45 protein-coding genes and 2 pseudogenes are annotated in these 57,671 nt (G+C 36.1%); 11 read left to right on the top strand and 36 right to left on the bottom strand.

Annotated features, from left to right (window positions below):
• The first annotated feature begins 615 nt into the window (after positions 1–615).
• Together Q9306_RS17990 and Q9306_RS17985 are read left to right on the top strand one after the other, a co-directional pair.
• A complete protein-coding gene (locus tag Q9306_RS17990; RefSeq protein ID WP_306200953.1) occupies positions 616–2,811 on the top strand; it encodes an N-acetylmuramoyl-L-alanine amidase family protein in 2,196 nt (731 codons plus the stop codon).
• A gap of 971 nt (positions 2,812–3,782) precedes the next feature.
• The gene (locus Q9306_RS17985; protein WP_306200951.1) at positions 3,783–4,916 is read left to right on the top strand and encodes an IS4 family transposase; all 1,134 of its coding nucleotides are present in this window, start codon (positions 3,783–3,785) and stop codon (positions 4,914–4,916) included.
• On the opposite strand, the gene Q9306_RS17980 is transcribed toward Q9306_RS17985, so the two are convergent.
• From Q9306_RS17980 to Q9306_RS17950, 8 genes are all read right to left on the bottom strand, one after another.
• Positions 4,917–5,072: a hypothetical protein gene (locus Q9306_RS17980; RefSeq protein ID WP_306200949.1), complete on the bottom strand. Its 156-nt coding sequence runs from the start codon at positions 5,070–5,072 to the stop codon at positions 4,917–4,919.
• Between the two features lie 205 nt (positions 5,073–5,277).
• Positions 5,278–5,634 carry a DUF1036 domain-containing protein gene (locus Q9306_RS24685; protein WP_371932400.1) on the bottom strand — a complete coding sequence of 119 codons (357 nt, stop codon included), beginning with the start codon at positions 5,632–5,634 and terminating at the stop codon, positions 5,278–5,280.
• A gap of 362 nt (positions 5,635–5,996) precedes the next feature.
• Positions 5,997–6,206 carry a hypothetical protein gene (locus Q9306_RS17975; protein WP_306200947.1) on the bottom strand — a complete coding sequence of 70 codons (210 nt, stop codon included), beginning with the start codon at positions 6,204–6,206 and terminating at the stop codon, positions 5,997–5,999.
• A gap of 156 nt (positions 6,207–6,362) precedes the next feature.
• Positions 6,363–7,655: an McrC family protein gene (locus tag Q9306_RS17970; RefSeq protein WP_306200944.1), complete on the bottom strand. Its 1,293-nt coding sequence runs from the start codon at positions 7,653–7,655 to the stop codon at positions 6,363–6,365.
• Positions 7,652–10,132 (bottom strand): AAA family ATPase, encoded by a 2,481-nt coding sequence (locus Q9306_RS17965; protein WP_306200942.1) that lies wholly within the window; start codon positions 10,130–10,132, stop codon positions 7,652–7,654. The genes Q9306_RS17970 and Q9306_RS17965 overlap by 4 nt, the downstream gene beginning before the upstream one ends.
• A gap of 439 nt (positions 10,133–10,571) precedes the next feature.
• Positions 10,572–13,013 (bottom strand): DEAD/DEAH box helicase family protein, encoded by a 2,442-nt coding sequence (locus tag Q9306_RS17960; RefSeq protein WP_306200940.1) that lies wholly within the window; start codon positions 13,011–13,013, stop codon positions 10,572–10,574.
• Entirely contained in the window at positions 13,006–13,332 is a 327-nt protein-coding gene (locus tag Q9306_RS17955; RefSeq protein ID WP_306200938.1) for a nucleoside triphosphate pyrophosphohydrolase, read from the bottom strand. Before Q9306_RS17955 ends, Q9306_RS17960 begins: the two co-directional genes overlap by 8 nt.
• A 483-nt stretch (positions 13,333–13,815) precedes the next feature.
• On the bottom strand, positions 13,816–14,190 hold the full coding sequence (locus Q9306_RS17950; protein ID WP_306200936.1) for a hypothetical protein: 375 nt from the start codon (positions 14,188–14,190) through the stop codon (positions 13,816–13,818).
• A gap of 198 nt (positions 14,191–14,388) precedes the next feature.
• Here Q9306_RS17950 and Q9306_RS17945 point away from each other — a divergent pair.
• The 3 genes and pseudogenes from Q9306_RS17945 to Q9306_RS17935 form a co-directional block, all read left to right on the top strand.
• Positions 14,389–15,539: pseudogene (locus Q9306_RS17945) on the top strand (Y-family DNA polymerase).
• 43 nt (positions 15,540–15,582) lie between these two features.
• On the top strand, positions 15,583–15,840 hold the full coding sequence (locus Q9306_RS17940; protein WP_306200934.1) for a YolD-like family protein: 258 nt from the start codon (positions 15,583–15,585) through the stop codon (positions 15,838–15,840).
• A gap of 237 nt (positions 15,841–16,077) precedes the next feature.
• Positions 16,078–16,179, top strand: a pseudogene (locus Q9306_RS17935) (IS3 family transposase); the annotation flags it as partial.
• Positions 16,180–16,281: 102 nt separating this feature from the next.
• Here the strand turns inward: Q9306_RS17935 and Q9306_RS17930 are convergent.
• Genes Q9306_RS17930 through Q9306_RS17915 form a run of 4 tightly spaced genes read right to left on the bottom strand, consistent with a single transcriptional unit; the run spans position 16,282 to position 26,084 of the window.
• Complete coding sequence (locus Q9306_RS17930) at positions 16,282–17,361, bottom strand: RecB family exonuclease (protein ID WP_371932401.1); 1,080 nt, start codon at positions 17,359–17,361, stop codon at positions 16,282–16,284.
• A complete protein-coding gene (locus Q9306_RS17925) occupies positions 17,361–23,066 on the bottom strand; it encodes a DEAD/DEAH box helicase (protein ID WP_306200932.1) in 5,706 nt (1,901 codons plus the stop codon). Before Q9306_RS17925 ends, Q9306_RS17930 begins: the two co-directional genes overlap by 1 nt.
• A gap of 14 nt (positions 23,067–23,080) precedes the next feature.
• The gene (locus Q9306_RS17920; RefSeq protein ID WP_306200927.1) at positions 23,081–24,061 is read right to left on the bottom strand and encodes a hypothetical protein; all 981 of its coding nucleotides are present in this window, start codon (positions 24,059–24,061) and stop codon (positions 23,081–23,083) included.
• Positions 24,051–26,084 (bottom strand): hypothetical protein, encoded by a 2,034-nt coding sequence (locus Q9306_RS17915; protein ID WP_306200925.1) that lies wholly within the window; start codon positions 26,082–26,084, stop codon positions 24,051–24,053. Before Q9306_RS17915 ends, Q9306_RS17920 begins: the two co-directional genes overlap by 11 nt.
• A 1,153-nt stretch (positions 26,085–27,237) precedes the next feature.
• On the opposite strand from Q9306_RS17915, the gene Q9306_RS17910 reads away from it, so the two are divergent.
• Positions 27,238–28,065 carry a hypothetical protein gene (locus Q9306_RS17910; protein ID WP_306200923.1) on the top strand — a complete coding sequence of 276 codons (828 nt, stop codon included), beginning with the start codon at positions 27,238–27,240 and terminating at the stop codon, positions 28,063–28,065.
• A gap of 40 nt (positions 28,066–28,105) precedes the next feature.
• On the opposite strand, the gene Q9306_RS17905 is transcribed toward Q9306_RS17910, so the two are convergent.
• The 10 genes from Q9306_RS17905 to glaH all read right to left on the bottom strand — a co-directional run bounded on the left by Q9306_RS17905 (position 28,106) and on the right by glaH (position 40,461).
• Complete coding sequence (locus tag Q9306_RS17905) at positions 28,106–29,278, bottom strand: restriction endonuclease (RefSeq protein ID WP_306200921.1); 1,173 nt, start codon at positions 29,276–29,278, stop codon at positions 28,106–28,108.
• Between the two features lie 204 nt (positions 29,279–29,482).
• Positions 29,483–30,742 carry a DNA cytosine methyltransferase gene (locus tag Q9306_RS17900; RefSeq protein ID WP_306200918.1) on the bottom strand — a complete coding sequence of 420 codons (1,260 nt, stop codon included), beginning with the start codon at positions 30,740–30,742 and terminating at the stop codon, positions 29,483–29,485.
• A gap of 115 nt (positions 30,743–30,857) precedes the next feature.
• Entirely contained in the window at positions 30,858–31,775 is a 918-nt protein-coding gene (locus Q9306_RS17895) for an NgoPII family restriction endonuclease (protein WP_306200913.1), read from the bottom strand.
• 349 nt (positions 31,776–32,124) lie between these two features.
• Positions 32,125–32,397: an HU family DNA-binding protein gene (locus tag Q9306_RS17890; protein ID WP_001043860.1), complete on the bottom strand. Its 273-nt coding sequence runs from the start codon at positions 32,395–32,397 to the stop codon at positions 32,125–32,127.
• Between the two features lie 447 nt (positions 32,398–32,844).
• A complete protein-coding gene (locus tag Q9306_RS17885; protein WP_306200910.1) occupies positions 32,845–34,617 on the bottom strand; it encodes a UvrD-helicase domain-containing protein in 1,773 nt (590 codons plus the stop codon).
• Between the two features lie 454 nt (positions 34,618–35,071).
• Positions 35,072–36,073, bottom strand: coding sequence for a serine hydrolase domain-containing protein (locus Q9306_RS17880; RefSeq protein WP_306200908.1), 1,002 nt, complete (start codon positions 36,071–36,073; stop codon positions 35,072–35,074).
• A 48-nt stretch (positions 36,074–36,121) separates the two neighbouring features.
• Positions 36,122–36,946, bottom strand: coding sequence for a MerR family transcriptional regulator (locus Q9306_RS17875; RefSeq protein WP_306200906.1), 825 nt, complete (start codon positions 36,944–36,946; stop codon positions 36,122–36,124).
• 162 nt (positions 36,947–37,108) lie between these two features.
• Positions 37,109–37,660 (bottom strand): restriction endonuclease, encoded by a 552-nt coding sequence (locus Q9306_RS17870; RefSeq protein WP_306200904.1) that lies wholly within the window; start codon positions 37,658–37,660, stop codon positions 37,109–37,111.
• Positions 37,661–38,228: 568 nt separating this feature from the next.
• Complete coding sequence (gene lhgO, locus Q9306_RS17865; RefSeq protein WP_306200902.1) at positions 38,229–39,449, bottom strand: L-2-hydroxyglutarate oxidase; 1,221 nt, start codon at positions 39,447–39,449, stop codon at positions 38,229–38,231.
• Between the two features lie 76 nt (positions 39,450–39,525).
• Complete coding sequence (gene glaH / locus Q9306_RS17860; protein ID WP_306200900.1) at positions 39,526–40,461, bottom strand: glutarate dioxygenase GlaH; 936 nt, start codon at positions 40,459–40,461, stop codon at positions 39,526–39,528.
• A gap of 464 nt (positions 40,462–40,925) precedes the next feature.
• Between glaH and Q9306_RS17855 the strand changes: the two genes are divergently transcribed.
• Positions 40,926–41,483, top strand: a complete 558-nt coding sequence (locus Q9306_RS17855) for an RNA polymerase sigma factor (protein ID WP_306200898.1) — start codon at positions 40,926–40,928, stop codon at positions 41,481–41,483.
• Complete coding sequence (locus tag Q9306_RS17850; protein WP_306200896.1) at positions 41,449–42,882, top strand: anti-sigma factor; 1,434 nt, start codon at positions 41,449–41,451, stop codon at positions 42,880–42,882. The genes Q9306_RS17855 and Q9306_RS17850 overlap by 35 nt, the downstream gene beginning before the upstream one ends.
• Positions 42,883–43,104: 222 nt before the next feature.
• Here Q9306_RS17850 and Q9306_RS17845 read toward each other — a convergent pair whose 3' ends face one another.
• The 6 genes from Q9306_RS17845 to Q9306_RS17820 form a co-directional block, all read right to left on the bottom strand.
• Positions 43,105–43,617 carry a cysteine hydrolase family protein gene (locus Q9306_RS17845; RefSeq protein ID WP_306200894.1) on the bottom strand — a complete coding sequence of 171 codons (513 nt, stop codon included), beginning with the start codon at positions 43,615–43,617 and terminating at the stop codon, positions 43,105–43,107.
• 205 nt (positions 43,618–43,822) lie between these two features.
• Positions 43,823–43,951 carry a hypothetical protein gene (locus Q9306_RS17840; RefSeq protein WP_306200892.1) on the bottom strand — a complete coding sequence of 43 codons (129 nt, stop codon included), beginning with the start codon at positions 43,949–43,951 and terminating at the stop codon, positions 43,823–43,825.
• Between the two features lie 143 nt (positions 43,952–44,094).
• Positions 44,095–44,454, bottom strand: coding sequence for a DUF3870 domain-containing protein (locus Q9306_RS17835; RefSeq protein WP_306200890.1), 360 nt, complete (start codon positions 44,452–44,454; stop codon positions 44,095–44,097).
• A 26-nt stretch (positions 44,455–44,480) separates the two neighbouring features.
• Positions 44,481–45,923, bottom strand: coding sequence for an aldehyde dehydrogenase family protein (locus Q9306_RS17830; protein ID WP_306200888.1), 1,443 nt, complete (start codon positions 45,921–45,923; stop codon positions 44,481–44,483).
• 24 nt (positions 45,924–45,947) lie between these two features.
• Positions 45,948–47,270 carry a 4-aminobutyrate--2-oxoglutarate transaminase gene (gene gabT / locus Q9306_RS17825; RefSeq protein ID WP_306200886.1) on the bottom strand — a complete coding sequence of 441 codons (1,323 nt, stop codon included), beginning with the start codon at positions 47,268–47,270 and terminating at the stop codon, positions 45,948–45,950.
• A 34-nt stretch (positions 47,271–47,304) separates the two neighbouring features.
• Entirely contained in the window at positions 47,305–48,777 is a 1,473-nt protein-coding gene (locus Q9306_RS17820; RefSeq protein WP_371932399.1) for an amino acid permease, read from the bottom strand.
• 306 nt (positions 48,778–49,083) lie between these two features.
• Between Q9306_RS17820 and Q9306_RS17815 the strand changes: the two genes are divergently transcribed.
• A complete protein-coding gene (locus tag Q9306_RS17815) occupies positions 49,084–49,233 on the top strand; it encodes a hypothetical protein (RefSeq protein ID WP_306200884.1) in 150 nt (49 codons plus the stop codon).
• 69 nt (positions 49,234–49,302) lie between these two features.
• On the top strand, positions 49,303–49,542 hold the full coding sequence (locus Q9306_RS17810) for a calponin homology domain-containing protein (RefSeq protein WP_306200882.1): 240 nt from the start codon (positions 49,303–49,305) through the stop codon (positions 49,540–49,542).
• Between the two features lie 496 nt (positions 49,543–50,038).
• Here Q9306_RS17810 and Q9306_RS17805 read toward each other — a convergent pair whose 3' ends face one another.
• The 8 genes from Q9306_RS17805 to Q9306_RS17770 all read right to left on the bottom strand — a co-directional run bounded on the left by Q9306_RS17805 (position 50,039) and on the right by Q9306_RS17770 (position 57,189).
• The gene (locus tag Q9306_RS17805; RefSeq protein ID WP_306200880.1) at positions 50,039–50,845 is read right to left on the bottom strand and encodes a class I SAM-dependent methyltransferase; all 807 of its coding nucleotides are present in this window, start codon (positions 50,843–50,845) and stop codon (positions 50,039–50,041) included.
• A gap of 23 nt (positions 50,846–50,868) precedes the next feature.
• On the bottom strand, positions 50,869–51,462 hold the full coding sequence (locus tag Q9306_RS17800; RefSeq protein WP_306200878.1) for a CPBP family intramembrane glutamic endopeptidase: 594 nt from the start codon (positions 51,460–51,462) through the stop codon (positions 50,869–50,871).
• A gap of 82 nt (positions 51,463–51,544) precedes the next feature.
• Complete coding sequence (locus Q9306_RS17795) at positions 51,545–52,354, bottom strand: SagB/ThcOx family dehydrogenase (protein WP_306200877.1); 810 nt, start codon at positions 52,352–52,354, stop codon at positions 51,545–51,547.
• A 28-nt stretch (positions 52,355–52,382) separates the two neighbouring features.
• Complete coding sequence (locus tag Q9306_RS17790; RefSeq protein ID WP_306200875.1) at positions 52,383–53,729, bottom strand: YcaO-like family protein; 1,347 nt, start codon at positions 53,727–53,729, stop codon at positions 52,383–52,385.
• Positions 53,730–53,731: 2 nt separating this feature from the next.
• Positions 53,732–54,721 (bottom strand): TOMM precursor leader peptide-binding protein, encoded by a 990-nt coding sequence (locus Q9306_RS17785; protein WP_306200873.1) that lies wholly within the window; start codon positions 54,719–54,721, stop codon positions 53,732–53,734.
• Between the two features lie 22 nt (positions 54,722–54,743).
• Positions 54,744–55,448 carry a Rossmann-fold NAD(P)-binding domain-containing protein gene (locus Q9306_RS17780; RefSeq protein WP_306200871.1) on the bottom strand — a complete coding sequence of 235 codons (705 nt, stop codon included), beginning with the start codon at positions 55,446–55,448 and terminating at the stop codon, positions 54,744–54,746.
• 20 nt (positions 55,449–55,468) lie between these two features.
• Positions 55,469–56,224, bottom strand: coding sequence for an ABC transporter permease (locus tag Q9306_RS17775; RefSeq protein ID WP_098092582.1), 756 nt, complete (start codon positions 56,222–56,224; stop codon positions 55,469–55,471).
• On the bottom strand, positions 56,221–57,189 hold the full coding sequence (locus Q9306_RS17770; protein ID WP_306200868.1) for an ABC transporter ATP-binding protein: 969 nt from the start codon (positions 57,187–57,189) through the stop codon (positions 56,221–56,223). The genes Q9306_RS17775 and Q9306_RS17770 overlap by 4 nt, the downstream gene beginning before the upstream one ends.
• Before the next feature lie 342 nt (positions 57,190–57,531).
• Here Q9306_RS17770 and Q9306_RS17765 point away from each other — a divergent pair, with 342 nt between their 5' ends.
• Positions 57,532–57,657 (top strand): plantazolicin family TOMM peptide, encoded by a 126-nt coding sequence (locus tag Q9306_RS17765; protein ID WP_306200866.1) that lies wholly within the window; start codon positions 57,532–57,534, stop codon positions 57,655–57,657.
• Positions 57,658–57,671 lie beyond the last annotated feature (14 nt).

Genomic DNA, 57,671 nt, shown 5'->3' with positions numbered 1-57,671 from the left:
CTTTGGAACTCATAAATTGCTTAAAATTCAAGAAATGATTTCATATCAAATGACATTCTTATTGTATTAGAAAAATAAAATATAGAGTTTTTTACATATATATTAGGGATAAACTTATCTTACTTTAAATGTCTTTCAAATCACTTTCGTAAATATTACAAAAGTCTTTCGTAAGTGTTACAAAAGTCTTTCTTTGGTTTAAAGACGCTTGGCCAAGATGAATAACAGAATTATTTTATTCTCTACCTCACGCTAACAATAACATGTGTACCTTTTCTGTACTTGGATTTCTGTATTTTGTAAGGGTTTCTAACGATATACAATGAACGATATCAAATTGATTGTAGGAAAGAAGTTAGTATGGAGAATGTAGGGAAATACACAATTACTTCCAATTATTAGACTGGTGATAATAGGTAAGTCCCCTATTTATTAGTTAATAAAGGAAATAAATAGTGTTTGATATTGAAAAAGTTACCAGAGATTATCATTTTTTAGAATTTTATGAAAGACTTTTGTAACACTTATGCAAGAAATTTGAAAGGTAATTAAATTAAGATGAACTTTGAAATATAAATTTAAAAGTAAATTTTTTCACAAAGAGAGGAGAACGGAATGAAAAAGAAATTTAAAACAACAGGAATTGGAAAGAAGGTAATCCCTGCAACAGCAGCATTAGGTATTCTTTTTTCTATGGCACCTATTGCAGAAAATAAGGCTAGCGCAGGAATAGGTACGATACTAGATGTAACTATTACTTCATTAGGTATTGTAAAAGACATTTATGAGGGACTTGGAATATCTCCAGAGGATGCAGGACCAGGCACTCACATTGATGTATATGCAGAAAATATAACTTACAGGGCTCCTAATTTTACATCTGGGGAATTTAATATTTCCATGCATCATACAGCAGATGATTCAAATTTTACTAAATCAGTTAAAGTACTCTATCCAAATGGAAAAATTGAAATTCATAAATTAAGATCTGGGCAGCAGCTTAAAATTACTGAAGCGGGTACAATTATAGATCTAAACCCTGATGCAAAATCTGTCTCAGAACACGATCTTCTTTACATTACACAAGCACAATTAGACGAAGGAAAGACCGGAGTTGTAATGAATCAAGGTCAAACAGCATTCGTAGAAAAAACATCTGGTAAAAACCCAAGACTTGTTATTCCATTTCATAAGAAAAGATACCCATCATATACTTCTGAATGGTCATTTGCTAGAGGTACAGATGCCCTATTTAATGAGTTATCAGAAGAGGAAAAACAAATATCAACACTGACTTCAAAGCCAGTATCCAAAGATGTTCTTTGGAATTATCTCACAAGCGATTCTAAAGCTCTTGCAGATTTTCATGATCGATCAGCAAGTATGTTTGCTGATACGAATCTGATCTTCAAAACCCCTATTGTAGTAAGCTACGTTGGATTGAAGAATGATACGCCTTTCCAAATTATACCGTGTGAAAAAGGAAGCAAGAAAGTAATTTTAAAAACAGGCTCAAAATATCTTTCAGGGAAAGAAGGAGAATCACTCCAATATTCAGATTCAATTGGTGATAACGAGATATTTGAACTTGTCCAAATTGAAAATAATGTAAACAATGAATTCCAATTCCATTTAATAAACAAGAATGGGGCATATTTGGCTTATACTGGGCAGGATAAAATATTCTCCACTAATGAGAAGGACAACATTCGTTTCATTGGAAAAAGCAACAATGAAATTGACAATTGGTTAAGAGAATGGTACCCGGGTAAAGAAAATGAGAAACAGAAGTATGACGGAATAGAGATTATAACCGATGAAAAGGACCCTACTAAATGGAGTGCAAAAGATTCCTCTGGAAACGTGATAAAGAACAGTTGGGTAAACCGAGGTGATCAGTACTTTTTTGCAGATGCTGATGGGATTTTCATGACGGGATGGCAAGACATTGAAGGAAAGAGGTATTACTTTAAAGAGGTTATAGGATTAATCAATACAAGTGGAACTAAGATTGATGGAAAGTATTACAGTTTCAACGATGACGGTTCTGTAAAACGTTCAACATGGACGGAAGACCAACATGGTCTACACTATTCTGATGCTTCAGGAGCAGAAGTTGAAAAAGGTCTACGAGACATCGATGGTAAAATTTATTACTTCCAAAATTACAATGTAAATAAAAATGAAATACGTTTAGAAGATCAAAATATCATTCTTCACTTTTCTGATAAAGGTGTGCTTGAGAGAGTTTCTAATCTAAATGGAGAAGCTATAAACAGCATTATTAATGTTAAGTTTGACAACAAAATATTAGCATTTAATAAAGACGGTTCGATTTTGAAAACAGGAGTCAACAAAATCGATAACACACTGGCATATTATAGTTTAGAAGATGGCGTTTCCTATACTGGTTGGAAAATGATAGACGGTAAAAGATACTATTTCACAAATGGCCTCAATGATACGTTCAATGATTATAAAAACATTGACGGAAAAAAATATTATTTTCATGAAGACGGATCAGTTAACCGAGCAGGATTTGAAAAAATCGATGGTAAGCTATACCATTTTGACAATAACGGCGTAGCACAAACGGGCTGGCAAACTATCGATAATAAATATTATTACTTCGATGAAAATGGGGCAGCTAAAACAGGATGGTTCCAAGTTGGTGGTGGATATAGACCTATTCCACTTGCATACGGATATCTTTGGTATTGTGCTAGAGAAGATGGTTCACTTTATTCAGACGGTTGGTTTAAAATCGACGGTAAAGATTATCACTTTGACCAGTGGGGACATAAAATGTAAGAAAGTATAAATTCATATGGACTACCTATGATTCTTCTGGAAAATTGATAATGAATCATATAACTTTGAAGAACTATATAAATCCAAATTTAAAAAACGACATAAAACCATCTTTTTTAGGCGGGCGAGAGCATCTGGCCATGCATAGAAGCGGTCAGTGCCTTTTCCTGCCACAGGCGAAGTTTAAACAAAGAGAGAAAGCGAGTGGAAGCTCCTTTTTTTCTGCATAGCAGCAATCTATATGTCGGAAAATTAAAATGGATTCATATAAAAACAGATGTTCCAATCATTAAGTGAGAAATAATTTGAAGAGTTAGCCTATACGTATAAAAATGGGTCATGACATGGACTGAGTTTATTTTCCATGTTATGGCCCGTTTTAGTTTTTTGGAGTATACTCCCTATTATTGCTTGCCAATTCGATTCTTTGAGACTGAATAAAACATAGAGATTTTGTATACTACTTTGTGGTATATCGTCGCTTAGCTCTCTCTATCCCTGAAAGAGAATGTTTGCAATGGGGATTTCTTCTTGTTGGCATTTACTTGGTATTGGTGTATTCATACGGACTGAAGAAGCTGAATCCATTCCTTCCTTTGGTTTCCTTCCCTCCCCCTTACTTATCCTGTATTCAATCAGTGGCATACATTTGCCCATCATCCTTTGGATAGGTGTGCTTTATTTGACACTTATCACCACGTAAAACGAATTGCATTATAAGCTTGATTAACTACAGTTTGAGCCAATTCAACATTGTTACCGTCGCAACTACACATTATAACTTCCCACCATCTATTAGGACTAGGATGCGAAAGATGAGCAATGGAAATCGTACACCCGTTTTTTGAACCTGAAATATCTACACCCAGGCGTGTTGATTATCCAGTAAAAACCAAAAATAAATACAAAAAAGAACACCTTTCTTGTAGAATGTAAGTGCGACCCAACAAACTCAAGAAGAGGTGTTCTCTATGAAACAGTCTACCACATTCCTGAATTTACTTCAAAATCTTCTTTCTAAAGAAGAAGCTCAAGCCATTACAAAAGAATTAAATTATGAGGATCCATCACGCAAGTTAGATACACATATGCTTATTCAATATCTCGTCATGGCAGCTTTTTCAGAGTGGAAAAGTTTCCGGCATGGCGCGGATGTGGCGGAACAACAGGGCCTTCCACCTGTGCACTATTCTACATTTTCTAAAAAAACAAGTGTCGTTCCATTTTCCGTTTTAAAACGAGTGTTCCAAACCATCGTAAAAAAGTGTAATCGTGCCTTGAAGCGGACGTTGAAGTTTCCAAAACCGTTATTACTCATAGACTCTACCACCATGACCGTAGGAAAAGAGCGATTACCATGGGCACTGTATCAAAATTCACGCTCTGGTATCAAGCTTCATGTCGCTTATACGCCTAGTACAGATATGCCTTTTGACGCAGTGGGAACACGCGCCGTAGCGCACGATGGACCTGTAGGAGAACAGTTAGTCAATCCCGATTTTATATTAGTAGAAGATCGTGCATATGCAAAAATGAAGCGCTTGGATCACTTTCAGAAAGAAGGACAACTCTTTGTAATCCGTTTAAAAGATATTATTATCTTGCATCGTCCAAAGGCAATCCAACGCTTGCGACAAGTGAATTCTCCTGTCGTACGAGACATCACTTGTCAGCTCGGTAATCGAGATACACGTACAAAAAATCGGTATCGCGTTGTCATGTTTCAAGATGCAAATGGAAAGGAGATGCGTGTTGTTACCAACATCATGCATGTGTCAGCGGAACAAATTGCCGACATCTATAAGATGCGTTGGCAAATCGAGACGTTCTTTCGCTGGATCAAACAACATCTCAATGTACCTGTGTTATTTGGCACAACGGAAAACGCGGTGTTTAATCAGCTATACTCAGCGCTCATTGCGTATATTTTATTAAAATGGCTCTATCAACAAGCAAAACCGTATGCACTCACTTCTTGTTCGTTTGCGTCCTTTACTCGCAAACTTCTTTCTCATACCTTGTCAGTGGACTGGAAAGGTGCGGTTGCAATTATACTCAAACGAGTCCGAGATTCCCAGGGGAGAGGTCTGCCTATTTTTGGTTAATCAACACGCCTGATCTACACCACTAACACGTACATTAGAAAACCCTCGTCTCGTCAATTCCTCTGCAATTCTTTGTTTTTGTCGTTGTAATCGGTTAAAGTCTCCATACAATACACCTTCATTGCCGAGGCTGGTCATCCACCATAATGTTGCCAAGGATATTCCTCCTTATTTAATTTTCCCTTTACTACATATGGGTTATCAACAGCCAAATACGGAAATTGTACGTTAAGCCTTATCGGACATAGATTTCGAATTGTACAGGCTATATTAGTGGACATTACTTAGCGTACGATAAACACTTATTTTTCAAGCCGTGGAGTTCTTAGTGTACAAAATCCGTATAATGTTGGCGATTTGCCTATCTAAGAAAAAGCTCGAGTGTGGCGTCCTCTACTGTGGGCGTAATAAGCTTCATCCCACGATTTATCCCACCGCGTTGGTCCCAGCACTGAGAGAAATAGTAATCTAATCCCATCGGTCCCAAAGGGAGGTCAGTGTAGTAATTTTCTTCCCATTTGATATTTTCATTTGTGTCCCTAGCGAAGTATAAAAAATTTCTATTCTTGGTCGCTCCGGTCCACACCGTTACTGTCTGCCCGGGGTTCATTCTCCACCAGCCTTCTTTTCTCCATTTGTTATCTCTACAACTTTGATCCGGGTAGGCGACGGCTAACCACAAGGTTAAATTAGTGTCGTTCTTAAATTTAAGTGGCATTATTGTTACTCCCTCCCCATTGTCACCAGGTAATGCATCACATACAAAGTATATTCCTCCTGTTATGAATCAACTTTTTCTCGATATTATATTTAGCTGTATACTTTCTAGTTGATTGTCTATGCATAATTGGGTGATTGTCTAACATGCATAGCAAAACCGAATAATGAATTGATTTTCTGTTATGAAATTCGCATTCAACATTTTTTCTCAATTAAATTAGGTTCATTTTCAGTTTCATTTATTTTTATTACATCGAAAACCATTTATGAAATTGACTCAATTACAAAAAGATTAAAATAAAACCAAAAGGCATGAGACCGGTACAGTACCGAACTCATGCCTAACGATTTTGAACTACTTCATTTCACCGTTGCTGTTTTTCTTTCAAAATATGTATGAAGACGGTAATCACAAATTTCCTTCGTCCAATTAAATAAGAGATCTTCACCTTCTTTACGAATATCCACATTTACAGAAAAAGAAGTTTCATTAAATGATAACAATCCTTTTGAACTGCCGCTCCATTTTGTCATCGGCATTGTGGCAATTAATTTACTAACCTTTTTCATCATATTCCCATATACGCTGTGCTTGCGAAATGCTTTTTCTATTAAGAAACAGTGCAGAAATGATGCTGCTTCTTTCAGTGGAATTGAGAGATACCACCTTTCTTTTCCTCACTGTAACATTAGCGATAGCAATTTCTAACTCCCCTGAGACACAATCTATACGTAAGAAGACTCCTTTGAAACAAGCCTCATAGCTTGCTCCCTTAGGTAATCTTTCTCTTGATCACGTGATGCTTTTAAAATTTGTTCTATACTTATTGGTTTCAGGGTCAACACACCTGGATAACTAGAATAGATATTAAGATTAATTTTTTTATCCCTTATTTCCGTTTCATCGAAAAATCTTGGATAAATAATAGAAGCATCGTAGTATTTTACTTGTTCTTGTGTTTTATTTTGAGCATAAAATGCAAGCTGATAGACATCTTCTGTGTTGACACGTTTCTTTCCGTACTGCTTGTACTTTACATCGAGCACTTGAATTTCTTTTGTTATCTTATTTTCTACTAAAATGTCAGGGATGATGTGTCTAAAGCTCTTCCCTTCTAAAGTAATAGCATCTGTTATTCTTTTACCCGCGATTACCTTAAATCCTTTTGGCAAGTACTTATATAGCAATTGTACAACAAATTTTTCGAATAGATTATTCATGTCGATTAAGAATGAATAATAAAAATTTTGCTTTGTAAAAAAAGAAGTAGCCGAAGTACTATTCCATAAATACTGACCAATTTTATGAGCACGCTCATAGTGAGCATTTAAACGATGATAATGGAAAGTCGGCCACTCTGTTCCACGATATTCATTACACAATAACTCCATCTGTGATCGAATTATGTTCAAATGCTGCTTCGTTTTCAACTGTAAGTTAAAAGATGATATTTTCACTAGAACAGATAGTAATATTTGGTTTTCCTTTACATTTGTCACGAGTTCATCGTAATTGCAAAACACTTTTGTTGGAAGATTAAAATTTCGCCTTAAATTTTCACGAAAATTGACTCTTCCGCGTAAAGTTGTTAGATTGTCAGACTCCGTAATGTATTCCTTAACTAAACCTAATTGAAGTACTTGTTCAACCTCCTTTAAGAAAAGTCGAACAAGTATCTCTAAGAAATTTGTTTTATCTATCGTACCTGAAGTATCTTCCCATTGATAAATAGGAAGATCTTCAATAAAAGAAATCATATCAATAAGAGAAGTGAACCCTTTATTAAATTTTGGTTGAATGATGATTCGAACTTTTTCAAGTTCTATAACACCTACCCAGCTCTGTGTCTTAATTCGAACTCCGCTTCTTAGCTCATCGAAATAAAATCGTCTTTCCCATGGCCTTGATTCGTGAATAATAGATGTCTTTGTTAAATATTCTCTTTCTTCACGAGACAATTCATAACCAGGAAGAAGAAATTCATCCGAATATTCACTTAAGACAAATTGTTGCTTCATAATACCATTCCCTTGAATTGCTTTTCCAATGCTTGGATGAATGCATCATCAGTTCCGTTTAAAAGCTCCGTATTAATATCCATTCCATTTATATTCACAAAATCTTCTCCAATAATTTCAGCTAACTGAGCATAATCATCAAAGCAATATTCTTGCATAAGCGGAATCATTTCAAATGTGAATATTTCTTTAATTTCTGCAATCGAAGTAACTTGTTCACCATCCTTCATAAAATAAGCATGACCAATCTGCTTATCTCTTCCTTGTAGGTGGACTAGCTTTTCATTAATCGATCGTAAAATATCAGCAGGAGTAATACTTAATAAATCCACTGGATGATGAATAAGATCATAATTTGGCATACACTCAATAAAAGCAAATCTTCGTTTTAAAGCGGCATCCATCATTTTAATACTACGGTCAGACGTATTCATTGTACCAATCAAAAATAGATTTTTTGGAATACTAAATGTATCCTTTGACTGCGGAAGACGAACCTCGACTTCACGCTTATCCATTTCTAACAAAGTAATCATCTCTCCAAATATCTTTGGTACATTTCCTCTATTTAACTCATCAATAATAAAATAGAATGGCACATTCTCATTTTCATAAGCTTTGTCAACAAAACGTTGGAATATTCCTTTTTCTAGTTTAAAGGCAATGGTACCATTATCTGATTGAATAGGTCTAAAGCCTTCAATAAAATCCTCGTACTGGTAAGATGGATGAAATGTGCACATCTCCAAGTTATTTTGATTCATGACATTTCCTAAAATATTCGCGCTTTCTTTGTCTCCATACTCCACTAATGTTTCTTTCACCCAGTTTACGAACTCTTCATTTACTTCAAACATCGTCCCGCGATTCCCCATTTTTCCTGCTTGGGTAGATTTGTATTCCATCGTTTCCTTATACTCTTCATAAGCTATTTCATATTTAAAAGCTTGTATCCCCTTCACAACAATACCATCGTCCTTGAACTCCTCTACTACTTCACCAATTCCAATTAGTGCATTTGAAGAGCTTCCACCACGATAACATAGGATTTTTTCACCCTTTTTCGCATTTTTGAAGTTTCGATGAACCGCTCGCGCATCCCATTTTTGCGTTTTCCCATCTAAGATATTTTCCCAGCGAAAGGAATTAGCTTTTTCAGACGCTACCATTAACCATGTCTTTGAAGCATTTTTATCTATCCCTTTGAACAATTCATCTTTTTTATTTTTCCATGAAACAAATTTCCGGGCCATATACGTTTTACCCGTACCTGGTGGTCCATAAAATATCACTTGCCCTTTTCGATTTAACGCTTGCTCCACCATTTCAAAAAAACGTTCTTCTTCCGGTGTATAATCCTCATTCGTTACATCTTGCTCTTTCTTTTGGAGCCATTCAAACACTTGTTTCTTTCCTACTTTTGCAACCGTTTTATACCCCCAATATTCTTGCTTAGGGATTTCCAAAGGTGGATTAAACACAGTATCCCAATTCACATAGACAACGTGCTTATGATTGGCAAAGTCCTCCCGATATTCATAACCTTTCTCTATAACCGTTCCAATGGCTAGTATTTGAGATTTACCTTTATTTACAATAACCTTATCCCCTAGTTTAAGCTGATAAAACTCCCATAGTTCATTTGCCTTTTCTGTATTCTTCTGCGCGGATGCTTGAAAACCATGACTATGGAAGGCTGTCTTAAATTCATCGTAATCATTATAGTCCGTTAAATCACCTATTTCATCCCATCCCATTGAGATGTACCCGCCTTCAAAGCACTCTTTCCAGTACATCGCATCTCTACCTGGCGCAATTTTTAAATATTGTTCCTCGCGCATAAACTCATAATAAAGAAACATAGCAACTAGTATCGGATCAAATTCTTTTAAATCATCATTTTTTTCAATAGTCTCTCTTAATAAAATGTTTAATTCAATAGAATCTTTACTTTTTAATTCTGACTCCTGTACCCCTAGTTCTTTCAGAAACTTCTTTAAATGGTTCTCATTGTAGATTGTGACAAATTTGTCGGGATGATATAAGTAAAGAATCTTTCCTTTCAGCATATTAGCACGATACAATAGATTATCTTCTTCAATTCCTTTGTAGGAATTCCCATCAAAAGAATGTATGAGTGCTAACATATCCTTTCTTAACTGCTCCCAAGCTGACTCAACATTAGAAAATTGAACTGGATATTGCCATTGATTATCTTTTTTCCGAAAATAAATAATATGCTTTGCCGCACTGCCTCCCTTGATACTTCCAAGCGGAATCGAATTATATTCTAACCACCATCCAAATGAACCTTTTTTCGTGCGCCCCAAAGCATATTGATCTACAGACATATTTGGAAGTTCTTCTAATGGAAAAGCTTGTAGAAACTCTTTATGTAACTCCTTCGCATCTTCAATCTCTTTTCGAACCTTAGGCGTATCAGAATATTCCATGATTTTTTCTCGTAAACTACGCATACTATTTCCCCCAATAAACATTATTCAACTTTCGAAAATAACTTTTAATATAAGCAGGAAGGCTAAAAGCCAATTTTCAATTTGGCTTTGAATTCATTATTTTATGTGTTTTAAAACAGCTTGAAGAGTACTAATTAACTGCTCCCCCCGTTTTGTGTATTCTTTCACATAATTCTTAATACTGTTTACCTATTTGGCATTACTCAAAGTTATAATTTTTTCCGCAATGATACAATTAGTGTATATCTTTCCATTTTGGATCTTTTTCTATTTTATCTCACTATACCAAAGAATTTGAGATTTTTCATTTCCCATCAAAATTATCAAGTTAGTTAATCAATAATTCTAAGCACAATGATGAAATCTTAGATAACATATAAAGCTTTCCTATATACTAAACATCCGCTTAGTTTTAGAATTCCTTCAAAAAAAGCAACACCTATTTCGGCATTGCTGTTTTTCTTTCAAAATATGTATGAAGACGGTAATCACAAATTTCCTTTGTCCACCTAAATAAAAGATCCTCATCTTCTTTTCGAATATCCATATTTAAAGAAAAAGAAGTTTCATCAAATGATAGTAATCCTTTTGAACTGCCACTCCACTTTGTCATTGGCATTGTGGCAATTAATTTACTAACTTTCTCTTCATCGTATTCCCACATACGCTGCGCTTGCTTATCGCTAAAATCAATACGCTTGCGATATTCTTTTTCCATTAAGAAATGATGGAAAAACGGAGCTACTTCTTGCGGTGAAATTGGATGATACCACTTCTCTTCTCCTCGTTGTAGCATCGCTGACAGCAATAGCATTTTATAACTTTTTGCCATACCTGTTTTTTCTACTTCTTGTAGCCATGTTTCATATCGCATGAATACTTCTTTTTCTTGCTCTGTTAACTCATCGCTCCAAGCTAGAAATCCTACGTATGACTTAAACTCTTGACGGTACTCTTTACTCTCTTCTGTACCAAGCTTATGTAATTCTAAATACGTTGGTCTGCGTCCCAATTCCGTTTTTACCGTTTGATAGCTATGCAACAGTTTTTCTTTTCGCGGCATTCTTTTTTTCATCAACTCATCTAATAGCTGTTTTGCCTCTAACTCAAACTCTACTACACAACCATCCGGAAATATGTTTTCTGAACCGCCACCCTTAGTCATGCCTCCATCAACACGAAGCATTTGCATTTTTACATCTGCATTTCGGTAATTGGCAATTAAATCGATCACGACACAATACTCTTTATTGTCATGTAATCGTAATCCACGGCCAATTTGCTGCGTAAAGATTGTTAATGACTCCGTCGGGCGAACGAATAAAAGCGTATCTACAGAAGGAATATCAACACCTTCATTAAATAAATCAACCGTAAAGATTGCATCAAGTTCTCCATTATCTAGTAAAGCTATCGCACCTTCTCTTGATACATCTTTAGCTCCTGAATGAAGAGAAATTGTTTGGTAGTCATTACGACTAAAATATGATGATAGGAAATCAGCTTGACGAATACTAGAACAGAACACGATCGTTCTCGTTTTCTTGTATTTCTTCCATGCTTCTAAAATATTGTCAGCTAACTCTTCTTTTAACTGGATTTGTGCTAACTCTTCACTATCATATTTATTACCAAGCCAGCGCACATCTGAATAATCTGTATCATCGTATACGCCGTAATAATGAAACGGAGACAGCCACCCACGCTGAATTGCTTCCATAAAATCAATTCGATACGCAACGTTCCCATCACAAATTGAATAAATATCACGGAAATCATTCCGATCTGGTGTAGCAGTTATCCCTAATAAAAAGTTAGGAGTAAAGTAATCTAACACCTTTTGATAACTATTTGCTGCAGCATGATGGAACTCATCGACAATAATCAGGTCAAAATCATCAGGAGAAAAGTTTTCTAAATGACGCTTTCTGCTTAACGTTTGAATGGATGCAAAAACGACGTCTCGTTCTCCTTCTTTTTTTCTCCCGTTATAAATACCAGTTGTCTTATCTTGGATCACACGTTGGAAAGATTTTTCTGCTTGATTCAAAATCTCTTCCAAATGTGCAATAAATAAAACCCGTTTAAAACGCTGCGCGAAAAAAGCAGCCAAATACGTTTTCCCAAGACCAGTTGCCATTACAACCATCGCCTTGTTATAACCTTCTTCAAGCATATTTTCTAATTGCTCTAAAGCGGGAACTTGCGCAAAGCGCGGTGCGATTGCTGTTTCATATGAAGCTATAGATTCTTTTTCAACTGCTGCTCCTGAATTAACACTATAATCTTCTCCAGCAGAAGGAATCGTCATCTCAATCTCCTCTTGCTTCGTCCATGTTCGAACTAAATCCGGATGCTTTTGATGAAATCCCTCATATTCCTGTCTATACTGTTTAATCGTTTCTACATTCACCGCAATCGTAGATTCATGCGTATGAACATGTAAAAATTGATCAATTGCCTCTGAAAATGTATCCTCATCTACACTTTCTCTTACAAGTAAACTCCATTCCACACCGCTAGTTAATGCCGACTTCGACATATTCGAAGATCCAACAATCATCACACCGTCTGTCTCATGCTCAAACAAATATGCCTTCGGATGAAAGGACTTCCCTGCACTTTTCCACAAACGAATTTCAATACTCGGGTGAATTTCATATAACTTCTCTAGTGCATCGGGCTGTGTAATATACAAATAGTCACCCGTACAAATTTTAATATCAACGCCCTGCTCCGCTGCTTTTCGCAATGGATCTGCCAAAACATTCACACCCGACTTCATTACAAATGAAGTTAAAATATAGATTGCTTTCGCTTCATCTATATACTTCTCTAACTTATGTAATAAATTGCTCGTAATAAGCTGAACATTAGTCATCATTTACCTCAATTAAAAAGATTCGCTCTTGAAATCCGCCGCGTTTTTCTGCTTTTTGTTTACGCACTTTCTCTACATCTTCAAGCGTTACACCTTCATACTGTGCTAGTGCATTTACAAGTTCCAGTAAATCGGCTAATTCTTCTACTTTATGTTCTGGAGTTTCTGCTTCTCTATATTCTGCTAGTTCTTCTTGTGTTTTTTTGCATACTTCTTCTATGTATTCTTTTTCATCTAGGATTCTTGTTGTGAATGTTTTCCCGTTGTTTTCGATGATTTGTGGGATGCGATCTCGTACTAGTTTGTTGTAAGTTGGCATTGTGATTCCTCCAATACTTCTATTTTGATTTTATTATATCACACAGAATTTGCTATTTTTCTTGAAATGAGCGTGTAATGGATAGAGTAAAATTCACGTTCTTCATAGATAAGACAAGCTGTACTTTTCATGCTCATACATATATTATTAAAAATCTAAAAGGAGAATACTTGTATATATTACTGATCAAAAAGTCGATACGTATATGAGTTAAAAAAGCTTGAAATTAATTATTATAAGAAGAATAAGTTGGAGAAATAGAGAGAGATGATTGAAAATACAAACTCTATGTTGATAGAGTGGAGGTCGCTGGCTCGAACACAGTCGGGATCATAATGAAATCCATTAATATTCAAGGAAAGGTTTATATGTATAGCACTGAATGAATGAAACGGCACTTTTGGGGTAAAAATAGGCAGGAAAATCTATATTCCTATTATTTATAGAAATAAAACCGCCATTATAGACGGTTTTACTTTATACTCATACATTTACTTCCTCTAACTCCACTTCCATGTCATCTAATACATTTTCTTTCAAATAAAGAAATGCAGCTTGCTCTTCTTTCGTCATACCCCGAAAATCATGTATTCCATTTAGTAATAACCAACTCGCATCACCTATGATATTCCGATACCGTTTCCTTTCTATCTCGTTAACTATGATCTTGAGCACTTCCTCGACACTAGCGATTGAGAACCTACGCTTTATCCCATCGATAAAATATACTGACATGAAATCAATTGCCTTATTAATTTCAAAATAATATGTATTGTGACCACGCTTCACTTCTGCAATATACCTTATTACCCTCTGCCCTTCTGATACAGATACTTTGTACTTCTCCAACTGTTTCATTTTCCTCTCTCCTTTAGAGTAATTCGTCTATCTTCTACATGTAAAAATTTTAGCACCCAAAAGTTAACAAAATGTAAATAAAGTATAAATTTCCTATTAACAATAGTTAAATTTACCTTTTATATATCGTCTAGTGGAAAATAAACAAAATTAAAACTTCTAACAGAACATAAATTCCTGCATATAGTAGTGATTACTTTGTATGACTATTCCCTATTACCGAACCGATACATCTTATGCGTAGACTTTCAAAGCTTTTACGCTAGTGTATCCTGCTTGAAAATGGGACTCGATCCATTACGTACGAAACTAGCCGTTGTTGGCGATGTGAATAGACAAGGCTCGATTGTGTTAACTGCCACTCCTCCGTTTAAAGACTTAGGGGTCAAAAAGATGAGTCGGCTATAAGATATCCCAAAACGACCAGGCATACTAATTGTTAACCCGATTATGAAAACATATATAAGATGTTCAAATTACATAACAAAATTAGCGCTACAATACGTGTCTATAGAGGATTTTCACCAATATTCCATTGACGAGTTTTTCATGGATGTAACCACAAGTCTACATTTGTTTGCGGATTATCCGTATGAATTTGCGCTGAATTTCAAGAGAGAGATATACAAACATACTCGCATCCACAGTACGATCGGCATTGGGCCGAACTTATTAATGAGTAAAGTTGCTTTGGACGTAGAAGCTAAGAAAACAAAAACGGAATTGCTTATTGGGTTTATAGCGATGTACCAGAAAATCTTTGGTCAATACAACCACTAAATCAAATTTGGAGCATCTCTCACAGAACAGAAGCAAAACTAAATCGGAAAGGGATTGCTACTATCGATGATTTAGCGCATTATCCATTGCATTACTTAAAAGAAAGCTTTGGAATAATCGGCGAGGAACTTCACTTACATAGCAACGGCATCGACTTTAGCCGTATTTCTGAAAATTATGTACCGCATGAAACGTCTATTTGTAAAAGCCAAATCCTATTACGCGATTATGAAATACATGAGGTTCAGCCAATTCTATTAGAACATACAGAAGAAGTTTGCTACAGATTGCGCAGCAAACACAAACTAGCGCGGACTATACAATTTTCTATTAGTTATAAAAAGAACCCTCCTGGAGATTTCAAAAAAACAGGTACATTAAAACGTACGGCAAACCGATCCGCACAGTAAGTATCGCACTAACGAATTTAGTAAATGAGAGCGAAGAACAAATCAGCCTTGCAAAAATGATGGATGAAATTAGAACACGTTTCGGCAAAAACAGTATCCTACTTCCCTACCACTGCTAGAAGATATAGAAACACACTGATCGAAAGACACAAAGCATGAATAATATAGGAGTACCTAAAACAAAAGGTTAAGGAATGGTAAAATGGCAGCCATTTGCGAGTATGCCAGAACAATTTATCGGTATAAACAACACATTGAAGATCAAATAAAATTACCACGCCCTATAGTTGCACAGGATATGAACGAAGAAACTGAAAGAGCACTACTTGAGTCCATGAAATTACAAAAAATGATTATGATTTCTTATTGCCAAGGCGGACAAATTCTCCATGAGACAATCGTTACAAAAGCAATTGCATGCCAATTTTTCAAGACTTGTTTGAGTTTACATTGCGGTTGAAATTTGGTGATATTGTAGGTGTTGATCAGAATCTATTAGTGGCTATTTTATGTGTATATACGTATCGTTCGAAATACCAACTAGAACTAATTATACTATTTTACATAAAAGCAGAGGAAGTCTTTACCTCTTCAAACTATTTGGACTTTTTCCATCTTCTCTATTACAAACTGTTTTTTTATTAAATTTAATTCTTTTACGGGACCTTGCATTGTGTAATCTAGATTTTTTTATTTAAAGGAATTGGAAAGTGTTAAGCAGTTTAAAGAGAGATTAACGAAATATGTTGAATACTATAATAACAAAAGAATTAAGATACAATTAAAAGGCATGAGCTAGGTACAGTACCAAACTCATGCCAAATAGGTTGTCTAATGAAATACCATATCTAACATTTTTGGGTCAATTCACATCATTTATGCAATCACTGTCTTCTCATTTTTAAAACTTCTTATCTTTTTTATGGATGTAAACTGTTGTTAAAAGACCTTCTGAAAAGCAGTTTTCAACCTTATCTGAGCGCAAATTATAAATACTTATATAATCACCAACAGTAATGTGATGACGATGAGGATGTATCCCCCTTACCCTATAGGTGTTCTTTAAACCTTCTATTTTAATTAGGTAGGTTCCGTTGCCTAGTAACTGAAGACTTACTAGTTTCCCTCTAATATCACAAGCCCCACTGTGACTAGAAGCTCCAACTTTCTTTTTCCAATAAGGATTGCACACCGGTCTAAAACTACAATATAAACAATTCTCATCAGCAGGATTTGCTAAAGCATACTGCAATTCCTCTATTCCATCTGCCTGTTCAATTATATCATTTGTTTCCTTAAAAAGCTGCTTTGCTTGTTCTTTAAGTTCCAAACAATCGTCGATTTTAAAGTTTATATCAAAACATTTTCCTTCTAATTCCTGTATCCTCAATGATGCAGGACATGCTCCAAGATTTTCAAACAAAATCGCTGCGTAGAGCATCATTTGACATTTGTACTCCTCTTTTATCTCGTTAGTGCTGGGGTCCACGACAGTACCCGTCTTGAAATCAATTATCTCGTAGTTTCCGTTTGTAAATTTTATTCTGTCAATGTATCCCCCGAGAATCCTATCGCTAGTTTCAATCCACTTTTCAGCACTACTAATAGAGCTAGGGAAATGTTCTCCTCGTGGAATAAGCTTAGCCGCAGCTTTAAATAACATCCTTTTCCGTACCTCATAGCTTTTCACCGTATTAGATAGAGGTGCTAGGTGTCGCTCAAAATCAGATTTGGTAAGTTGCTTTTCAAAATCTGCTATCAAGGTCTCCCATTCTCTCTCAATTATATCAATACTAGGTATAATTCCAGTCACGGCTTTAGCTAGTAGTTGATGTGCGATAACACCAAAATAAGTATTAGGTGGAGACGGGAGAAATGTTCCCACATCCGATTGAACTAGTACTTCCCGCAGCCTACAACGCTTCATATTTACAAAACGGCTCGGTGCAATTCTCTTTAGGGGTCGCAGTTCCTTTAACATCACCACCAAGTTTCCTCTGTTTTTCTTGTACTTAATTCTTCATGACACCATCCGGGACGTCTTAGTAGATTAAAAGTATCAATAAATTCTGCTTGCCCACCAGCTTCAACAATTGCATCCGCTAATATACCAACAGGATTCTTTTGAGACCAAAGAGGATGCACAATAATAATATTTTGATTTCCCGCCTTAATTCCAGGAATACCTGCCCAACTGACGAACTCATAGTCGAAATATGCAGCAAATTGTTGTGCCAGTATTTCCGCAGATTCTTTCCATGTTCTGATTTCAGGATAGTTAAAATCCCCATCTAGGCCACACTGATAATCTCTGTTTTGCATTGCCCTTAGATATGCCAAGCCTAAACGCCAGTCTAAAATTCCATGGTACGACATATTTCTATAATTCATTAAACAGCTATAGCACGCAGCTTCACATTTATGTGCATCGCTGATAATATACTTTGAAAACGAATACTGTTTTACTGGAGAAAGTATCTCATTTATTACTTTTTCCCACTTAGACTCTAACCAACTTACGAAACCTGCACCATTCGGCAAACAGTCGCTAAGAATAATCTCACCTACATGGCTGTCATCACTTACTTTCGATCTTAGATACTGTGAAATTTCAATCTCATCAGCGTCAATATCCAACCGCTCTGCAACCACTGAGCGTAGCAAGAAAGCCGCTGAGAATAGTGCTGATCTTCCTGTTACATCAACAGGATCAAAATTTAGCCCTTTATTTGTTGAAGCTGGTCTAATTCTCAATAAATCTGTGGTTTTTGAAGACGCTATACCTATAGATTCTTTTTCAGTGAATGATTCCTCACTAACATAGCTATATTCCTCCAATATCCACTGTCCTTCTAACTCAACTGATTTTCGAAAAGAACCATCTGACTTTTTCGTCTTGTTAGTTGTGACAATCCCTCCTGTAAATAGTTTTCCACCATTATCATTAATTCTCCATACGCGCCCGTCTTCACTCAAGCTGACCTGTGTATTAGAGTTATTCACACTTTTGAAAGAACATATTTTTCCTTCCGCAATACTCGATGGTGTACCAGTAAAAGTCCAGTCCTCTTCCTTAGCATTCACTCCTTCAGATAAGTCTGTTCTAAATGCAAGAGGAATAGCTACCCTATAAGCTTTAAAGTTCCCTCCTTCAGGCATTCCGCAATTTTTACACTCCTCTGTCTGTTCATCTACCTTCATATAACCACAATTGCTACAGCGAGCAATCAAATGCCGATTCAGATCTGGTAAAGGGTTATTACTTATACTTATCCATTTATTTAGGGTACGTTTCATTAGTGGAGCGGTAAATCCAATTGCAGTGTGGATCGCCTTATCTTTTGTCTTTTGTGCTCTTGGTGCAAACTCGCTAATTGCAAGTTCAATGTCCCGATCAATACTGAAAATGTCGTATGGAGCTTTTCTAGAACCATGATATAAGTTTCTTGTTCTAGTAGGCATGCCAAACATAGGTAATCTTGCCCCCTCTGCAAGGCATTCAGCCAATCCTTCTCCCAGCAATTCCGGATTATTAACACAAGAATCAATCTCATATATTAAATCATTCTGTATATATGCAAGAAATTCACTTAATTGTGTCGTATTATACTCTAGTGGAAGCAATGCTTTTATAGTTGTAAGAATCTCTTGAGTGTTTGTCTGTATCCAATCACGAATGTTATTTCTGCGACCATCCCAATCCCTCTTCGAGCCAAACTCTCCATGACTGTCTGGTGGTCTTTTGGGACCATCCCACCAGCGAACACCAATATCCTTAAAGGCTTGCCTTAAACATTCTTTTACCAAGAGCCTTCTCATAATAAGAGGCTGATTTACTGTAATAAATGGTACAGGTGGTGGGTCACCAGTAATTGAGCTTGGGTTCTTAAAATAATGATCATCATGGCTTCTACCTCCGCGACAAAGCGTAAGTACATAGGAAAAGGGTTGCCCTCTTCTTCCGGCACGCCCAACGCGCTGCTGATAGTTAAATCGCATTGGGGGCATATTAGCCAACATAACAGCCTGGAGATCGCCTATATCTACTCCCACTTCCATGGTCGTGGTCACACTGAGAATATCAATTTCATCAACCTGTTTAATATTACGACTTTCCACTGTATTCATCAAAATTCCACGAAATAGCCTTTGACGTTCTGCTTGATTATCCGTTTGAGCTGTAAGCTCCTCTGCATGTAAACGGACCGGTATTCTATAATCTAAGGCCATGTGAGCTAAATAGTTCTTCTTCATTAAAGCTTCACATATATCGGTTGGTTCTGGAGTTAGCTCGGTTGCGCAATTTGTACAAATTCCCGCCGAATGATGTAAATGAGGTCTCATGCAGTTCGGACACTCCCAGAAATGAGTTTTGGGTGAGGCAACTTTAATATCTAACTTATCTATTAATAACACAGCCCCGTTGTGCCCAGCATTCTTCAGCACTTGAAATACCCGTTCTCCCATAACGTTTTCTTTATTTGAAGTAAATCCTAATCTGCTGCAAACTTGACCAATATATTTTTTCAAATTACTACGAGCATCCTTATATTCACTCCAATGATCTTGTGTGTAATCTGATCCCTCATGTCTATAAAGATCACCTAAAATTCTTACCGTAGAGTTACAAATTTGCTCAAAGATAGCTGGCTCCATCGAAAGTGCTTTTGCATTTTCCTCAATGATTAAATTGCTAATACTTAAACGTACATACCCAAGACCAGAGGACTCAAATCCAAAATACAGTCTGCTGAATAAAAGGTCATATAGTTCTTTTCGCACCTTTTCACGAATACGGTTTTTATACATATCTGCCTCAGGAGGCAAATCCTGAGCCCAAGTTCTTTTTTCAAAATCGAACAGCTCTGTCCAGCGATGAGTTTTTCCTATCCACTGAAATGATTGATACTCAAGGTCATTACCAGCGGGATTAATTCCTAAACCAATTAATTGGGCTATCAACCTTCCGCAATCTTCGTTTGAAACCGAATGAATTAGCTCTTTACACGAGACTATTTGCTCTTCTTTCTTCTTTCTTATACGTTCCACTTCTTTCAATGCTTCCTCATAATATCTGCGATATCTAGATGTTACAGGCGGTTCCTCTCTAGTTTCATCAATTAATCTTCTAATGTGATCTTCTGAATTTGGATATGCATCTCGGTATTCCTTCGATAATGGGGATAAAGAATTATCTGACTCAAGATCTTCTAGAAGCTGAGCCATGCCGTTTGTTGCTAATCTCAGCTCTTTAACCAATATCTCGCGCAGAATATCCTTATAATGATTACGTTCAATACCATTAGAAACTTGTGCTGCATCCTCACGACTGTCAGAAAAAATAACTAGCTTCTTGTCACGTGAAACCGACAATTGATGAAATAATTCTTTGGACAAGACTTGGCTTACTTTGGAAAATCCCGTACGGAATCCCCGAATAGGACTCTTCAAGTATTTTCTCTTTGAATAGTTTACGCCACAGCATGGGCATACTGAAGGCAAAGCACTAAATCTCTCTTTGTCTTGTACTTCTATACAAAAGCTATAACCTTTAATATTATTTGACGGATCCTCCAAAGCAGGCCCATACGATAATTTGACTCTTCCTGTCGCTGAGCTCATACTAGCTTCTTTCCATTCACCTTTTCCTCTTCGTTTTTCTCCTCTTCCTTGAAACTGCTCCCAAGGTCTTGCCTCTTTGTGGAGCGTCTCCCCATCAAGAGTAGGCCAGAATACAGAATATTCCCCATAATTCCTTTGACTTACTAGACTCTTCTTACTCTTATCTGGTATACCCTCTATATCTGGTGAAGTGACTAACATTTCAAATTCACCATCTGAGAACTCCATGCGATTGCCACCATAGAAGGCTGTCCCACATTGTTCACAGTAAAGAAGCTCCAGAATACGTCTACCGTTTTCATCTACGATTTCTGGTTGTGAGTACAACCTACCAACAGGTCTTCCCTTCGATTGATCTATTTGCGTCGATGCCCACAGTCCTTCTATATTACGGAAGAACCAATGAAAGCGGAAAGATGGCAGGCTACTATTAGAATTTTCTGTATCACATAACTCCCTTGCTTTAAATAATCCACTGAGGGCACTATCTCGTTGAGGAACGTCAACTTTATCTCCAAATACCTTTTTTGAAAAAGAATCAATTGACACAGCTCGGATTCTCCCATCAACTTTACAAGCATTCAGCAAGGTGTTAGTTAAGTCCAACTTATCTGATTCAAGCATCCCTTTCAATGCATCTAGCCCAGTTTCTTGACCTTGATAATCAAGACTAGATAGTAAATACTCTACGGCTTCTGTAAGATTTGCGCGGCACATTTCATTAAATTCCACAAAAGGATGAACAGGCAGCAGGCGTGTCTCATCAGTAGGGACATGCTCTGGGAAACCTTCTATAATCTCAAATTTCCTCCCATTTACTCCAAAGAAATCCTCCAAAAACTTACGACTGTCCTCATCTTCAGAATCTAAAGATGCACTGGAAGCAAGGATTCTCAGCTGAGGGTGCTCAGGCGATAATCCTAGGCGCTTTAACAATAACTTAAGCAATAAGGATACTTCTGCTCCAGATGTACCTCGATACAAGTGCAGCTCATCAATAATTAGATGAAAGATATGCTCATTACTTTCCTGAAGCCACTCCCTCGTTTGTTCAAATATACCATTATCGACTTCTCTCATCATCATTATGCTAAGCATAGAATAGTTGGTTATTAGAATATCCGGAGGAGCATCTTGCATGTCCCATCTAGAGTGCATTTCCGAACCACCTAACTTTGGAAAAAAGTATGGTATTTCATCTTTTTCTGTTTCATTAGCATACTCTAGTGCCGCAATACTTGTTTGTTCCAACTTTTTCATATGGTCAGCTAATTCCTGAATTTTCTCTCTGTTAGGCTTGCCAGATTTTTTATACTCATTTCCTGCGACCGGTACTGTACCATTATATCTACCAAAATAAATCTTATTTCCCTTCAGGTGTGAATTATAAAACTCTCTCGCTTCCTCCGAATCTAAAGCCTTACGTAGACGTGTTAATTGATCTTCTACAAGCGCATTCATTGGATACAAAATTATTGCGCGAACCCCTGCTTTTCTACACTCATGCTCCCGTTGCGGGATCCTATATGATTTTTTCATACTATGTTTCTTTCCAACTACTGGATTACATTCATTGTGCCACTCTTCGTTTTTCCACCAATCATTCACACGTGCGTTCGACGCCCCCGGTCTCTTCCAATTCTGTGATTCCTTTGCAAGATACGCAAATAATGGCAATAGAAAAGATTCTGTCTTACCAGAACCAGTGCCTGAAGTAATGACAGAATGCTTAGAAGATAGAGCTTTATTTAACATCTCTAACTGATGGCTATACAAAGGATACCTAGTGCTAAAAAGACCTGAGCTAGCAAGTCTTCTAAATAAATCTAATTGCTGAGCATCTAGCCCTGGAAGATCATACTCGTTCAGTTCCATTATCTTCTTATTAGAGCTCTTATATCTTGGCAGCGGTTCAATAAATGGTTGCTGCGACAAAACACCTGATTGTAATAGAAGATTTTCCCTCTCTAACTCAAGAGAAGGATACCTAGTACCAAATGCGGTCCTTACATATCGAATAAAACCATCACGTATCTCTTCAAAAGCTTCTATTGGACTTTTCATCTATCTTCCTCCCTTTATAAATGACATTCTACGAGATTTTGTCCTAGCTTTTTAGATATCTCTACAGCCATTTCATTTGATATTCCTTCATATACAGTAACTCTTATTCCTTTATTAAGCTTTCCTACTTGTTTAATGAGTGCTTTGTCTCGTGGTAGATAACCTGAACAAAGGGCAGAAGCTTTTGCCAATTCCTTAGGCAATGGAACAGTAGTAGGTACTGCCAAGCTTTGATTTATTTCATCAAATAAAAGTACCCTTATCTTATAATGAGCTAATAAGACATATCTCCCCCAGTTTCTATCGATCTTTGCTGCCTGCTTCCCATTCCAAATCCAAGTTTGCTGTTGTTGCGATATCGGATTTGTATAATTAATCAGCTTAACTTTGTCAGAACAGTGGAATTGTCTAAATTGTAACTGGATATTACAAAAAATATTTTTTTTCCAGTTTAATTCAGCTTCTACATTATATTTAAGAGAGTCCATAACTTCCTGTATACTAGGCACTGCAGCTAATAATGTCCAACAAGCAGGAACACTAAAATTCCCCTCAGCTCCTATAATTTCAGCAATTCTTTCTAAAATACGTTGATTTTTAGCCTCAATGTAAATTGTCGAGGGGAAAACTGTATTTTTAGCATAAGCTGAGTCTACTGTAGTTACACTTAGCTTGTCAGGATTTTTTTTTAATAGCCTATATAAATGGTCTATCACCTTTTCACTTCTTCCTCCAGCCAACACTACTTTTGGTATCCCCCTACTAGGCAATAGAGCAAAAGAAGGAGGACAAACGTATATTTCCCTACTTATATAGTCAATTTCACAGTGCCCTAGCATCTCTAAGTCATTTAACACGTTAAAATAAGGGTAGTCGAGACGTTCTTCCTCATCTTCACCAAATTCTTGCCTTAAAAGAATGTCATAGATCTTCTTAAATTTCTCTATATTAATTTTACCTAATGCACTTAAAATACTTAGAATGTCATTGGACACTTTTCGCCACCTCTAAATATCTATTCCAAAGTTCATGTAAAACTTGAAATTTCGGTTTCTCTATAGTTTTTCTCATTTTGCACATGACTGATTTCCAGTGTTTCATGTCTTTTTTGCTAACTATCTGGCTTTCTAACTCACATTTATTTAAAGGCCGTGTAGAGCAAAATTGTACTTTCCATTTCTTTCGCCCAGCTTTCCATATAGCCCAAATAGGTTCCCATTCCAACTCCACTTTATTTCTCCCATGCCAATGGTATATCTCACCTAGCTTTTGCCCAATAAAAATAATCTCATTTGACAAGTGTGTTGGTAACGGACGCTGCAAATTACGTGTTAAAGTGGTAGCACCAAGGGAAACTACTCCAATATTTACTTTCTCTTCTCTATCTAAACATAAGCCCTTTTCTCTTACAAACTCTTTAGTGCTAGATATCGCTACAGTAGGCTTAATAACTTTAAAAGTCACCTTTTTAACACTTGTGCCTTGGTATAAAATATGTATAATTAGTTTTTTATCAACCGGCAGATTTCCAGGTAACTTCCAATATTTAGACTCATGTTCCTGCTCAAGTACTGTATCACCTAATGTTACAATAGCTCCCTCTTTGTTATTCTCAAGCATAATTCTTGGTAATAACGTACTCAGAAAGGTGTTTCCATTCCCTAAACGTATTCCATCAATAAAGCGAACTTTAGTCTCCTCTACGAGCGTTAAAGCCGGAATACCTAAACAAGGCTCCCTAGGATTAGTTGCATGAAATAATGACCAACCTTGTGGCAATCCCGTATATTGAAGTTCTCCAACCCCTTGACATGAATATTCCAGCCACTCTCTTACCCTACCAATATGGGAAGAAGAACATAGCACCATAAACTTAGAGTCAAATTTAATGCGAGGGACTTCCACCAAATTGTACAAACCATACTCCCTCCCCAGCATAAAAACACGTACAGGAGCACCAGGCAACGAAACTTTCCATCTATTTTCTAAGTCCTCAAACTGTTCCCCTTGTATCCAGTTAAGTCTAGTTGCATCCAACCTTACATTCTGATTATCCTTAAGTTCTGTAGACCATCCATTTGTGATTCTTATGCATCTAACGGTATCTACAACCATTTTTCTTCGAAACGTTAACGGTTCATCAGGAAATTCATTTTGAGTGTTTATTCTAAGAGTAAATGCGGCTTTCTCGGTCAGCTTGTTTAACGATAAACACAGTCTTAGCTTTGCATGGACAAAGCTATTAGAATCTATTAAATCTCCTGGTATAATACCATCCCACTCCACTAATGTGTCACCAGCAAGATCGAGTAAGGCTTGTAATAGTTCACTGTTCTCTTCTTCTCCCTTTAAAAGCCTCATTGTCTTTTTAGTAAAGTGTTCCTCTCCATGATCAAGAAGTATTTTTCGTACAGTTTCACTGTCTGGAGAATCATAGAAAGTGATACCCACCTTGTTAAAAATTAAAGGGAGCCTCTTTCTCTCCCTACTAGATATAATAGTCTGTGATAAAGGTAACCCAACGTGCCTATACCTTCCTCTAATCCTAACTTTGAAGCGCCCATACTCCTCAAATTTATCCTCTGTACTCCATTTCTCAAGATCCTTCCATAAACTTTCCATTCTATCAAAAGAAGGATACTGTCCAGATCCTTTCTCCTCTCCAAGCAAATTACGCAGTTTTGGATAATAGGCAATTTGAGAAAAATTCTCGTCTTGTACATATCCGGCTAGAACAAAAAGGGCTAAATAGCCGATATAAGGCGGATACTCTAATTTTCTGCCCCTCCACTTGTCTGCAGCCAAGAGAGCCTTTTGACAAATCCCAGAGTTGCTGCTCGCTCTTATCCAGTGCGGTCCCTCAATGAGGGAAGAAATAAAATCATCTAAATTCTCACCAATTTTTTTCCCTAATTGCTTAATTAAACTCTTATCTATAAATAGTAAAACCTCTTGACCAGCCATCTCTTCATTAAAGAAGTAACTGGCAATTAAGTCATTCCACTTTAAATATGACATAATGTCCACACACATCCTTAATGGTTACATTGTGACAGGAGTTCTGTCTACAGACACGCTATAACTTTATAAACATTTGTACAAGTGAAAATCACATCCGTTTTATATCAAAAATTACAGATGTCCTTATCTTAATTATAATAGATTTTCATACAAACCAAAATAATCCATTTGGAATTAAATATGAGATGTATCTTTTTTATTTTATTCTTCAATATCGCACTAAATATAATTACCTAATTTTACATTCAACACCATTTGTCCACTTTACCTAAAAAAAGTAAAAACTCATAATATTTTTCCCGTTAAACCGCTATGTTATTCAATATTTTACACAATATGTTGTTTAACAATATGAGAACAGTGATAGATGAAATATAGAATAGTAAGATTAAATCGTTAAGTAAATCGTACATAGGGACAGATATATTTTCTGTGAGAAAAACTTTATTTACAGCTCTATCCAATGGACTTAAGAATGGGTTTGAGATCTTGTTTTTTCATGTAAAACAAGTAAAAGACAATAAGAACGCTACTGATATAATTGCTTTTTTTAGCAACCTACATATCTGAAGTTAAAATCGTGGTTATGCTGGTAATTTTTCATACTCCACAAATCGAGTTCACTGTTCTAAGATATGATGAACGATTTTTATCATTTTATGAGCGATGGCAAGGAGCGCTTTTTTCTTCCCTCGATATACAGCTAGTAACCAATTCCTTGCAGCTGACCAAGTATGACTTGTCTGAGAAACAACCCAAAACGTTAACTTGGTGTGGGACTTTCCTTTCATCGTTAGGGTAATCTTTTTGCCTGTACCTTCATGATTCCCTGGTGACAGCCTGCCCAAGATGCAAAATACGTAGCGGAAGGAAATTACCTCATATCCATTCCAATTTCCACGATAGTGCCGGCAACTGCACCCACTATTCCAGTAATTAAAAGAGGGGACTTAGCTTGTTCCTAATAGGGTATGAGAAGTTCTTTTCTTCGTGCTTCTAACTTCACATAAAAGATCATATTTCTTATTTAATCCTGTGTATTTATCTTGCATGTTTTCTCCTTCTACTAACGCTTGCATTATAATATAATTATATAACCATATAGTGTATAATTATTTATGTATATATTTTACAAAAAGGGGGAAATACTTTGTCTAGAGCTACAGATTTATTCGAACAAAGAATTGCAGATTGTGCTACTCTTGAAACAAAAATTCCAACTCACTTACCTGATTGGATGAATGAATTAGGTATTGTACCTAATTCAACTATTATTTCATCAAATAGAATTGGTTCTAAAGATAGAAATAACAAAACAGATGTGCTTATTCAATTAAGTGATTCAGTTAATCTAAAAATCTCAGCCAAGCTATCTTCGGCTGATTATTTTGGAAATTGGTACGGTCATTTAAGATTCTTAGAAGAATTTGGGGAAGAAACGTTTGATAGATTAAGCCATACTATTACCGAATGGGCAAATTGGTGGATTACACAGTCAAATGCTTCTCCATTTGTTGGTGTTAGTATTTGTTTTGGTAGAAGAAGCGGAAATACAGCCATTCGTTTTTTAGATATTTTTACCCCAGAGGATGTTATTTCTGTAGTTAGAGGATATGGTGAAGAAACAGATGCTACCGCTAACTGTATGTATATTAGTAACACACCACCAAACTCTATTGATGATTTAGTACATAACTTACGCCCTATTAATCATGAAACAATTTCCCAAGCTGTAGGGGAATTTATGATTGCTTGTAGACCTATTAATCCAATGACAGAAGGCACAAATAGAGGGAAAAATGTATATACAGAATTTAAACCTTTTCATCCTCTTAATTCGTTAACTACTATCACTTCTGCACAAGAATTATCCAAACTAGGTGAGTTTATTCCTGTTAAACCAAATAGGTTAAATCATAACCATATTCTAAACAGCTTACAAAGTGATTTTAATATTGTAATTCCTAGAAAAAAATGATAAATAAAAAACTAGCATTAGCTAGTTTTTTATTTATCTCTTATTCTCTTTTAAAGTTTGATTTAAGCCACGTTAAAACTTCTTCTTTATTTTTATATCCAGCACGCTTTAATATTAAAACAATTTCAACAGCAGAAATAATCACTACCGGATGTTCATCATCAATAATTTCTTTATACGTTTGCATACCTACATAAGACGTTGTAACTAAGATACCCAATTGCCTATGACGTAATCTTGATATTAGACGGGATGTATCTTTAACACCTACACCATTTTTCATCTCATATCGCTTAGCTTCTAAAGAAAAATCAACTAAAATTGAGCTTGATTCAACACCAATTCTGTATTTACCAACTATATCTCTTCCACCATCTCGTGATTTCTTTGTAACGTCATAACCAATTATATTTGAATCCATTAATTGTGCTATTCTACCAGCACATGGTTCAAAAGCTTGCCCTGTTTTAAAATAACTGTATATTGTATCTATAATCTCTAAATCACTATTAGAATTAGGTAATTGCTCTTGTTTATTTCTATATTTCTTAGATTTTTTTGCCTTAAGTGGCGTATAGCAACCTTTCAATATCCAATCTTTCCATGCTTTTGGTGCATGCCTACTTTCTATCCCTTTATCAATTAGTAAATCATGAATCCATTTTCTTTCTATTTCACTTACATCTAGAATTGTAAATGTTGATTTATAATTTTGGAATCTACAACCATCTTTTATACTCCACATCGCTATCAAATCCTCATTAGCGCACATACCCTCATATCCAGGCACAGCAATTCCTCTGAACCTTACATCTCTACCTTTTTCTTTAGAAAAGACAAAAAATGGTGGTATTTCACTTCTGTCACCACTATGTAGACGATTAAAACACTCCCTTAAAATAATATTTCCCATTTTTTTATTTCTTTCATCATGAAGGGTTCTTCCCGGTTTTTTATTATCCCCATAATAAATAAACTTACCGCTCTCCACATCAATTTCATCTACCCAATCAACATCTTCTCCAGTTGTGAATAATACAACATATTTCAAATCAAATTCCTTTTTAGTTCCCCTCGCTCTAAATCCTCCTGAATTCTCTACATACATTAATTTACTTAAAACCTCATCAGACATATTTCCATTGCTACCACTTAAATACACTTCATCCAATATTAAATTTGCTTTATCTAAATTAGCAAATGAAACAGCCATAAAAACATCCTTTACTAAAAGTCTTTACTACCATTTTAACTTTTAAAACGAAAAAAGACGATATTATATAGAATATTATCTACATAATTACCGTCATAGATCCTTAAAATTTCTTCGCTTGGACTTATCCTTCTAACTCTTTTAAAACAAAGAAACTTAATTATATAAAAATCATTTCTTATATACCCTTACTGTAGATATATATTATATATTAAAAATCAATTGATCTTCCCTATTTATCGGCTGACTCACCGCGTATTCAGCAATCGGTTTAACAATTGCACGAGCTAATAAAACAGGAACTGCATTGCCAATTTGCTTATAAATCTTGTCTAATCGACCATTCACACTCATTTTTTGGTTAGCACCATCGCTAAATTCATACCAATCCGGGAATGTTTGAATGCGAGCAATCTCTTTCACCGACAAGCGACGATTATTCTCTTCCCCATCGGAAAAAATCCATTTGTTTTTATCAACATTCTCCATTGGTAGTCCGCCTGGATGGATCGGAGCTTGTCTACCACTTGCTTGAATTGTAAAACTTTGTTGATCCCAATTTTTCTTACGATTACGACTCATAAATATTGTCGAATAAGAACCAGTAAAGTAAGGTCCTGGATCACTTTCCAAATCCCCAATTGCTTGTTTTAAAGTAACATATGGTAGTAACCCCTCACCTTCACCATGAGTCGGCTCAGGAAATTCATAAACAAACTCTAAATCGTTTCTCACACCAACTAAAAATACACGTTCTCTTAATTGTGGAACTCCATAATCACGAGAATTTACCAATTTGGTATATACGCGGTACCCCGCAGCTTCGAAATCCTGAACAATTTGCTTAAACACTTCTCCTTTTCCTAGTGTAAGCATACCTTTAACATTTTCCGCAACAAAGAATTTCGGTTGGGTCTGCATTAAGCACCTAATAAAATGTAAATATAAAAAGTTACGTTCATCATCAACCAGTCGTGGACCAGCTTCACTGAAACCCGGACACGGAAATCCCCCTAATACAAGGTCTGCATTTGGAAACGTATGAACTTTTCTTATATCCTTATTGTGCAAATACACATCTTGAGAAAAATTATTTCTATATGTTTGCAATGCTTCTCTAAAAAAGTCATTAGCATATGTTTTATGAAAAATACTTTCATGACGAATAGCATTGTAAGTTTCTTTATTTTGAAAAGCTTCCATTGCTCGCTCTGTTCCTAGAACAGCTTCTAACCCAGCTAACTCAATTCCTAAGTCTAATCCCCCGGCTCCACAAAATAAACTTATAACATTATATTTATTCTCGTTATAGCTCAGATCATTTTCATCAAAATCACTGCGTGTATCTACCTCTTTTTGTCGTTCTTCTTCAATTTTTTGTAATAAGGTTTCCCTAACTTCCTCCAAGCTATAATCAGGAGCTGGTTTAAATTTCCCTCGACCTCGTTCATCTAACTTTACCATTTTACATGCTCCCTTCGATATTTCTATCAATTAGTTTACGTTTTTAAAGAAAAATTATCAATAAGAAAGACCACCCAATCTAGGTGATCTTAATTAATTAAAAATTTTATGTTTTTTAAAATAGTGATAAACGCTCTGTACTTTGTGAAACTTCTCGAGCTTCTTCTAAAGATTTATATGCCATATGTATAACAACAACCTGTTCCTCTACATTAGCATTAGTTGGATGCGGAATCGTAACATTCTCTATTTCTACATAAGAACTATTTTGAACAAACTGTTCAAACTCTTCTTTATTGGCGTATGTTTCATACTTTTCCTTCTTTATAATAGCAATTACTGAAAACTCATTCTCCTTATCAAAAAGGATAATGTCCTTAAATGCTTTGATTGGATTTTGTAATAGCCACATCGAACGAACGCGTAAATCAGTTAATCCCCTACTATCTATTTTATTAAATCTAGCTAATTCATTAGTTTTTGATGTTAATCCTTTAAATTCAGTTTCAATAATACTAGATAAACGTTCAAATACATTTTTATAAACTATATCATCTGCAGCATAAACTTCACCATCTACAAACCATAATAACTTGATTTCATTACTATTTTTTGGAATAAAACCAATAGAATACATCATATCCTTTTCAATCCACTTTCCACCATCACAAGTACGACACTCGTTAGAAATACGCGAATCACTCTGTCTGAGTTTATTTTTAGGATATGAACTATTCAATTGCAGTTGTCCTGTGAGGGATTCTAATTTTTTCACTTCTACACCTTCACCATCTTTAATAACAAAATCAGGTGGATTAGAATCATTACCTAAATATGAAAAGTATTGCTCATGTATTTTTATTTTCTCTTCAATGTTTTCTGTATCAAATGCATTACAGTATGCATCTTTAACATAAAATTCTAGCGCAGTTCCCTGACTATTCATCCGATTTGATCCTGAGTATATATCTTTAATGTCATTATTTAAATAGGTTCCTAAATTCATAAGTGCATTTAATACATTAACAGCCATAATATTCTCCCTTCATCCAGAACAAAAACTATATTTTCTATCTACGTAATATTCTACAAAAACATTCAAAAATCTACCATAATAGACTATTAAAATGTATAACTATTTATGTATTTAATTTTTAAATTTGGAACACCCAGTGATAATCCACCAATTCTTACATAGAAAAACATATAGTAGTATACCTAGTAACCCTTCACAATTTGGACCATTTACAAAATAAGTCTAACTAGATATTACTCTAAAATCAGATCTTACGAATAAAACCTAAGAACCTTCTTGTATTTTCAGATAAAAAAAGAAGAGTTTTCAATACGAAAACTCTTCTTCTCCTTAAATATGTAAGGGATTATTTAACCGCATCTTTTAACGCTTTACCAGGTTTGAATGCAGGTACTTTGCTTGCCGCGATTTCAATTTCCTCACCAGTTTGTGGGTTGCGTCCTTTACGAGCCGCACGCTCACGAACTTCGAAGTTACCAAATCCGATAAGTTGTACTTTATCACCTTGCTTTAAAGCTTCTAAGATGGAATCAAAAACTGCGTCAACTGCTTTTGTTGCGTCCTTTTTAGAAAGGGAACTTGCTTCTGCAACAGCATTGATTAAATCTGTCTTGTTCATGCCATTCACCTCCTCCCAAAGATACAACTATATAATGATTATAAAATAAATCTTACCTTCATTTGTAGGTAATTCTTCTAAAATCCATACTACAAAGATGTAAATAAATCACTATCAAGGGCTATGTTATATGATTATCCCTTATAATTCAATATCTTTAAAGAAAATGTTATTAAGAAAATCCGAAAAAATGGTGAAACTTGACAGTAAACTATAAAATATTAGATTATTATGTTTTATTTTTCTATAAAAAATTGCTAAGTAAGAAATCTCCTCTTATAAAATCCCTACCTATTATTTGATCATCCATAATGTTAATTTCACTTCGTTTAATTGCCTCATAAACAATTTTAAATTAACTCTCATAAAAAAATTCTAAAAATCTAGGTTTTCTTCTACTGTAGACATTTCAATTTCATTGAGATTTTCCCACTATAATATAACTTATTAAGCCGTACCCTCCCGAAGCACCTTCCCAAAAGAAGGCTTACTATAACTATTCGCATGAATATATAAACGTTCAGAAGAACGTGTCATACCTACATACAATAGTTTTCGTAATTGCATATCATTTTGTACGAGCTGCTTCTCTTCGAATCTATCAACATCAACTAAGAAGACGATTGGTGCCTCAAGGCCTTTTGAAGAGTGATATGTTGTGATAATGAGACGACCTTCAGTAATATCTTTTTGAATCTCTGTTTGCTGACGTATCTTATAATCTAATTCCTTTTTTAATTTATTACATTCGTTCCGTTCTCGGCATAAGATTAAAATATCCTCTGGTTTATAGCTCTCTTTGTAAATAAGGTTATAAATTGTGTCGCTAATCTCTTTATATGCCCCTTCAATAAAGCTAACTCCATCTTTTATCTGGTTCTCAAATGATAATTCATTCATAGGACAGTAAAATTTATTTACTTCTTCTTCTAATTTCTTTTCCTGCTTTAAAAAGTTAAGGGCTAAGTTAATATGTTGGCTGCCGGAACGATATGATTTTTTTAGTAATGTACTTCTTCCACGCATGTCGATTCCTAAGCTTCTCCAGCTGTGATCTGCATTATTGTAAATACTTTGTAATCGGTCTCCTGCTAGAAATAAATTTATTCCTGTAACTGTTTCTTTTTTATTGTTGATATATGTATGTTCTTTACATGATTTTACACATAGTCGAATCCAATCGTCGAGGAAGTCTTGGTACTCATCAACTAAAATCGCATCACATGTTGAATGTGCTCGTTCGGTTGCGATTTTAGGTAATTCGTCATTCCACCACTCTTGCTTCGCATTTTTAGGCACACTTATACTTGCCATATCTAATGCAAACTTATGAAATGTACTAATATCAATATTTTCTAAACGAATATTTGCAAAAGCAAGCTCTGCTGCTATTGCATTTAATTTGTTTTCGATCTTCGCTTTTAATGACTTATTATATGTTAAGATTTTTATTTTCCAATCCGGATGTTCACGTACTAAATGAATGGCACGTGCAAGTAGCAAAACAGTTTTCCCACTCCCAGGAACTCCAGTTACCATATAGTGTCCATATGGTACACGCTTCGCAAAACGTTCTTGTTCTGCATCTAACGCTGTAATTAAATCTTTTGCATTTGCTGGGCTTGTGGTTTTCGTGCTACTAACCTTAATTTCTGGAAATAACAGTGTTCGTATCGTAATCATTTCCTCTTCTTCTAATAAGCATGATTCATTTTCAAAAAGCTGATTTATATTCACCTTTCCTAAAACATCTGATGAAATATAATTAGCTGGTGGCTGGTTAAATATTTGGTCCAATCTATTCTCTTCAATTTCATTAGAATGGAGGTTGGGAAATATAACACTAGCATGCAGCTTAAATTTTAATTCTGCCTGATCATCTCGTAAAACATCTTGCAATCTAAATAATCCTTTTGCAGCATTATAATATCCATTTGTTTTACAAAGGGGATTATCTACCTTTCTTCCATCTGCTAAATCTATCTTTCTTCGATCAGCTCTGTGAATATAAGAAATATCCCAGTCCTTTACTTCTAAAATCGTTACACCTTTTTGCGAATCAATTAGAATGAAATCTGGTTCTAAATGCCTAATTCTTGGTTGAATATATAAATATGCTTCTCTCTCTATGTTTTTATATAAGGCTCGAATTTTTTCAAGAACTTTTCTTTCACCTGAAGTCAGACTTGGCAAATCAGTCGGTATAATGTGTAAACCCACAAAAATTCCCTCTTTCCCATATCGTGTACGTTCTATATATGTTTATTTCAAAAGACAATAAAACCCAATTTCTTTTAATCTAAATTATAACAATATATATAAATATATCCACGTAAAGTTTTCTCGGGAAAGTGTTATGTATTAAGGAAGATAGGGTGCGTAGGGAAGTGTCCGCTTCTTTTCCCTCTTCTGCTGTTTGCTAAAGAAGTCAGTTCTGTCATTTATAGTACGTGAAATTTTAATATATTATATAAAACACCCCCCATAGGTTAGAATGGAGGTGTTAGAAATTAACAAATTTATATTATCATATGTTTGATAGTATTGATGTTGAGAAATAAAAATGCCATTTTGTTGAGGGGAAAAAATAGAATTTCACCTTTTCACACTACTGTGGAATCAGCGATATATTCAAAGTGCTAATTATCCTTTTTCAAGTTGGATGGTCATAAGTTCAATCTATTACAGCCGGAATAACACATTCCTTAATCAACCCCCACCTATCCCGAGGGTTCATGATGAACTCTGACGCAATCGCCACAACGAGATCTTTTTCTGGAATACAACAAATAACATTCCCACCATCACCTCGTGCTAAGTACGCAAAAATTCCGTCCTCCTCATGTACCCACCATAAATAACCGTAGTGATTCGGGTTTATCATTGTTGATTCGTCAATCCATATCTTAGAAACAACCTGATTGTTGTTCCAAATACCCCGGTTCAAATATAGAAAACCAAAACGTGCCATATCACGAGGAGTTAGCGTAAGTCCCCATCCTCCAGTGGAGTTACCGTTTGGATCTTTCACCCATCCTTTCACATTTTTCCCGAATAAGTCCTCAAATCCAAATGATTTCATTTCATGATCCGGGACTTCTTTCATGCCGATTGGTTTAAATAAGCGTTCGTTTGCAAACTCACGGGCGCTTTTGCCTGTGCTGCGAGTGATGATAGCTGAAAGCAGATGTGCTCCTGCGGTGGAATATTTAAAAACGCCAAGTTTTCCTTGTTCGCCTAGCATATCAAGGGTGTAGGTTACCCAGTCTGGTTGTTGGCACAGTTTGTCTAATGGTTCATGCCAGTCCTCGAATGGATATGGCGCTGTCATGGTGAGAAGATGGCGTATGGTGATTTCCTGCTTTTGGGCAGCATCGGAAACATATTCGGGGAAAAAATCTAGTACCCTCTGATCTACATTTGTAATATATCCTGCGTCTATCGCAATACCAATAAGGGCAGAAATGATACTTTTCGTTACAGACGCCACATGATGCGTATCATCTGGGCCGTAACCATTGTAATAACTTTCGTGAGCAATATATCCTTTTCTCACAACAACGATGCCGTTAATATTGCTGTAATCGGATTTTATCGTAGTCTCAAGCTCTGAAAGTTTTTCAGAGTCCATTTTCAAAGCTTTTGGGTCTGCAGCTTGCCAGTCATTTCTTTGCATGATAGATACCTCCGATAAGGTGTATTTTGTTTTGCTTAGCGAACACTTCTATCTTTTCTTTACAGGAAAATATACCTCGGTAACTATATCCTCAGGATCGGTAGCTTGATTGGGTTCGGTTATATATACTTCATACGGTGGGTTTATCAATTCATATCCTTCCTTTTCAACCCATTCCATCAAGTTAGCATATACCGATGTCAATTCTGGGTATGGTCCCTTTAAAACAGACTTCGCACAAAGGTATCCAGGCAACTCTCTCGTTCCTTTGACCGCTTCTTCTATCGGAATGGCAAACTCTGTATCATTGCCGGCAGGGTTGTACTCAGGGCTGTAGTAAATCGTCATTGGCATACCAAGCAAGGTGAGTTTTTCAGTCGCAATCTTTTCATATAGTCTACTAAAATATTTTCCATATCCTGCAGCATAGTCATCGCTACTCATCATCTGACGCATAGAAAGGATATTCATCGGCTTTGTTTCAACAAGTTGTACTTCTATATCTTCAAGGTATGACATAATCGGTATGCCCTTCTCTAAATTGAGAATGTGATTGCTCATTTGATTTAAGGTATACTCAAGAGCATTTAGTTTTTCCTGTATTTCCTTTCTTTTGCGATTAAGAGTAGAAAACAATTTCTCTTCTGACTGATCCTCTTCCAATTCCAAAATGGCCTTGATTTCTTCCAGAGAAAAATGATAAGACTTCAAGCGGTTGATAAAAAGCATCTTTTTTAGTTGCTCGATGGAATAATACCTATAACCATTTTCAGGATTAATCTCACCGGGATAAATTAATCCAATTTCATCATAATATCGAAGCGTTTTTGTAGATACTCCACATATCTTTGAGAACTCTCCAATCGATAGCAAAAGATTACCTCCATTCTTCCTATTTTTATAGGGACTAAATGTTTCGTTCTATTCTTTTATACAGCTTACCCTAAGGGCAAAGTCAATCACAATAATGCTTCTAATATTTCATACCAAAGCAAAAAAACACTCATGAGAGTGCTTTTTACTTTAATCTTATATTTACACAGTTGCTTTAACTTTTCTTTGATTAACCCGCGTGCTTAATTGAATTAATCTCTCGCGATCTATTAGTACCACGCGATTCACAGTAGCCAATTTGCGTGCCGCGGATGTGAAGTTGCTATTCGTTACAACCCACGTTTCATCCGCTTTATAGAATTCTTTTGCCCCAACAATTTCTTGAACGGAACTAATTCCTACATTCTTCTTATAACGTTTTGCTTGCACAATAATCTTTTTGTTATTTTTTCGTAAAATTAAATCTGCTCCAAAATCACCAGATGCCTTCGTAACTTGTGTTTGATAGCCGAGTTTTTGAAACAAAATACCTAAGTATTCTTCAAATTGATGGCCGTTCATTTTATCAATATCACAGATTTTTGATTGCCTTAGTTCTCTTAGTTTCTTAACGTGCACATAAATATATAACAATATAATAGCTGCTGATACCATTACGATCGGTATCAAAAACTCACGTTTCCACAGTATTGCAACAACTGTCATAGCTAGCAGGGAACCTAATATAGAATCATCTTGCTTTCGTTTTGCCATTGTCTCACCTCCGTTCTTTTTTCAAAATAACTAAGTTTAATAGACTATATAAAATATGATTCCTAAAATAACCAGGGCAATAAATCCTTTAATTATGGGCAGGATGCTATCTGGTATACGCGATCTAATGATTGCAAGTACAATACATACAACAAATACGACACCTAATAGTATCCATGCATTCCAAAGCATGTCTTTTAGTGATTGTGGTAGTTCTACATTGAAATTCATTACTTCTTCCTTTCATTAAAAATCCTTTTATTCATATAATATATTATTACATTTTTAAACAAAAAAGCCAATTCTCACTAATAAAGTTGACTTCCATGTCTCTACCACTTGAGGCTTATGATGTTTGTTGGAAATTACGATTATCGAGTAGGACTTATAACCCGATAACGTGGACAACCAATAAAACGATATCGACCACTTTTACCAATATATCAGCGCTTTTCCAAATATATCGACCGCTTTTTAAAATATATCGGCGCTTCGACACAAAATAAAGACCCTCCGACAAATTTCGTCAAACGAAAGAGGCTATCCCCAGCGGATAGCCTTCATCTAACTAAGCTTTCACACGAAACAATCCCACCGAAGCCACTCCGTCCGGAACTTTCTCCGCAATCGCCTCCCCGATTTTCAAACTAGCCGTCGCAGCCGGAGACGGAGCGTTACAAATATGCATCGAGTTGATACCTGGGATAATGCAAAAGTCATCAACCATGTTTCCGTTGGAGAGAATCGCCTGTGCTCTTACGCCAGCGTGAGTTGGGACGATGTCTTTTTCTGTGAGTTCTGGAATGAGGCGCTGTAAGCTTTTGAGGAATGATTGTTTGCTGAATGAGCGGATCATTTCTTTCATTCCCTCTTTCATGTTGGGCATGGCCATTTTCCAGAAGCCGGTGTAGGTCATTGTTTCCATGAAGTCTTTTAGGTTAAAGTCTTTTTTTGTGTAGCCTTCTCGTTTGAAGCTTAGGACGGCGTTTGGTCCTGCGTGTACGTCACCGTTTATCATTCTTGTGAAATGCACACCTAAGAACGGAAAGTCCGGATTTGGGACTGGGTAGATTAAGTGTTTTACGAGATGGCGTCGTTCTGGGATGAGTTCGTAATATTCGCCGCGGAACGGGACGATTTTCATGTCTGTTAGTATTCCTGCTTTTTTGGCGATTCGGTCGCTGTGTAGGCCGGCGCAGTTAATGAGAAATTTCGTTACGAATACGCCTTGGTTTGTTTCGATTGTGACAACGTCTTTTTTTTCAAAGATTTGTTCTGCTTTTGTGCCTAGGTGCACTTCTCCGCCGTTTTTTTCAATGAAGCGAGCAAAGGCATGGCTGACTCCTTTGTAATCGGCAATGCCGCAGGATGGAACGCGAATTGCGCCTAGTCCTTTGACATGCGGCTCTATTTCCGATAGTTCTTCTGGACTAATTTTTGCGATTTCTAAGCCGTTTTGCAAGCCTCTATCATAGAGATTTTGCAGAAGCGGAATCTCTTCTTTTTCTGTCGCGACGATGACCTTTCCGCACATGTCATAGGCGATTCCGTTTTCTTTACAGAACTGCACCATGGCAGCATTTCCTTCTTTTGCGAATTTTGCTTTGAAGCTGCCTGGTTTATAGTAAATGCCGGAATGGATGACACCGCTATTATGTCCCGTTTGGTGATGGGCCAGTTCGTTTTCTTTTTCAATGATTGCGATTTTGGCATGAGGGAATTTTTTCGTTAAAGCTACCCCTGTTGAAAGCCCGACAATTCCTCCGCCGATAATAATAAAATCATACATGTTGCTCGCTCCCTTTTTAAAAAATATCTATGTATATCATGAAAGGCAGGCCTTATTTCAAGACCCGCCGCATCGATTATGATTTGGAAAAGCAGCCGCGTTGGCGCATGAGCTCTCTATATAAATCTTTATTTTTTTCAAAAGAAGCGCGCCCGTGCATCCAAAATAGGTTATTTAATAGAACTAAATCGCCGACTGGTAATTTTAATGCATGCGTTGCTGGAGAGTTTTCAACAGAGTGTGATAGTTCTTTTAGATAGTTTGCTTGTTCAATGTTATCAGGGTAAGCAAATTGATCGATAAAACAAATGCACGGTGCATTATTGATATCAAAAAACGTTTCACGGTGTACGATTTCTTGTGCATTTTTACTTGGCGGTGCTTTGTATGTGATTTTGACAGATGCGAGTGAATGGTTTCGAAACTTGTCAAGTTCTTCCCAGTCATCTAAATGAAGTAAACGCGATTCGCCGCCTACTGCATTCTGTTCTTCAATCTTCATCATAAGCAGCCAATCTGTCGGTTCGTCAACAAATGTTCCGTCTGTATGAAGTGTGAATAAACGATACGCTTGGCGCAAATAAGAGTCACTGCTGTCTGTATCTTTCACGTTAAATCTAGCATAATACGTCCCTGTCATAGCGTCAAAGTTAGGTGTACCAATTAAATGCGTTAATGCCGTCGCAAATTTCACATAGTCTTCTGCCGCTGTTGTTTCACCCTGTACACCAATTGTAAATCCACCCGTTTCGCGGTCATGAATAATCCCGCGAACATTTTCCATAAAAGATGCCCCGAAGATCTTTCTCATTTGATCAGCAAGAATAAAGCGAGAATAAGGAATATATTGCAATGATTGCTCAGAATGTTCTTTTACCTCTTGGAAAAACTGTCTAAGCAATTGCTGATTTAGTGCAATATGATACAAGCGTTTATGATCTGGATGAGGCATAATTTCATATCCCTCATATTTCTTCGCAAATTTCATTTTCTTTTCTTGTTCCGTAATCATCTACATCTTCCTCCTTAGTCTTAAAAAACTAAAAAGCCAGTCATACGCATCCACAATGTCTCCATTGTCGAAACGTACAACTGGCTTCAAATTACGAGTGCTCTTTAATCTCTTAAAGTACAATAATATTAGACAGTTTTTTTATTCAACTATGTGCAAATCAGAAAGTGAAGATCGGATGTAGAGAAGGCTTATTTCTCGTATGGATCTTATCACTTTATAAATAAATATTAATTCAAAATTTTCTGAATGTCAATGTGTTTCATTATTTATTTTCCTTATTTTTATTGCGACTACACACTTTACACATTCATACCTTCAGTGTCACCAACACCACTATGAAAAAATAGAAATTCATGATAATGATATTTTTATTACTTATGTAGGATAGCTTTCAAATATTTGGAGGAAGTGTCACAAAATATAAACGCCCATTCGTTATATAGAGTGAGAGGAGGGATTATATGAAAGTTACAAACAAGGATTATGAAAAGATGGAAGAGCTATACGAGTTGTATGAACAAAAAATTTATTATGTAGCTTATTCTATTTTAAATAATATTCAGCAGGCTGAAGATGCAGTTCAAGAGACGTTTATTACTCTTTATCAGAATCTGGAAAAGCTCCAAAACTTGAACACGCAAGAGCTTAAACGATACATTTTAAGAATTGCGAAAAACAAAGCGATTGATAGCTACCGGAAAAATAAACGACATGAAATATTCTTAGAAGACTATCAAAGAGAGTCACTAGAAGTAGCAGATGAAAATATTGAAGAGTGGGAACAGCGTTTCATGTCTGAGGTTCAAATCGATACATTGCTAAAAGAGTTAAGTGAGTCTTACAGACAGGTTTTTAAGTACAAAGTCTTCTATAACTTAACTTATCAGGAAATTTCAAATCTAATGGGGATAACTGAGGTCAATGTCCGCAAGCAATTTGAACGCGCTCGAAAACGAGTACATAATATGATAGGAGGTATAGAAAATGACGAATTCAAAGAACTCCAAAGAAATGTATGACTTTGCCGAAAAAATTGCTTTAGATGATTTTGATAAACTGGATGAACAGCATGAATTTTCAGATACCTACACGCACAAAAAGAAGTTGTTTATGGAGGAAATTAAGATGAAAGGCGGGCAACCACAGGCCAAGCGGAAAAAGAATCGTATTTTAATCGCCGCTGCCTGCTTATTGATCGGCATGCCGACAACCGTTTTTGGCGCAGTAAAAATCCATGATATGATTGTCAAAAAACAAAATTATGAAGTAAATGTTTCGGTAACAAATAAGGCCCCAAAAAAGACTGACAATTGGTATAAGTTGAAAGTCGGCTATTTACCAGAAAATATGGCAGCAGACGATCACGATGCTATGAAATATTCATTTAAAGATAACTACGCAAAGGGTGGGTTTTCATTTCTTCTTTGTAGATTAGGAAAAAATGCAGATTTTCAAACGCTGTACTCAAAAAGCTACGAAGAAAAAGAGATAAATGGCAGGAAAGCAGTGATTGTCCATAGAGACACCGGAAGCAACAATTTACCGTTTGACAGACAAGTCTTTCTCTTTTTTGAGGAAGAGGGGATTATGTTAGAAAGTTTTATTGGATCCGATGTAAATGAAGAACAAATGATGAAGGTCTTAGGGAACATTTCACTTGAGCCTACATCAAAAGAAAAGGCATCAGATATAGCAGATTATGATAAAGATCGTTTTAGCAAAGCGAAAAAACCAACAAAACCTAGCGTTATTCCTTTGAAAAAAGACAGCAAACAACTATTTAGCGTAGGTCAAAAGGTTCCAGTAACCGTAAGTCTTGGCATGGATAACAGCAAACTTGAATATGTTATCGAAAAAGTTGAAGTCTTTGATTCAATCAAAGATTTTAAACAAGAGAACTTTAATAATTTGGGACTAGAAATACTAAGCGAGAATAAAGCTTTAGATCAGACGAATAAATTGATACCGTACAAACGGGATGTATATAAAGTTGGAGATGGTAAAGATTCAATTGACAAATTAGTAGAGTCGAAATTAATTACTCCTAAATTTGTCTACCTGACAACAACAGTGAAAAACATTGGTAAACAGGCGACACAAGAAATCTATATGCATCCATCCCTAAAAGTGCTTAAATCTGAGAATAATGCATGGAACTATGCTGAAGAAGATGGAATTGCCGAAAAAAGTACTATGACGAGCGAAGTTGATTATCTAGAACCTCACGGAAACGGAAAAAGCTTTTACAATATTGGCAGTATCCCACCAGGACAAACGATGAAGGTTAACTTAGGTTATTTTGTAGATGAGGATAAGCTAGATTCAATCTTCCTTGATGCTTTCCATTACAGTGGGTTTAGTGGCACTGAAAATATGAATGCGAAAGATCGTTGGTGGATTGATATTCGTCAAAAGTAAAAATGATAGGAACAAATGGTTAGCCCTCACCAATCGGGCTTTTACGGACAGTTGTCCCCACCTTCATCTTTGCTTCTCTCTAAATCTTGAGGTGGGGGTCTTACTGCCCGCGAATAGCGGGATAAACTAAAAAGCCAGTCATACGCATCCACAATGTCTCCATTGTCGAAACGTACAACTGGCTTCAAATTACGAGTGTTCTTTAATCTCTTAAAGTACAATCTAAGATTCATCTCCTATCAATTTTAAAAATCTATGGTTCCATATATTTTCATAAAAATCAATCGTCTCTTTTGCAGACATAAATGGATTATTCAAAGTAGAGGTTGCTTTCTGTACCATGAAGTTTTCGTATCCCAATCCATGAGCAAATTTAATCGTAGCATCCATACAGTATTCTGTTTGGGCACCGCAAAATTCAATACGATGTACAGCTAATTGGTCTAAAAGATTTTTTAAGTTCGTTTTGTAAAAAGAATTTGCATGTATTTTCCTTACAAAATAATCTTGCTCTTGAACATCTATATTGGCATGAATAGCCCATGGTTCTTCTTCAGGTACTAACTCTTCATCACAGTGTTGAACAAAAATGATTGGTTTATGTAATTCTCTATATAAAGCAATTCTATTATTTACTTTAGTGAGTAAATTTTGTAAATCAAATAAATGATCTCCACTGTAACATACGCCATTTTGTAAATCGATAACAATTAAAACATCTGCACAAGTCTCCATTATTTTTACCTCTTTCATTTTGCAACATGTTAATAATTCTATCATTTGAGGATGTATTATACACTCTTATTTTGTAATAAATTACAAAATAATACAAAATACAAAAAAATTACATTCAGTATACTAGATAACATAAAAAGATGATATGAATACCCAATTTCATATCATCTTTTTAAATAACTATTGTATTTGTTAAAGGACTTTATTATTTGTACACAGATTTATTCCCCTTAATTTTATTACGACTACACGCTTTACACATTTTACATAATTTCGTAGTTTGTACACATTTCCCTTTTTCCTCTACACGCTTTTCTTCACTCAATTTTGACATGTTCCTGCCCCCTTATTTTATGAAAAGAAAAGAGCCAGTTATATTCCGCTCAGCAAATAAGCGGGAATACAACTGGCTCTCGTTTACGAACGCTCTTTACATAGTAAAGTGCAATAAACTCGACAGTTTCATATATGAAAAGACTATTTTATCGTACCTATTTCCTCATACTCCTCCGGCGGTTTTTCGCCGTTTACATAACTTGTATATTGGCGGTACAAGTCCTTTAAGGCGCTAACAATTGCGTTTTGCGCTTTTCCTTGATAGTGATAGGATATTTCTTCGATGATGTCTTCGATACCATCTTGTAAACTATATCCTCTTAAAATTTGCGAAATGAAATCCCGCCCGTGTCCTGTCGCAAGGGTACATGACGATTCGATGATTACATGATATTTGTGATCTGCCTCTATTGTAATTGTTAGTGTTTCATAGACACTGCGCACAGCCATCCCCTTCGGAAGTCTCGCATGTCCTGCCATGAAAAAAGTTCCTTTACGCATGTTCATCCCCCATTATTATGTTGTCATCATACTTGATCTACATATACTGTTTTGATTCTTGTATAAAATTCTGCAGCTGCTTTCCCTTGTTCACGCGGCCCAGCGCTGGAATGCTTCATTCCGCCAAATGGAACTTGCGGCTCAGCTCCTGCTGTTTCTGAGTTAACGTGAACCATTCCAACTTCCATATCATCAATAAATTGCTGGGCAAGGCTTAAGTTATTTGTGCAAATGGATGCGCTCAGCCCATATTCTGTATCATTCGCTAGGTGAATTGCTTCTTTGTAACTCTTCACTTTAAACAAACAAATAACAGGACCGAAAATTTCTTCTTTCGCAATGCGTGCATCGTGAGGTACGTCTTTAAAAATAGTCGGCAGCACATAAAATCCTTGTTGTAACTCCTCTTCTTTTGGTACGCTGCCTCCGCAAAGCAGCGTGGCAGCGTTCTTACCTGCTTCAATCATTGATAAAACGGATTGCTGCTGGTTTTCAGATGCACACGGGCCCATAAATGTATCCTGTTCTAATGGATTGCCAACTTTAAGAGCCTCGCTGCGCTGCACAAGTTGATTGCGAAATTCCTCATAAACTTCCTCTTCCACGATAATTCTACTTGTCGCGGTACATTTTTGTCCTGTTGACATAAATGCTCCTTTGATCGCAATCTCTACTGCCTTGTGAATATCAGCATCCTTTAATACAACGAGTGGGTTTTTCCCGCCCATTTCTAATTGCACTTTTTTTCCGCTTGCAATCGCCGTTTGCTGAATTGTTCTTCCAACGTTATTCGAACCAGTAAAAGATATTGCTTTTATATCCGGATTTTCTGTTAATTCTGTTCCGACTACTGAACCTTTTCCAAAGACACAATTGATAACGCCAGCAGGAATTCCTGCCTCGTGAAACGCATTTACGAGGTGGTATACGGATTTTGGCGTCACTTCTGCAGGCTTGATGACAACAGTATTACCGTAAATAAGTGCCGGCGCCATTTTCCATGTTGGAATGGCAATTGGGAAATTCCACGGCGTAATTAATCCGACCGGGCCAACTGCTACCCGTTTGCTGTAGAGCATCGTGTTCGGATTAGCCGACGGGATGATTTCTCCCACCGGCTGATTCGCTTCTCCTGCATAGTATTCGAGAATGCTAATGGCCCGCTTCGTCTCTCCGATCCCTTCAGCGAGTGTTTTTCCTTCTTCACTCGTCAGGTCATGACCGATTTCTGTCACTCGTTCTTTTAAAATCGCTGCTGCTTTCCATAAATAACTTGCCCGCTCTTGAAACGATAACCTTTGCCAATTATGAAAGGCTTCTTTCGCAGAAGCGATAGCTGCTTGCGTATCTTCGGCTGAGCTTAATGGAAATTCTCCTAATCCTTCTCCATTATGCGGGTTATAGTTTTTTGAATATTGCTGAGTAGATGGCTCTTTCCACTGCCCATTTATATAATTGAAAAACTTCATTCTCCTACCCCCAACTGCTTCTTCTTATTTGGATACCCTAGCAATTGCCGCTTCAAGAATCACGAGTCCTTCTTCAAGCTGTTCATCTGTAATCACAAGCGGCGGTAAGAAACGAAGTACACTGCTGTAAATGCCCGCACTTATTGTAATTAAACCTTTATTGTGTGTTTCCTGCATAATTGCTTTCACTTCTTCTGTTGCCGGCTCTTTCGTATTTCGATCCTTAACAAGTTCCATAGCTGTCATCGCTCCAAGGCCTCTCACATCACCAATTAATTCATATTTATCCTTCCAGCTATTGAACACTTCCATCATACGATCACCGATTACACGGGCACGTTTCACTAAGTTTTCTTCTTCAATAACATCTAAAACAGCTAGAGCTGCCGCGCAAGCAACCGGGCTTCCTGAAAACGTACCGCCAAGTTGTCCTGGACCAGGTGCATCCATTAGTTCCGCTTTTCCTGTCACGGCGCTAAGTGGCATACCGGCAGCAATTGATTTTGAAAATGTCATTAAATCAGGAGCTACCCCAAAATGATCCATCACGAACAAGTTTCCTGTACGAGCAAAGCCAGTTTGAATTTCATCTGCAATCATGATGATTCCATATTTATCACAAAGATCTCTGACTCCTTGTATAAACGCAGCCGATGGGACAATAAACCCACCTTCACCTTGAAGCGGCTCCAAAATAATAGCTGCAATGTTATCACTTGCCACTTCCTCTAACATAAAACGTTCGAAATACGCTAAAATTTGTCCATCCACTTCCTCTGTCGTCATCCCGTCTTCTGCGCGGTAATAGTACGGATAAGGCAGCTTGTACACATCTGGTGCAAACGGACCAAATCCATGTTTATAAGGTCTTACTTTACTAGTAAGAGACATTGTCATTAATGTCCGTCCGTGATAAGCACGCTCAAACGAAACAATCGCGCTGCGCCCCGTCGCTTTTCGAGCAATTTTCACAGCATTTTCAACTGCTTCCGCTCCGCTATTGGCAAACATTGTTTTTTTCTTAAAATCGCCTGGCGTTAATTCATTCAATCTTTCAGCTAACGCAACATAACTTTCATATGGCGCTACATGAAAGCAAGTATGAATAGAAGATTCGACTTGCTCTTGAATTGCTTTTACTACCTTTGGGTGGCAATGCCCAACATTTTGCATCCCAATCCCGCCTGCAAAATCGATTAATTCATTACCATCTATATCCGTAATAATGGCTCCTTTTGCTGATTGAACATATAAATTCGTAATATTATATGGACCCGCAGGCACCGCATTTTTTCTTCTCTCATGTAAAATAGTAGATTTTGTAGTGACAATATTATCTTTTAACATTGGAATACCCCTTTTTCATTTTTTATTTTGCAATTTAGTCCTTCTCTATACCAATCTCTGAACCTTTTAAAATTGGAAATCCTGCCTGATCATCTTTGACAACTGCTGGTCTCTTTCTAACTCTTAGAAAATAGGATGCGATCACCACAGCAGCAGCTAAAATCGTCAAATAAAATTGCATGCGCATATCCGCGATAAATGCTTGCGAAACGAATATCGTAACAATCATCAGAAGCGTTGCGTATGTGAGATAAGGGAATAACCACATTTTCACTTTTAATTTCCCTGGATCTTCCCTTTCTGCTTCTCGTCTCAAACGAATATGAGACACCGCAACAAACATATACATAAGCATCGTAACGCCGCCCGAGCTGTTCGCTAGAAAGGCAAATAGTTTATCAGGAGATATAACCTTCAGCATTGCGCAAATGAATGCGAATACAACACTTGCCACGATCGCCCAAATTGGTGCACCTCTACTGTTTAATTTTGAAAAAATAGGAGGAGCATCTCCCTTTTTCGAAAGCGAAAATAACATGCGCGAACTTGTGTATAACCCTGAATTTAAAACAGACAGCAACGACAGGAACACAACTCCGTTCATAATTTCCGCAGCAGCAGGAACTCCTGCCATCCGGAATAAACTTGCATAAGGAAGCTTCAATAACTCCGCATTATTCCATGGCATAAAAATGACCAAAATCGTGACAGAACCTACGAAGAACAGCATCAGACGCCAAACAACACTATTAATGGCTTTAATGACATTCTTCTCTGGATTTTCCGATTCTCCCGCCGCAATCGCCGCTACTTCACTTCCTGATAATGAGAAAGAAATAAAGACAACACTCAGCAATACAGGTACAATCCCTTTCGGAAAAAAGCCGCCGTTTTCAGCGATCGCCGAAAAACTCGGCCTGTCCACACCAGGAACAAATCCAAAAATCATCGCAATTCCTAACCCTAAAAAGATAAGAATCGCCGCGACCTTAATAAACGCTAACCAATACTCAAACTCACCATATAGCTTTACAGAATAAATATTCGTAATCGTCATCAAAATAATCATGAAAAGACTAGCAATCCACGCTGGTATCGAAGGGAACCAATTATTGACCATCGCCCCTAACAATACCGCTTCAATTGCGATAATAATGACCCAGTTAAACCAATATAACCAGCCAATTGTATACCCCGCCCACGGCCCAATCGCCTTATGAGCATACGTTGCAAAAGAACCGCTGTCAGGATTAACCGCAGCCATCTCCCCTAACATCCGCATCACAAGTACAACCATTAACGCCCCGATAATATAGGACAAAATCGCTGCCGGTCCCGTTGATTGAATAATCGTCCCGCTCCCTACAAATAATCCCGCTCCGATAACCCCACCAATTGAAATCATTGTTATATGCCTGGTTTTCAAGTCTTTTTGCAATTCATTTTTTTCTTTAGCCAAAAAGATCACCAACCTATAAGTATTGATAACGCTTTCCAAAAACCCCATTTATAGAAACATAAAAAGAGCCAGAAAAACAATGTAAAGAATTACACTGAATTTTACTGTCTCTATCCCGATGGCTCGTCTTCCTGCTAAGGAAGTTCAAGTGGAAAGAAGCCAATTATTAACTATTCAATTCAACAGAGCAATATTCGGGCTTGCAGGGAGGCTAATCACTGTCATCCGATAATAAACTAATAATAATACAAATATACTGAATATTCAACATTTATTTTAAATTCAGTTAACTATTTGTAACATAAACCCTTTTGGTTGAATATGTTATCCACACAACCATAAAGGCGGGATAATATGAAACGAGAACAATATCGGCAAATGGAGGAAAAAGATTTGCCACTTGTAGAACCGAAAGCGTATGAAAATGTGAAACAAATTGTTATTGTCGGTATTCCGGCTTTCATTGGATTATCAGTTTACGGCATAGTAGTGACTCTTTTTTAATAACCAATGAATATTTCATCCAATCATGGAACAATATACACATCATATAAGGAAGGAGATGACTCTCTGTTGTATACATACGTCTTATACGATACAAAAGATTCTTTTGGCATCAGCAAATCGTACCACATTAAATGCGAAATACCGCCCCACCGATTTAGAGCAATTATGATGGAGTTTCGCCGTAATCAAGAAATAGGAGAAAACATAAAGGAATTTGTCAACTTCATGGAACGAGAATTTGGTGAATCCTTTGAACTGTTTGAGTATGACGATATTGTACAGTACGATGCCGACAGAATAGCATGATACTGGTGAATCTGCTAGATCAAGCTGATGAACATATTTAAAAGGACTGACCCTTAGGCAGTCCTTTTGTCATGTTGATTAACATTCTCATACCCTATCTCCATCAATCGATAATGAGATATTGATTGTTCTTTCAAATATATCGGCAATTTTTAACATATATCGACCGTTCTTTAGAATATATCGGCGCTTCGACATGGAATAAAGACCTTCCGACAAATTTCGTCATACAAAAAGAGGCTTCCTAGTGTCCATATCCCACTCTACTTTTTTACCCTCATATTCTAGTTCTTACATACACGCAATTTTTTCTTGTCCCTTATGTAGTTCTATATAATATTATATAAATAGGAGGTGAATTGTTTGTATATAACTGACCATATTTCAGAAGATACTTATAAAGATATAATAATAATTGTTACAAAAAAACTTTTGCTCTACAGTGAGATTTTTGTTCATATTTTTTCTGTTTCAGCGTGGCTTTTAGATTTTTAAATTACGTTTTAATAAGCCATGCATGTAAAAGTTCTGGCATTGAGTGCTTCTGATCATTTTCTTCTTCAGAAATCATCCTTAAAGCTTGTTGCAATCTTTTATTTCCAATTAATGATAAAAAGTCCGCGCTAAATTGATTAAACCCTCCAATGGCAGAGGTTCCAATTTTAAAAGACAATTCATTTCTTTGTTCAGTAATATGCATTAATAAATGTTTGAACTCGGATAATGTAAACGAAGCATTATACTGATCACAAAGATAAAATTCTTCATCTTTCGACTGCGAAGAACTAATTCCTTCTTCTATACTGTCTCTATTTAAATCTACTATATAAATAAGAGATTCATTTGACATATAAGGAACTAAACGCTCTAACACCTCTAAAGGATATTTGAACAATCCAAAACATAAGTGAATAAAAATTACATCATACTTTTCCCCTGAAATATCCAATGGTAGACTCTCGATTTCTGTGCATATAAAATCAGCATCTATATTAAGTTGATTTGCAGAATTAATCGCATCTTTTGATGAATCGATACCCATCAATACTGCACGAGGTAATTTTTCGGATAAATATTTTAGTACCTGCCCTTGACCACAACCTATATCTAAGATAGAATCAGGTTTCCTATTAAACGTTACTTCATAAAAAGTAATAAAAGTTTCCACAGATAGGATTCTGACAGTTGAAGTCTCTCTATTGTCGTAATTTGAACTTATTTTTCTTTTCCCTGGGTCAACAAACCAGGACTGGGCTTGAGCTCTTTTTTCTTCAAGCTCTTTTATTCTTTTTTGTATTTGCATACAGTAGACCACCTTTAAAAACTTTACCACTCAGTTTGAGATAAAGTGGGATTTTTCGTTTTGAATGTTTTTTTCCTTACTGGACGGAAAAATTGAATTGCTAAATTATGAGTAATGTGAAAAGCTATAGAAGCTAAAATACCGAAAGCTAGAAATGATAGAACGACAAGAATCGTAAAAAGTGACATATAAGCAATTGATTTAAATCCACCTAACGGTAAATGTAGTATAATAAAACCAATTGAACTAATAAGAATAGATAATGTAAGAGAATCCAATAGGTATAGTAGCAAAAAAGGGAGGCAAAAACGCCAAATTACTTCCTCTGATAAAGCAGCTAATGGAAGAAATACCAATGAATCAATGTTAATTGAGTGCTTTCCATTAAACACAACCACCCTTTTTTTTATTTTCCATATTACCAATGGAAAAAGAGCTCCTAATAAACAAAAAAACAAAATACCATAGATATTATTATCATTTGAAATATCTGAAAAAAGCTCTCGAAAAATGACACTACAGCAAATCAGCGCTGCAGTAATCGTCGTAATATCATAACTTCGTTGGGGTGTAATATATTTAAAGAACTTTCGATGGACAGATGGTTTATCATTCATGATTTTGACTATCATTTTAGAATTAAAGGGACCCAAAAAATGAATTAGGATCCCTAAAGCTGATACAATTAATATCATTCATTTAAATACCAGCAACTAATGTGTAGATTGGCGCATCATCTACGCCATTATAGCCACCGATCATTTCCATTAACTCATCATCGATAAATCCACCGTAAGGTCGGCTGTTAATCTTTTGTGCCGTAGATAACAAAATCATGTTTTGCATTACATGTCCTGCCTCCATAAAAATAAACCGATAAGACCGATGCCCGTACTTAAACCGCGAACGCCAAAAATTTGCAGAAACCACTACAGCAAATGCAAAATCTTGAACAGACTCTTCTTGCAACATGATTTTCATAAATTTTTCTTCCGAATATTCACCTAACTTTACCAAACCTCTTCGATAGGGGTCAAAATGATAAATACCTTTTTCTAAACTATCTACTTTATTAACCACAACAAACAGATCTAGAGGATAGAGCGCGCCACCAGATGGTATTGGACGTCTAGGTCCTTCCGGACGTTCTACCAGCCCATAACTTTTTTGTAAAATAGTGGATAGTTTTTCTAATGAAACACTTCTACCTTTAAAATTTTCCACACTTCTCCGTTCATTAATTGCATCATCTAGTGATACGTTGGTGTTTAACGGAGTTGGTAATGGAATCAATGGTAAGTCATCAAATCTTTTACTTGCATGTCTAGCAATCTTTTGCAAAGTTTCAGATCGACTTAAACCCGCCACTCCGGGTGCATCCCAAGCCATTGAGCTTCGATAGACTTTTGTTGCTTCAAACCAATTTTCAGATGGATCATCAAACTGTAATCTTTCGTTACCATATACAACATCTACCAAGTTGGTGGCGTGTCTTTCAATATTTTCCATATATATCAATCACCTTTCTACTGCTTTTTTAAGGGAATGGATGAGGGATCGGGTTAAGATCTTCTAAATTAAACGGTTTATCAACCAAACCTAGGTTATAAGAATGTTTTAAAATTCGTTCTCCACCTAACATTCTACCTCTGTAAAGAACATCAATTGGCTTATAACCCGGAATAATTGATTTAACTACATATGCTCCAGCATCTTTAATATCAGGGCTAGTTAGATCAAAAGTTGCAACCTTAAATCCCTGTTTTGATAAATGACTCACGAGACTATTCCATAAGACTTCGGGAGAACTATCATCAAATGGCTTATAATCATTAACATCAACTAATTTTTCATTTTCGGTTAGAAAATCTGCTTCTTGAACTAGTTCTGTTCCAGCGTAAAGTTTAATATGATCTTCAAAGCTATTTATGTCTTTATTAAAATCAACATCTACTAAAGCGTTCCCTAATCGTTGCTCCGTTTTCGCCCAAGTTCTCGTATACATACCCTCTATTGCAGCTTTCTCACAAGCTCTTTCAATTGAATGAGCGGAAGCTGCTCCTATTGCAAACGGTGCTAAATCTGTATATGGATTTCTAATTACTGCTAGAATAGAAGGGATACCTGAAAATACTGTCATGTCGATTAAATGCAAATCAAGTGACGTTGGCTTAATATATCTTTCATAAAAACGCTTTAATCTAGGAGAAGAATTGATATCAATTCTCGGTAAACTTAATTTATTGTACCAAGTTAGCATAAATGCATCTCGTTCAACTGTTTCAAATAGTCCCGAAATCGCTGCTTCTTGATAAGTTATACCACAAGCTAATCCATTACTAGTTGCATGGCCAATATTTGAATCCCCTGGCCATTCAGTATAGTTTGCAATATGAGTTAATTGTGCAGGTGCCCAAACTTCTTCATTATTATCAGCATATTGTCCTTGTCGCCACCATAACTCTGTATCTTCATCCCAAACACCATGAGGAAAAGCAGGATCCTCATATTGTTTCTGAGAGTAAAGTTCCCATTTATCAAAACCAATTACCTGTTTACCTTCATTGATTAGTTGCTTTTGAGAACCGAAATGTACTACATTAGAGTTTAACGGTAAATAAGCTGCACTATATCTTTCTACGGTTTCCCCTATAGCAGCCAATCTTGCTGCAGCTGGATTATCAGAGCCTCCACCATTATAAGAATTAGATGGTATTCCAAATAAAATTTCACTATCTGTACCATGAGCTCCATATGAGTGTCCCCATACATCATCTACATCTCTGAGCTTTCTGTATTCCCTCCGGACAATTCCAACATATGGATCTGCCAAACTATCTAACACTTTCCAAGATTTTTCTAACGTTGTCCATTTGTTTACCATGATTATTTATTCACCTCTCCGTGATACCAAACTTGAGGAAAACCTGTATCTGCTGCAGGAGAACATTTGGGACATCTAGGTACTCTATAAACACGATGATTATTAAATGAGATACCTCTATCATCTAAATTAATTGTTGTGAATCCACCAGGTATCGCACTTGAAGCGTAATCCCTTAATGCAACCCATTCTGTAATTAAGTTACTAGCAATTCCATTTTGAACTAAATTAATAGGCTGATTGTAAACAGGTTGCTTGTCCGAATTTACAGGTTTGATTTTCATTAGTTCTGAACGGAATACATCATCAGCAAAATTCGCTGATTTTCTTAAGTTATAGCAATGTAAACAAGCCGACTGATGAGGAATAAAGAATGGACCAACCCATGCCGTCTGACCATCATAAGGTACAACGCTTAACCAAGGAATATGATCTTCTAATGCAATATCATTTACTTCTTCTAAAAGTGGATCTAAATGTGATGTACCGACTGCTATTCTAATGCTTGGCTTCTCATCTGATTCACCTTTAAGTACAACGTTTAATCCAGATTCCCGCAAATTAGCAATTAATGCCTTAGCTACTGCATTATTTTCACGAGCAATGACTTCCACTACACTCGTCTGGATTTTATGTAGAATATCTTCTACTGATACTTGACCGCCAGCTCTTTCATAAGCTAAAAAAGCAATTAAATTAAAGTCAAAGTCAGACTTAACACACATTCCATTGGTAACTAAAAATTCTAAGACATTTTTTAACTGACCACTCTCAACATCAAAATTCTTCTCTAATTCTTCGATTGAAACCCCATTATCTCCAACAAGATATTCCGAGATTCCTTCGATAAACTCAACTACTCCTTCACCATCAATTTTTGTTATTGATTGTGCTTTAAAGCCAATCAGACTGCCCTGTAAATTACCTAACGTAATATGAGGAGCTAATTTGTACCTTGCAGTTTTTTGAGAAATTTGTTCTTGGACAGGCATACTTGTTTCCTCCTTTTAATAACTAAACTAACTTTTTATTTTTAAATAACTGAGCTGCACTGGGTGGATGCCCAATTATTTGTTCAAGTGTTTTTGTAGTAAACTGTAGTCGATTATCTGAAGATTGATCCTGGAACTCAACTAACCATTCCACTAAATCTAAAGGCATTTTATTTTGCATAAGAATATCAATAACTTCTTTTTTACTTTTGCACTGTAAATCAATTTTCATCTCTAAATCTTCTTCAAAGATATCTCTAAGTCTGCTCATACTAATTAACTCAGGACCCGTTAACTCAAAAGCTTTGCCAGCTCGTGCCCTTACATCTTGTTTAGAAATTAAACATGCATGAGCGATATCTTTTGTATTAACCCAATTGACACCTTTAGGGGAGAATGCGGTTAATAATATCCCTGTCGCACCTGCCCATCCCCTATAAAGCTCAATATTTATATCAAGTGGCGAGGTTCTATAAAGAATACTATTTTTATATACTTGTAATAGTTCAGTTTCCAAGGAACCAAGCTCATCATCAACATTATGCCTTCTATTAGATAACAAGATAGTTTCTGCTTCCAAATCGGTAGCATTTGTAAAAAAATCAATGTTATAATTAATTGCTCCACCGAGATCAATAATTTGCATAGGATGATCTTGATGTCCTATCTCAATTTCATCTAAAATTTTTTTTAACGGCTCTCGAATACCAACATAATGAATACTCATATAAAGAAGTACCTCCTTATTTAATACTCCCGATCTACTTCATTCTTTATTTTTAGAATAATGATAACTAACAGCAATAAGGTCCAGGTTATCCAGCCAATCAATCCTTTAAGAGGAAAATCATTATTAATCCCAGTTCCCCACGACACAATTTCCAACGAAGAACGTGATGGGAGCATGTAAGATAAATTATTGAAAAGTTCATTAAAAGTGTCAGGTGGTATAAACAACCCTCCACCAAAAGCCAAAATCAGCATCAATACTTGTACGATAGCTACTGCAGCTTTTGGAACGGAAAAGTAACCAATAGCAATTCCAAGTAGCATAAATGGTATACAAGTCATAACGAGTGAAATGACACCAATAATCAAATTTATCACACCCATACTTGCATCTGTTAAGATAATTGCCATTAGTAACAAAGGTATTACTGAAATCAGAGATAAAACACCAGAAGAAAATAAATAAGATAGAAGTATCGCTCCCTGTCCTACGGGTAAAGATCGTGTATAAGACCCCCATGGTCTTTCTCTTGCTTGAGAGATTTCTACGGCAAAGTGAAACAATGAGTTGACCATTACTCCAAAAATCACAAGTGCAATAACCGATTTAGTAATGGCATCTGAAGAGGCCCCTGCAGATTGTTGAGGTAATACGAAAAACAATAGACCAATAGTAGGGGATATCAGACTCATGACAATACTGATAGGTATGCGAAAGGCTTCTAACAACTGAAACTTGGCATGTAGTGAAGCTAAATATACTATACTTTTCACTGAGTTACCTTCCTTACTTCTTCGGCGCTAGACATAAAATAGTGATCCAAACGATCTTCAAAAACACGTAGATCCTCAAAATGCTCCATCGTCATAACAATCTCCTTAATCAATTCTTCAGAGCTTAAAGTTCTTAAAATGATATATTCACCTTTGATTTTATAAGACTCGACACTTGGTAAATGAATGAAAGCACTTATTTTATCTGTTTTCAACACCACATTTTTTCTTTGAATAGTACTTCTTATTCGGCTTAATTCATCGTCAATATGTATATGACCCTTGTCAATCTTCACAATCCTTTGAGTTAAATTTTCTATGTCTTCTAAGTAATGACTTGTCACGATAATTGTGGTCCCCTTAGAATTTCTGTTTTTGATGACACTCCATAGCAAATCTCGTGTATGAACATCTAAACCTGTTGTAGGTTCATCTAATAAGACGAGTTCTGGATTACCTGAAAAAGCCAAACATGTCGACAACAATCTTTTTTGTCCACCTGATAGCCCTCCCACTTTGTAATTTACTATGTTTGTCAAATGGAACTCCTCAATCAAACTTTTAAATCCCGCTTTGTTAGGATAGTGATTCCGGACGAACTCTATTAATTCTCCTGCCTTAAAAGTATCTGGTAAGCTGATTGACTGCGGTGAAATCCCCAACTTTACTCGTTGAATTGGCTTATTTGGGATATCCCCAAAAAGCTCCACTACACCAGAATTTGGTTTTTTTATTCCCTGTATAATCGACAAGAGAGTTGTTTTTCCAGCTCCGTTAGGCCCGACTAAGCCAATTGACTCCCCCCTTTTAACGGTTAGATTAATACTAGATAAAACTGATTTATCGCCAAAACTCTTACTCAAATTACTTATTTTTACAATTTCGTTGTTTTTTCCCATAAATGTATTAAAACATACAGAAGTTATCTTATCAATATTTATTTTTAGAAAATTATTTTTTTTCAAATATTAGAGATTCAAGAAAACATACCGCTACAGAACAAGGCTTAACTAATCAAGTCTTTATAAAAGCATATTCAGACAATGTGTGGAGGATATGGTGAAAAATGTCATAAAGAATTTAAACGTAAACCATACAAAAGGTTCGTTGATTGTTTAAATTAATAATTATACGTTTCTTAAAACTTTAAAATTTAGATTCAGAGGAATGAATCTCCTAATCAAACATTTTGATTACGCCACAAATTTTTTTCCAAAAAAAGGTTGACATTTTAGGATACTTATTTCAGAATATTTGACATATCGACTAAATATTCTGTCGATAAAATCTACATAGGGGGGAAAATGATGACTAAAATCACAGTACCAACTGCTTTAACTGTTAGCGTACACGGAGAAGGGCAACATCTATTCGAGCCGATGGCTGCTCGTTGTACTTGTACAACAATTATTTCAAGTTCTTCTACATTCTAATCACTAAGAAGTAG

Source organism: Bacillus multifaciens (genome assembly GCF_030756675.1).
GTDB lineage: Bacteria > Bacillota > Bacilli > Bacillales > Bacillaceae_G > Bacillus_A > Bacillus_A multifaciens.
The sequence above is the reverse complement of the archived record's forward strand: the minus strand, read 5'-3'. Positions and strand labels throughout refer to the sequence as shown.

Excerpts from the sequence above, each read along its gene's own strand:
- Q9306_RS17990 (WP_306200953.1), top strand. The coding sequence starts at position 616 with ATGAAAAAGAAATTTAAAACAACAGGAATTGGAAAGAAGGTAATCCCT.
- Q9306_RS17985 (WP_306200951.1), top strand. The coding sequence starts at position 3,783 with ATGAAACAGTCTACCACATTCCTGAATTTACTTCAAAATCTTCTTTCT.
- Q9306_RS24685 (WP_371932400.1), bottom strand. The coding sequence starts at position 5,634 with ATGCCACTTAAATTTAAGAACGACACTAATTTAACCTTGTGGTTAGCC.
- Q9306_RS17975 (WP_306200947.1), bottom strand. The coding sequence starts at position 6,206 with ATGAAAAAGGTTAGTAAATTAATTGCCACAATGCCGATGACAAAATGG.
- Q9306_RS17970 (WP_306200944.1), bottom strand. The coding sequence starts at position 7,655 with ATGAAGCAACAATTTGTCTTAAGTGAATATTCGGATGAATTTCTTCTT.
- Q9306_RS17965 (WP_306200942.1), bottom strand. The coding sequence starts at position 10,132 with ATGCGTAGTTTACGAGAAAAAATCATGGAATATTCTGATACGCCTAAG.
- Q9306_RS17960 (WP_306200940.1), bottom strand. The coding sequence starts at position 13,013 with ATGACTAATGTTCAGCTTATTACGAGCAATTTATTACATAAGTTAGAG.
- Q9306_RS17955 (WP_306200938.1), bottom strand. The coding sequence starts at position 13,332 with ATGCCAACTTACAACAAACTAGTACGAGATCGCATCCCACAAATCATC.
- Q9306_RS17950 (WP_306200936.1), bottom strand. The coding sequence starts at position 14,190 with ATGAAACAGTTGGAGAAGTACAAAGTATCTGTATCAGAAGGGCAGAGG.
- Q9306_RS17940 (WP_306200934.1), top strand. The coding sequence starts at position 15,583 with ATGGCAGCCATTTGCGAGTATGCCAGAACAATTTATCGGTATAAACAA.
- Q9306_RS17930 (WP_371932401.1), bottom strand. The coding sequence starts at position 17,361 with ATGTTAAAGGAACTGCGACCCCTAAAGAGAATTGCACCGAGCCGTTTT.
- Q9306_RS17925 (WP_306200932.1), bottom strand. The coding sequence starts at position 23,066 with ATGAAAAGTCCAATAGAAGCTTTTGAAGAGATACGTGATGGTTTTATT.
- Q9306_RS17915 (WP_306200925.1), bottom strand. The coding sequence starts at position 26,084 with ATGTCATATTTAAAGTGGAATGACTTAATTGCCAGTTACTTCTTTAAT.
- Q9306_RS17905 (WP_306200921.1), bottom strand. The coding sequence starts at position 29,278 with ATGGCTGTTTCATTTGCTAATTTAGATAAAGCAAATTTAATATTGGAT.
- Q9306_RS17900 (WP_306200918.1), bottom strand. The coding sequence starts at position 30,742 with ATGGTAAAGTTAGATGAACGAGGTCGAGGGAAATTTAAACCAGCTCCT.
- Q9306_RS17895 (WP_306200913.1), bottom strand. The coding sequence starts at position 31,775 with ATGGCTGTTAATGTATTAAATGCACTTATGAATTTAGGAACCTATTTA.
- Q9306_RS17890 (WP_001043860.1), bottom strand. The coding sequence starts at position 32,397 with ATGAACAAGACAGATTTAATCAATGCTGTTGCAGAAGCAAGTTCCCTT.
- Q9306_RS17880 (WP_306200908.1), bottom strand. The coding sequence starts at position 36,073 with ATGCAAAGAAATGACTGGCAAGCTGCAGACCCAAAAGCTTTGAAAATG.
- Q9306_RS17870 (WP_306200904.1), bottom strand. The coding sequence starts at position 37,660 with ATGGCAAAACGAAAGCAAGATGATTCTATATTAGGTTCCCTGCTAGCT.
- lhgO (WP_306200902.1), bottom strand. The coding sequence starts at position 39,449 with ATGTATGATTTTATTATTATCGGCGGAGGAATTGTCGGGCTTTCAACA.
- glaH (WP_306200900.1), bottom strand. The coding sequence starts at position 40,461 with ATGATTACGGAACAAGAAAAGAAAATGAAATTTGCGAAGAAATATGAG.
- Q9306_RS17855 (WP_306200898.1), top strand. The coding sequence starts at position 40,926 with ATGAAAGTTACAAACAAGGATTATGAAAAGATGGAAGAGCTATACGAG.
- Q9306_RS17850 (WP_306200896.1), top strand. The coding sequence starts at position 41,449 with ATGACGAATTCAAAGAACTCCAAAGAAATGTATGACTTTGCCGAAAAA.
- Q9306_RS17845 (WP_306200894.1), bottom strand. The coding sequence starts at position 43,617 with ATGGAGACTTGTGCAGATGTTTTAATTGTTATCGATTTACAAAATGGC.
- Q9306_RS17840 (WP_306200892.1), bottom strand. The coding sequence starts at position 43,951 with ATGTCAAAATTGAGTGAAGAAAAGCGTGTAGAGGAAAAAGGGAAATGT.
- Q9306_RS17835 (WP_306200890.1), bottom strand. The coding sequence starts at position 44,454 with ATGCGTAAAGGAACTTTTTTCATGGCAGGACATGCGAGACTTCCGAAG.
- Q9306_RS17830 (WP_306200888.1), bottom strand. The coding sequence starts at position 45,923 with ATGAAGTTTTTCAATTATATAAATGGGCAGTGGAAAGAGCCATCTACT.
- gabT (WP_306200886.1), bottom strand. The coding sequence starts at position 47,270 with ATGTTAAAAGATAATATTGTCACTACAAAATCTACTATTTTACATGAG.
- Q9306_RS17820 (WP_371932399.1), bottom strand. The coding sequence starts at position 48,777 with ATGGGGTTTTTGGAAAGCGTTATCAATACTTATAGGTTGGTGATCTTT.
- Q9306_RS17815 (WP_306200884.1), top strand. The coding sequence starts at position 49,084 with ATGAAACGAGAACAATATCGGCAAATGGAGGAAAAAGATTTGCCACTT.
- Q9306_RS17805 (WP_306200880.1), bottom strand. The coding sequence starts at position 50,845 with ATGCAAATACAAAAAAGAATAAAAGAGCTTGAAGAAAAAAGAGCTCAA.
- Q9306_RS17800 (WP_306200878.1), bottom strand. The coding sequence starts at position 51,462 with ATGAATGATAAACCATCTGTCCATCGAAAGTTCTTTAAATATATTACA.
- Q9306_RS17795 (WP_306200877.1), bottom strand. The coding sequence starts at position 52,354 with ATGGAAAATATTGAAAGACACGCCACCAACTTGGTAGATGTTGTATAT.
- Q9306_RS17790 (WP_306200875.1), bottom strand. The coding sequence starts at position 53,729 with ATGGTAAACAAATGGACAACGTTAGAAAAATCTTGGAAAGTGTTAGAT.
- Q9306_RS17785 (WP_306200873.1), bottom strand. The coding sequence starts at position 54,721 with ATGCCTGTCCAAGAACAAATTTCTCAAAAAACTGCAAGGTACAAATTA.
- Q9306_RS17780 (WP_306200871.1), bottom strand. The coding sequence starts at position 55,448 with ATGAGTATTCATTATGTTGGTATTCGAGAGCCGTTAAAAAAAATTTTA.
- Q9306_RS17765 (WP_306200866.1), top strand. The coding sequence starts at position 57,532 with ATGACTAAAATCACAGTACCAACTGCTTTAACTGTTAGCGTACACGGA.